Here is a 54077-nt window from a genome sequence, read left to right as displayed (position 1 = left end):
CCTGGTGGACCTGCGCTCGGCAGCCGACCGGGGAAACCTTGACGCCCTGGCCCTGGAACTCGGGGCCAGGATCAGCGCCGTGGCCCTGGCGGACGGCAGCATCCGGTTGCCGGGGACGCTGGCCGTGGACGCCGCGGACCTGATCCGCCGCTTCCCGGCCGCCGGAAGCCCGGTCCCGCAGGTCCCCCGCGCGGGCATCCCGCTGCCGGGCATCCCGGTACCCGGCGTCTCCCGCCCGGACACCGGACGGCCCGCCGCGGGGCAGATCCGGGTGCTGGACCTCAACGGCGTCGTCCCGCCCGTCCGGAGCGCCCGCTTCGGCATCGGCGGCCGGCCCGATCCGCGGCAGGCGGCCGGTATCGCCGCCGCCCTCGCGGCCTCACTGGTTGCGTCGGTAGCGCCGGGCAGCCGTCTCCTGGTGCTCGCCACCGAGGAATTCATGGCGCTGCCGCTGGCCGCCGCCGCCCGGCTGCAGGATCTCCGCCCCGACGTCGACGTCCGCTATTCCACCAGCACCAGGTCCCCGATCGCGGCCCTGGACGAGCCAGGCTATGCCATCCGCTCGGCCGCGGCCTTTGAAGGCGGCGACGACGCACCGGACGGCCCCGGGCCGAGGTTTGCGTACAACTTCACGCACGCCGGCGGACGGTTCGACACCGTGGTGATCATGGCGGAACCCGGGACTCCGGCCTCCCGGCTGACCGCCCCCGGCAGGATCGCGGAGGCCGTGGCGGGCAGCGGCGCCGCCGTCAGGCTCGTGCTGCTTCCCCGGCAGGCGCCGTTCCCGGCGCCGCTTGCCGGCCCGGCCTTCGGCTCCTACGCCCCGGAGGACGTGCAGTGGCTGCTCAAGGACCTGAGCTCCGCCCGGCTGGAGGCGCCGCCGGCCGAACGCGAAGCCGCGATCCAGTCCGGCAAGGCCAGCTACGCCGAATCGTTGCCGCAGGAGTTCGAGCCTTCCCCCGAGTACCAGGCCCTCTTCCAAGCGGCGCTGGACGGCTCGGCGGCGCGGATAGCGCACGCCGTCGGCAGCCTCACGGAGCAGGTCCTGAAGCTGCGCGGCAACGCCCCCGTGCTGGTATCGCTGGCCCGCGCCGGCACGCCCGTGGGGATCCTGATGAAGCGCTGGGCCCGGCACGTCCACGGCCTGGACCTGCCGCACTATGCCGTCAGCATCGTGCGCGGGCTCGGCATCGACCAGGCCGCTCTCGGCTACCTCGCCGCGCGGCACAACCCCGGCCGGATCATGTTTGTGGACGGCTGGACCGGCAAAGGGGCGATCGCCCGCGAGCTCGCCGACGCCGTCGGGCTCTTCCTGCAGACCGACGGCGCGGCGTTCCCGCCGGACCTGGCGGTCCTGGCCGATCCCGGACACTGTGTGCGGATTTTCGGCACACGCGAGGACTATCTCATCCCGTCCGCCTGCCTGAACTCCACGGTCTCGGGCCTTGTTTCACGCACCGTCTTCAACACGGACCTGATCAGGCCCGGCGACTTCCACGGCGCCAAGTTCTACTCGCACCTGGCCGGCAGCGATGTTTCCAACCGGTTCCTGGACGCCGTGACGGCACAGTTCCCGGCGGTGCGGAATGACGTCCTGGCCGCCGCGGCGAGCTTCCCCGCCCACAGCGACGCGCTCCCCGGAGCCGACTGGTCGGGGTGGGCCGCGGTGGAGGAGATCAGCCGGAACTTCGGCATCCACAACGTGAACCTGGTCAAGCCGGGCGTCGGCGAGACCACCCGGGTCCTGCTGCGGCGGGTGCCGTGGAAGGTGCTGGTAAATCCCGACGCGGTCGGCGAGCTCACGCATGTGCTGCACCTGGCGGCAGAGCGCGGCGTCGAAGTGCTGGAGGTGCCGGGACTGCCGTACAGCTGCGTGGGCCTGATCCATCCGCTCCACACCCCGGGCGCGACGGGCGCCGACGGAAAGATGGTGATCGACGTATGAGCGCCGGGACCGGAACCGCACCCGTCATGGTGGCCAGCGACCTGGACCGCACTCTGATTTACTCGGCGAACTCCATGGCACTCCCCGGCGCGGACCATCAGGCGCCCAGGATGGTGGTCGCCGAGGTGTATGACGCGGCGCCGCTGTCCTTCATGACCCGGGCGGCAGAGGAGTTGCTGGAGGGGATCGCGGCGCGGAGTGTCTTTGTGCCGGTCACCACGCGGACGCAGGCCCAGTTTGCCCGGGTGCGGCTGCCGGGCTTCGGCCGCGGCTATGCCGTGACGACGAACGGTGCGGTGCTGCTGCGCAACGGGGAGCCGGATCCGGACTGGTCCCGCCACATCCAGCGGTCCCTGGGGGCGCATTGCGCGCCCTTGAGCGAGGTGCTGGACCACCTCACCGGCAGTGCGGCAGTTCCCGCGATCCTGCGGGTCCGGACGGCCGAAGACTTCTTCGTGTACTCGATCGTTGACCGGGAGAAGCTCTCCGACGCCTACCTCGAGGAGCTTGGCGCGTGGTGCCTCGAGCGTGGCTGGACCACGTCCCTGCAGGGCCGCAAGCTGTACTGCGTGCCGGTCCCGATCACCAAAGAGGCTGCGGTGGCCGAAGTCCGGCGCCGCAGCGGTGCCGGACTGCTGGTTGCTGCCGGCGACTCACGGCTCGACGCGGGCCTCCTCGAGCTGGCCGACATGGCGATCCGGCCCGCGCACGGCGAGCTGGAGAGCGACGGCTTCGCCCGCGCAAACCTGACAGTGACCTCGGCCTCCGGCGTGCTGGCCGGGGAGGAGATCCTGCGGTTCGTGAGCGGCGTCCTGGCGCAGAACCCGGCCGGGGACCCGCTGGCGGGCGTGCCTGCCGCCGTCATCGCAGCAGCGTATTGACCAGCCGCGCCGCCACCCTGGCGGTGCGGCCGTCGACGTCGAACGCCGGATTCAGCTCCGCCACGTCCAGGTGCAGCAGCTTCCCGCTCGCGGCGACCTGGCGGCACACCGCGCTGATGACCGGCAGCGGGACGCCGTAGGCGGCCGCCGCGCTGACGCCGGGGGCCACCGACGCCGGCAGCACGTCCAGGTCGATGGTCAGGTACAGCGCATCCACCTGCGCCAGGAAGGCAGCCACAAAAGCGCGGGCCGCCTCCGCCGAGCAGTCCTCGTCCAGCAGGTAGTCGACGCCGAGCTCCCCGGCGGTGCGGAACAGCGCCCGGGTGTTGTTCGGCTCGGAAATCCCGACGACGGCGTACTTCAGTTCGCGGCCGGCGGCGGCTTCGGCGCGGGCCATCTGCAGGAACGGGGTGCCGGAGCTGGGTTCGGGTTCGTCCCGGAGGTCGAAGTGGGCGTCGAGGTTCAGCACGCCCACCCGCAGGCCGTCGCGGACTGCGGCGGAGCCGGCCACGCCCAGGTAGCTCGCGAATGCCGTCTCGTGGCCGCCGCCGAGCACCACCGGGAGCCTGCCGGCGTCGAGCAGGCTGGTGATGGCCAGACCCGCGCGTGCCTGCCCGGCCTCCAGCGCGTCGCCGTCCACGGTGACGTCGCCGGCGTCGTGCACCTCACGGTCCAGATGGAACGCCAGCGGACCGAGCGCGGCGCGGATGGCGGCAGGGGCCGCCGCGGCGCCCACGCGGCCCTTGTTGCGGTGCACGCCCTCATCGCTGCCGAAGCCGAGGATGACCGCCGGACGGGTCCGGTGCCCTCCAGGTTGCCCTGCGGGCGCGGCCGGGCACTCGGCCGGGAGCGTGTGCGGGGCGTAGGGGGTGACGGCCTGCCACCAGCGGCGGTGCTCGGCGCCCTCGCCGTCGAACCTCCCGGTCCAGGGCTGCGGCGGGATATCGACGGAGAGCGCGGGAGAATCCATGGTCCCAGCTCACCCCAGCCCGGGCCCGAAAACCAGCCGCGCCGCCGTCGGGCTGTCCGGAATCCCGGAAACCTGGATCAAGTGCCGCCGAGATGGCACTTCACGGCAATGTTTTCGGGAAGCACTGCCGCGAAGTGCCATCTCGGCGGACGGGACGGGGCGCGGCAGAACTAGCCCGGGGTTTTCATCAATGTTGGGCTGAGGGGTGTGTTTAAGAGACGAAAAGGTGCTCTGACAAGGGAAAATAGGGGTGTCTACGCCGTTATTTCCGTGTCTTGAAGGAGCACCTTTTCGATGCACCAGCCTACCAAGGTTTTCCCGTCCGTCCCGGTCACTTTCACCGGCCAGTCTCTGGTCTCCCATGCCGGAGGACGGATCCTGACGTCATTCATCGACGCCCTCGGGTTCCGGGATCTGTGCGAGGACCGGCTCGGGCAGTTCGTGCCCGCGATGGCCTCGCACCGGCCCGGGAGGCTGCTCGGGTCGCTGGCGGTGATGCTCGCCGCCGGCGGCGAGCATGCCTCCGACCTGGACATCCTGCGCTCCCAGCCCGGCGTGTTCGGCCAGGTGCCCTCGAACGCGACAGTCTCGCGGTTCTTCGAACGCACCGTGAAGAACCCGGACGTCTTCGATTACGGCTTTTCGACCCTGGCCAAGGAACTGCGGACCCGGGCCTGGGAAGCCGCAGGGGACCGCAGCCCCGCGGTGAAGGCGACGGCCGCGGACCCGCTGCTCATCGACCTCGACGCCACACTGGTGACCTCGCACTCGGAAAAGGAACAAGCCACCGGAAACTACAAGGGCGGGTTTGGATTCGCCCCGTTCACCGCCAGCATTGATTATGGTGCCGGCAGCGGCACCGGGGAGGAACTCGCGGTGCTGCTGCGCCACGGCGGGGCAACCGCGAACAACGCCGAGGACCACATCCGCATCTTCGAGGCCGCCATCGCCGTCCTGCCCGACGCCCTCTACGGTGAGGACGAGGAACTGGACGGGGAGAAGATCCTGGTCCGCACCGACAGCGCCGGCGCGTCCCGGAAGTTCCTCTGGTACCTGCATTCGCGCGGCGTGCAGTTCTCCGCCTCGTACCCGGTTCCGGTCGGCAAGGCCCACATGATCGACTGGATCAACGACAAGAAATACTGGCAGCCGGCCCTGGACCAGGACGGGGTCGAACGCGACAACGCCTGGGTCATCAACGCCACCCAGGTGATCCCGCTCCAGGACTACCCGCCCGGGACGAAGATCTTCCTGCGCGCCGAACCGCTGCACCCCGGCGCGACACCGACCCTGCTCGACATCGACGGTCACCGTGTGACAGCGTTCCTGACGAATGCCCCGCGCTGGCACGGACCTTTTCTGGATGCCCGGCACCGGGCCCGCGGCCGGGCCGAGAACCGCATCAAAACCCTAAAGAACACCGGGCTCGGAAAGCTCCCCTTCTTCGATTTCGTCGCCAACCAGGCCTGGGCCAACCTCGCGGTCCTGGCCGCGAACCTGGTCTCCTGGCTCCAGCTCACCGCCCTGCCCGACGGCCACAAGGCACGGGGCTGGGACATCAAACGCTGGCGCTACCGGCTCTTCGCCACCGCCGGGAAGATCATCACCCGCGCCCGCCGGAACCACCTGCTGCTGCCCGCCGCCGCGCCGGAGCAACCCCTCATCGCCGCCCTGCTCGAAGCCATCAGCCGGATCGCCGCGGCCGCGAACCGCCCCGCACCCCTGCTGCGGACCTGACACCACAGCCCCCCGGACAATCACGAGCAGGAAAGAAGAACACCAACGGGATCAGTGGAAACCCGCGCACCGCCCGGCGCCCCCGGGCCTTCAGCCACGCCCGAAATCCGATTCAGGCCGCCGGGACGGCAAAAACCAGGCCCGGCGCCCCGACCGCCATCCGATGAAAAATCCGGGCTAGTGCATCCCGAGCGCGGCTTCGATCGGGCCGATCGCGAAGAACAGCAGGAACGCCGCGGCCACCGCCCACATCAGCGGGTGCACGTCGCGGGGCCGGCCCTGGACGGCGCGGATCAGCACGAACGCGATGAACCCCGCACCCAGGCCGTTCGCGATGGAGTAGGTGAACGGCATCAGGGTGAAGGTCAGGAACGCCGGGATCGCGATGCCCCAGTCCTGCCAGTCGATCTTGCCCACCTGGGAGACCATCATGAAGCCCACCACCACCAGCGCCGGGGCCACTGCCTCGAAGGGGACCAGGTTGATCAGCGGGGTGAAGAACATGGCCACGAGGAACAGCAGCCCCGTCACGATTGACGCGAGGCCTGTGCGGGCGCCCTCGCCGATGCCGGCGCCGGATTCCACGTAGATCTGGTTGGAGGAGACCGACGCGCCGCCGCCGACAATGGCGCCCACGGCGTCGACCATCAGCACGCGGTCAACGTTGGGGATGTTGCCGTCCTTGTCGATCGTGCCGGCCTCGGTGGCCAGGCCCACCATGGTGCCCATGGCGTCGAAGAAGAAGCTCAGCAGGATCACGAAGGCCAGCAGGGCCGCGGCCACGACGCCCAGGTGTTCAAACGCGCCCAAGGGGTTGGCCTTGCCGATCAGGGACAAGTCCGGGGCCGCCCACTCGGTGAACTTGGGCGCTACGAGGGACCAGCCCAGCGGATTGTGGTTCTTGCCGTCGAAGCTCGGGCCGATGTGCAGCGTGAATTCCAGGATCACGGACAGGATCGTGGAGCTGACGATCCCGATCAGGATGGCGCCCCTGACCTTGCGGACCACGAGGGCGATCGTCAGGATCAGGCCGAAGACGAACACCAGGGTGGGCCAGCCCAGGAGCTTGCCGTCAAAACCCAGGCCCACCGGGACCGTGGTGCCGGCGATGTCCGGGATGCGGCGCACGAAACCGGCGTTGACCAGCCCGATCAGGGCGATGAACAGGCCGATGCCGACGACGATCGCGGTCTTCAGCCCGTCCGGGACGGCCTTGAACACGGCGGTCCGGAACCCGGTGAGGACCAGGATCAGCATGGTGATGCCGGAGAGCATCACGAGGCCCATGATGTCCGGCCAGCTCAGTCCGGGGTTGGTGGCCACCGTGACGGCGACGAAGGCGTTGACGCCCAGCCCCGTTGCCAGCGCGAAGGGGTGCTTGGCCCAGGCCCCCATGAGGATCGTGAGGATGCCGGCCACGAAGGCGGTGACGGCGGCAACGGCCGGGAAACCCAGCGTGGCGCCGGAGGAATCGGGGCCGGAGAGGATCAGCGGGTTCAGCACCACGATGTAGCTCATGGCGAAGAACGTGGCGAAGCCGCCGCGGATCTCGCGCGAAAAGTTCGACCCCCGCTCGGAAATCTTGAAATACCGGTCGAGTGCAGAGCCCTGCTTCAGCATTGGTCCTCCGGGAGTTTGGGGCGGTACAAGAATCCTATTGGGCGCCGCCGGGTGGCGCGGCGTTTTCGCTTAGGCTGTAAGGAATCCAACACTAGGAGTAGCTTTTCCATGCGCCCCATCCGACAGCTTCTGAGCGCGCTTCTGGGCGCCGCGGTCCTGGCACTCATCCTGCTCGGCGGCAGCGGACCGGCGGCCGCGCACGACACCGCCGAATCCAGCAGCCCGGCCGCGGGGGCCACCCTGGCAGCCCCGCCGGAGACGGTCTCCGTCACCTTCAACAAGAACCCGCTGGGGATCGGCTCGCACTTCCTGGTCAACGACGCCGCAGGGACCAACTGGGCCGATGGCGGCGTTCAGATCGTCGACAACGTCGCCTCGCAGAAACTCAGGTCCGGCGCCCCGGCCGGGCTGTACACCGTGATGTGGCGGGTGGCCAGCTCCGATGCCCACCCCATCGAGGGCAGCTTCACCTTTACCGCCACAGCAGGCGCAGCAGGCTCGACGGCGGCAGCCGCGGTCCCCACGATGGGCACCGCCCAGCCGGGCACCATCCCCGCGCCGGAGAAGGCGCCGAGCGCCGAACCGTTCCCGTGGAGCCTGGTGATCTTCGTCGGAACGGGCGTGGGAATCCTGGTCGCCCTGGCCCTGATGGCCAGGCGCAGCCTCACCCCGGATGGGGATCAGGCGGACGGCTGAGCCGGCTCACGCCGCTCGGCACAGGCCGACTGGCGGCCGACTGGCGGCCGACTGGCCGCTCAGGCCGGGGCCGCGAGGGCGAAGCCGCCGGGCCGGACCGCCGGAAGTCCGTCGGGGTGGACCTTTGCGGAAATGGCGTGGCCCACTGCTTTGGCCTGGCGCAGGACTTCCTTGGGCGTGGGAGTGATGAGCTGGCCCACGCCTACCAGGTACATCCCGAGGGCATGCATGGCTGCCGTCAGGCTCTGTCCCGCGGCCATGCCCAGTTCGGCGAGCATCCGCCGCAGCTGGCTGTGGGCGCAGCGGGTCACGACGAGGTGGTCGGCCAGGAGGACTCCTCCCGGGGTGCGGACTGCCCACTCTCGCGGACGGGAACCGCTGACGACGGCGTCGAGATGGTCCACAGATTGGGCCCGGATGCCGTGGCGGACATCGAGCTTGTGGCTCGTGGCGTAGTTCCGCAGGTGCCGCAGGATCTCGTTGCGCTCCTGGCGGCACGCGGCGTCCGCGGAGTCGCAGCGCCGGAGGGACGAAGAGTTGGCGGGGTGGCCGGCGCCCAGCAGGTCCAGTCCATCGACAATGATGGAGTCCACGCCGCGGCGTTGCAGCTCGCTGGCCACGGCCAGACCCGAGAGCCCCGTGCCGATGATGACCGCGCTGGTCCGTTCGGTCCCCCCGGACATAGGCAAGCTCGACACTGCAGGGTCCCTCCTCGAATGGGTTCCGGTTGGGGGCAACACCCCGCACGCGTTCCTTTGCCCGGTCCTGACGTTAGCCCGTTCCCGGACCGCGTTCTGAAACTTCAGTCTCGGTTCAGCGGTGACTCGAAGGATACCGGGGTTTCCCTGCCGCGGATAGGGCCGGGGGAGGCATCCGACGGGCCGTGGATTCCCCGTCTTTCCGCGCCATTTCCGGGCCCGCGGAGAGCGGAAAGCCCGGGTCCCTGCCTTGGCTGAACACCGTGTAAACACCGGGTGAATCCTTCGCCGTGCCGCCCGCGGACGCTTCCCGCACGCCTGCTTGCTTGTTTGTGGATAACCGGGAATAGTGAGAAAAACCAGGGGTTTCGCGGTCATTTCGAACTCGCGACGCCGAGTTGGCGCTGCCCGCGGACACGTCTGGCAGAATAGCCGCAACATCAGGCAAGAATCGCGAGGAGGCGGACCCCATGGACCGAGAACAGGTGCATCCGGACCCGGCAGGGGGCGCCGGCGGCGAGTCCGCGGCGCCTCGGGGGATCGTGGTGGGCGTGGACGGCTCGGACCACAGCCATTGCGCCCTGGTGTGGGCCGCCCGGGAAGCCGAGCGCCGGCAGCGCCCGCTCCACATCGTGACCGCCTACTCCGTTCCGATCTTCGCCGCGTCAGGGCTCGACGGCGGCTACGCCACCGTGGACGATTCGGTGATCCGGGAAGGCGCGGAAGCCATCGTGAAACAGGCCATGGACAAGGTCGCCGGCTACAACATCGTTCTCGACGCCTCCGTCGAGAACGGCGATGCTTCCGGCGTGCTGCTGGAAATGACCGAGACCGCAGAGCTCCTCGTGTTCGGCACCCGGGGCCGCGGCGGCTTCGTGGGCCGGCTGCTCGGCTCGGTCAGCAGCGCCCTTCCCGCCCACGCGAAATGCCCCACCGTCACCGTGCCGCTGAGCTGCGCCGACCGCCTGGGCGAAACCACGCAGGACAAGCATGCCAGGGCCGAGCAGGCGAAGTCCGGCCGCCTGCCGGTCGAAAACGTCGTGGTGGTGGGCGTGGACGGCTCCGAGCAGGCCCGCGTGGCCGTGCTGGAGGCGGCAGCCCAGGCGCAGCGGCTCGCGGCGCCGCTGCGGCTGGTCTGCGCCGTGCCCCAATACACCGGCTCGCTGGCCTGGGTGCCCACACCGTTGGACCGCGAGGCGCTCTTTGCCGACATCAAGGTCCAGCTCGACGCCGGTGTGGCCTGGGTGAGGAGCCATTTCCCCGGCCTGACGGTGGAGACGCAGCTCGTGGACGGCTCTCCCGTCGAGATCCTCGTCGAGGCCAGCCGCCACGTGGAGCTCATCGTCGTCGGAACCCGCGGACGCGGGGGATTCACCGGAATGCTACTGGGGTCCACCTCGGACGGCATCCTGCACCATACGAAGGGCCCCGTCATGGTGGTCCCGGACCGGAGTGATCCCCGGCTGGCGGACCGGGCACGCTTCGGGCCCATGCCCGCCGGGGCCTGACTTGGCCTGGAACCCGCATAGCGGCCTGCGCAGACGCTGAAGGGACGGCCGCACGTGGAGCAGCCCAGCACCCCGGGGACGGTCCGGGATGACCTGGTTCTTGCCCTGGACCGGCTCGGCTCGGACATGCTTCCCGCGGCCGGCGGCAAGGCGGCCAACCTGGGCGAACTGGTGCGCGCAGGCCTGCCGGTTCCCGGCGGGTTCTGCCTGACCACGCACGCTTACCGGTCCGCCATGGCTCCCGCGGGGCTCGAGGAAGTCCACAGCGCCCTCGCCGCCTGCACCCCGGATGACCTCCCGGCGCTTGCCGCACTGGCCGCCAAGGCCCGCGGCCTGGTCCTGGCCGCCGGGATCCCTGCCGGGATCGCCGACGCCGTCCGTGCCGCGTATGCGGCGCTGGGACCGGACGCCGCCGTCGCTGTCAGGTCATCAGCCACCGCCGAGGACCTGGCGTTCGCCAGCTTCGCCGGGCAGCAGGACACCTTCCTGAACGTGGTGGGCGTGGAGGCGGTGCTGGCCGCCGTCGGGCAGTGCTGGGCCTCGCTCTGGACGGACCGGGCCGTGACCTACCGTGCCGCGCAGGGGATCGGCCCCTCGACCGTCTCCCTGGCGGTGGTGGTCCAGCGCATGGTGGATGCGGCCGTGGCCGGGGTGCTTTTCACCGCGAACCCGGTGACCGGGCGGCGGCACGAGACGGTCATCGACGCCAGCCCGGGACTGGGCGAGGCGGTGGTTTCCGGGGCCGTCAACCCGGACCACTTTGTGGTGGACGGCGCAACAGGGGCGGTCCTGGAGCGCCGGACCGGGGACAAAGGCCTTCTCATCCGGCCGCTGCCCGGTGGGGGAACGGAACGGGTCGACCGGCCGGCGGGGCGGTTTCAGCCCTGTCTGGACGATGCCCAGCTGGCGGCCCTGGAGCTGCTGGGCCGCCGCGCCGCGCTGCACTTCGGCTCGCCGCAGGACCTCGAATGGGCGATCGACGGCGGGGGCAGGCCGTGGCTGACGCAGTCCAGGCCGGTCACGACGCTCTACCCCCTGCCGGAGAAACCGCCGGCGCACGGCGGGACCCGCGTCTACCTGTGCTTCAGCCTGGCCCAGGGACTGACCCGCCCGCTCACCCCGATGGGCCTGGCCGGCATCCGGCTGATCGCCTCCTCGGTTGCCCGGGGGGCCCATTTTGACGTGCCCGAGCCGCGTGAGGGTCCCGCCCCGTACGCCGAGGCCGGGCAGCGCATCTTCTTCGACCTCACGCCCGTGCTCCGCAGCAGGACCGGCCGCGCGATCGTTCCGCGGGTGTTCGACGTCATGGAGGCCCGGTCCGCCGTCGTGCTGCGCCAGTTGTTCGCCGACCCCCGTTTTTCCGTGACCATCAGGTCCCCGTGGCGGCTGCTCAGGCACGTCGCGCCGGTGGCGGCCCGGTTCCGGGTGCCGGAATCCCTGGTCCGGGCCCTTTTCCGTCCCGAGGCGGCCCTGCTGCGGGCCGGACGCCTGGGCGGGGAGCTCAGGACGGCCCTCGGGGTGCCCGCCGGCGCCACGCCGGCGCAACGGCTGGACCATGCCGAGCGGATCCTGGGCCGGGAGGTCTTTCCGGTGGTCCCCAGAATCCTGCCGCTACCGGCCCTGGGCTTCGCCCTGCTGGCCGTTGCCGGGAAGCTCGTGGGGCGCCGGGTGGAACCGGGGGAGCTGCAGGCCGTCCTGAGGGGACTGCCCCACAACGTGACCACTGAAATGGACCTCGACCTCTGGGCGCTCGCCGCCGCCATCCGCGCCCACCCCGAAGCGGCCGCGGTCTTCGCGAGCCAGCCCTTGACGGAGCTCGTGCGCCGCTACCGCTCGGGTGACCTGCCCGCCGTCGTACAGTCCGGCCTGGCGGGCTTCCTGGGCCGCTACGGCCACCGGGCCGTCGCGGAGATCGACCTCGGGATTCCCCGCTGGTCCGACGACCCCGCGCACCTTCTTGGCGTCCTCGCCAACTACCTGCGGCTGGACGATCCGGCGCTGGCACCGGACAAGCAGTTCAGCAGGGCGGCGCGCGAGGCGGACGCGGCGGTGGAGCGGCTCGTGGCCGCGGCGCGGGAGCGGAGCCGCCTGCGGGGCCGGCTGGTCCGGGCCGCGCTGAAACGGACCCGGATGTTCGCCGGCCTGCGCGAACTGCCGAAGTACCACCTCGTGGAGGCCCTGGCTGCGGCGCGGGCACAACTCGCGGCCGTCGGGTCCGAACTGGCCGCGGCCGGACGCCTCGACACGCGGGACGACGTGTTCTTCCTGGACTTCGCCGAAGCACGCCGGGGGCTGGACGGCGCGCAGTTGCAGGACCTCGTGGCCGGCCGCCGCGAGGCCTACGAGGCCGAACTGGGCCGCCGGCACATCCCCCGGGTGATGCTTTCCGACGGCACGGAGCCCGAGGCGCTCCAGGCCGCAGGCGCCGGCGGCGGCGCAGCCTCTGCGGCGGCGGGGGTCCTGTCCGGCACCCCCGCCTCGGCCGGCACCGTCACGGCGCGGGCCCGCGTCATCCTGGACCCGCAGGGCGCGCACCTGGAGCCCGGCGAAATCCTGGTCGCGCCGTCCACCGACCCCGGCTGGACCCCGCTGTTCCTGACCGCCGGCGGCCTCGTGATGGAGATGGGCGGACCCAACTCGCACGGCGCCGTCGTCGCCCGGGAATACGGGATCCCGGCGGTGGTGGGCGTACCGGACGCCACCGCCAGGATCGTCACCGGAGACAGCATCACGGTCGACGGCGCCGCCGGCACCGTGACGCCGGATGCCCCGCCACGGCAGGGCCATGAGTGAAGGTGGCGGCCCGGTCGCCCGGGCAGGACAGGCAGAGGTCCCGCGGCCGGCCGGAACGCCAACCCAAGGGCGGCCGCCCGCGGACCAGGATTCCTGGCTGCCCGGCGCGGTGGTGCGGCACCCGCTCGCCGCAGGCTGGGCCTGGACCGGATTCTGGGCCGCCCTGATCATTGCCGACGAATTCGTGGACCTGGCGGGCTGGTCCTGGTATGTGCTGGTCGGAATGGCGGCGCTGCCCACCCTGCTCTCCACCGTCGCGCTGCTGCACGCCACACCCCGCAGGCTCCTCAAGCCGCGGAGGGACTCGGTGCTGGGGCATTTCTTCATCCGCTTCCTCGCCCTGATCGCCGCGTTCCTCGTGTGGGGCGTTTCGGTGGTCATGAGCGCCTCGATCTCGACGACCATCCAGTCGCAGGCCGGCGCGTCGGAGCGGGAAGTCACGGCCTTGGGCTTCAACCTCCTGCTGGCAGCGGTTCCCCTGGTGGTGTCCGTGTTGTGGCTGGCCTTCATCATCCGCTGCGCCTGGTTCCTGCGCGGCCTCCGCGGCTGGAAGCAGGATCCGGCGTCGGCCCGGGTGCCGAAGAAGTTCCTGCGTGGCAGGCCCCGGCTCAGGCGCGTCGTGGTGGGCCTGGCGCATCCGGGCCTGCTGCTCGTTGCCGGGCTCGGCACTTCCGTCCTGGCCCTCCTGCTCGGAGCCGTGGATCTGACGCTGAACGTGCTGCGGTAGCCCCCGGCGGAGGGCTGGTGCGGACCGCGTCGAGGCGTACTGTTGAACTATGAGCTGCAATGTTGGAGCGAGTCCTGGAGCAAGTTTTAGGGTGGGGTCATCATGACCCGCAGATGGCTGCGCTGGTTGCCGGCCGCTGCCGTTCCCGCCATGATCGCTGCCGGCGTGCTGACGGGCTCGCTGCCCGCGAGCGCCGGGGATCCCCTGCCGGACAAATCGCCGGAGCAGGTGCTGGCGCTGATCGCCCAGCACCGCGGACAGGCCCTCTCCGGGACCTTGGAGCAGAGTTCCAACGTCGGGCTGCCGGAACTCCCTGCCGGACCCGGTGCAGGCACCGGCGACTCCGCGTGGCTGGAGCTGCTGACCGGACCGCACACCGCCCGGGTCTACCTCGACGGGCCGGACAACGCCCGCATCCAGGTGATGGACCGTCTGGCCGAGCGGAACGCCATCCGGCACGGCAACGAACTCTGGTTCTACAACTCCAAGGACAACACCGCCGCCCACGCCCAGCTGCCTGCCGGTGCGGCAGGGCGCCATCAGGCCGGCAAGGGATTCATGGCGACCCCCGAGGAGCTCGCCGCCAAACTGCTGGCCAAACTCGATGCGAGCACCGACGTAACCGTCAGGTCGGACGATCAGGTGGCCGGACGCCCCGCGTACCAGCTGTTGCTCACCCCCAGGTCCACGGCCACCCTGGTGGCGTCCATCGCGATTGCCGTTGACGGCCAGAGCGGACTGCCGCTGGGCGTTGAGGTGAAGGCACGCGGACAGTCCGATCCCGCCTTCCGGCTCGCCTTCACGAGCCTCAAACTCGAGGCCCCGGACGCCTCCCTCTTCCAGTTCACCCCGCCACCGGGCGCCACCGTCAAGGAGATCCCGGTGCCGGAACACAAGGGCGACGGCACCACGCCGCCGTCGGACACCGGGTCGAAGGACGCCCGCCGGCACAGCGTGATCGGAACCGGGTGGGAATCCGTGATTGAGCTCCAGGCGCCGGCGGGCAAGTCGTCCGCCGGCGCGGCGTTGCCCGGTGAGTCTGCATCCGGAGCCGCCGGGCTGCTCCAGCAGGCCACGGTCCCCGTCTCCGGCGGACGGCTGCTGTCTACTGCGCTGGTGAATGTGCTGATCCTCGACGACGGCCGCATCTTCGCCGGCTCCGTGCCCCTGGAGCGGCTCCAGGCCGCGGCCGCGCAGCGCTGACCGCCCGTGACCGCCGGATGACCCCCGCCGCGCCCGCCGCCGGACTGAGCATCGAGACCACCGGCCTGAGCAAACGCTTCGGCCGCCAGCTGGCTGTCGACGGCGTCGACCTGGCCGTGCCGACAGGCTCGGTCTTCGGATTCCTGGGCCCCAACGGCTCGGGCAAGACCACCACCATCCGGCTCATGCTGGGCCTGGCCGCAGCCACCGGCGGCTCCGTGCGGCTCCTGGGCGAGGAGATGCCGCGCCGGCTGCAGGAGGTGCTGCCCCGGGTGGGCGCCCTCGTCGAGGGGCCCGCGTTCTACCCGTTCCTCTCCGGCGCGGCGAACCTGCAGCGCCTTGACGCCGCGGACCGCCACGTTTCCGCCGCGACCCGCCGGGACCGGGTCCGCTCGGCGCTGGAGCGGGTGGGCCTGGCACACGCGGCGGACAAGAAGGTCCGGGCTTACTCCCTGGGCATGAAGCAGCGGCTGGGGATCGCCAACGCGCTGCTCGCTCCCCGGGAGCTCCTGGTGCTGGACGAGCCCACCAACGGCCTGGATCCGCAGGGCACCCGGGAGGTCCGGAACCTGGTGCGCTCGCTCGCCGCGGACGGCGCCACCGTGTTCGTCTCCAGCCACCTGCTCGCCGAGGTGGAACAGATCTGCACGCACGCGGCCATCATGAGCGCCGGCCGGCTCGTGGCGCAGGGGACCCTGGCGGAACTGCGGCAGGCCGGGCAGGCCAGGATCCGGGTGCTCACCCCCGACCCCGGCACCGCGGCGCAGGTCCTGGCCGGTTTGGGGCTGGTTGTCTCTGCCGAAAACCCTGCCGACCATCCAACCGGAAATCCGGACGGCCGTTCGGCCGGCGGTCCGGGCGGCGGTCCGGCGGGCGGATCCGCCAGCGACGGCGCGGGCGTGGTGCTGTTCGCGCCGCTGCCCGTTTTCGCCCCGGACGGCAGCACGGCCGACGGCGTGCCGGCGCCGGAGGCGGTGGTGGCCGCCCTCGTCGCGGCCGGGGTCCGGGTCCGGGGTTTCGCCACCGAGCAGGTCAGCCTGGAGGAGCGCTTTGTGGCGCTGACGGGGGAGGGGTTCGACGTTGTCCAGTAAGGCCTCCACGCACGCGTCCACGCCGGCTTCCCAGCCCGGGCCCACGCCGGCTCCGAGCGGGCCGTCCCGGGCGGCTGCCGCCGGCGCCTCGGCCCGGCGCCGCCGGTGGGGCGGGGGATTGCTCGCGTCCGAACTGGGGGTGCTGTTCCGCCGCAGCAGGACCTGGGCCATGCTCTGCGCCCTGGCGGCCATTCCGGTCCTGATCGCGGTGGCCGTGCGGTTGTCCTCGGCCGTTCCTGCGGGCCGCGGCCCGGCCTTCCTGGACAGGATCACCCAGAACGGGCTGTTCGTCGGCGTCACGGCCATGCTCGTGTCCGTCCCGCTGTTCCTGCCGCTGACCGTGGGGGTGGTGGCCGGGGACACCATCGCCGGCGAGGCCGGGCTGGGGACCCTGCGGTACCTGCTGGTGGCCCCGGCGGGCCGGATCCGGCTGCTGCTGGTGAAGTACGCCGGCGCGGCCGTCTTCGTCGTCGTGGCCCCGGTGACGGTGGCGCTGGTGGGGGCGGGAATCGGCGCGGCGCTCTTCCCGGTGGGGCCCGTGACGCTGCTCTCCGGCGACACGATCGGGGCGGGCGAGGCCATGGTGCGGCTGCTGCTGATCGCCGCGTACCTTGCCGTGTCGCTGCTGGGGCTCTCGGCGGTCGGCCTCTTTCTGTCCACCCTCACGGACGTGCCGGTGGGGGCGATGGCCGCCACCGTGGTGCTCTCGGTCGTCTCGCAGGTGATGGATGCGCTGCCGCAGCTGGAGTGGCTGCACCCCTGGCTGTTCACGCACTACTGGCTGGACTTCGCCGATCTGCTCCGCCAGCCCGTGGCCTGGGACTCCTTCGCCACGAACGCGGTCCTGCAGGGCGGCTACGTCGCCGTCTTCGGGGCGCTGGCATACGGCAGGTTCGTCACCAAGGACGTGCTTTCGTAGGCCTTGGCCGAATCATACCGACCAATCGGTCACGCCGGTCGGATGTCTTCAGATTCAGAGTCCCTGACGGCATCGATCAAGGTTCGCGATTTCGGCGACGCTTCGTGCCAAAGTATGTCTCGTACCCTAAGTAGCTTCTGCAGATCAGACCATGCGATTTTCCGAAACTGTGTGCGTGGGCGCTGCTTCGAAGCCTCACGCATCCGCGTTAGCCAGGCTGGCTCGTCATCACCTATGACCATGTAGTGAAGCATCCAACAACCGCACTGCGCAGTCAACGGTGCTCGTGCCGTCAAAGGTGACCCGGCTATCGGGCATCGGGCATCGGGCATCCGCAAAGAGTCACTCTCGTCAGGGGTCATATTGGCAAGTTGTCCGTCAGGCGTGCTGGTGGGCCTCATGCTCCGCATGCGTGGCCGGCTCCAGTTGGAACGTGCAGTGTTCGGTGTCGAAATGCGAGCCGAGGCAGCCGCCCAGCCTGTCCAGGATCCGGTCCGCCCCGCGGGCGCCCAGTTCCGCATCCTCCACGACCACATGCGCGGAGAAGACCGGGACCCCCGAGGTGATGGTCCAGATGTGGATGTCGTGGACGGACACCACCCCCTCCACGGCAAGGATGTGTTCCCGGATCATCTGGACGTCCACGCCCTTGGGGGTCGCCTCGAGCAGGACATCCACCACGTCGCGGAGCAGGTGCCAGGCCCGCGGCAGGATCATCAGGGCAATGAGGAGGGAGGCGACGGTGTCCGCGGCCTGGATCCCGGTGACCATGATGACGACCGCCGCGGCGATGACGGCAATGGACCCGAGCAGATCCCCCAGGACCTCCAGGTAGGCGCCCCGCACGTTCAGGCTTTCCTTCTGGGCGCCGCGCAGGATCAGCAGAGACACCAGGTTGGCCACGGCGCCGAGGACGGCGGCGAAGAGCATGACATCGGTCTGTACCTCGGGGGCGGACCCGAGCCGCCGGATGGCCTCCGTGAAGATGATGACCGAGATCACGATGAGGACCAGGGCGTTGGCCAGTGCCGCCAGCACCTCGGCGCGCTGCAGCCCGTACGTGCGCTGGTCACTCGCGGGGCGGGCGGCGATCCAGGCGGCCAGCAGGGCGATGAAGACGCCGGCGGCGTCCGAGAGCATGTGCCCGGCGTCGGCCAGCAGCGCCAGGGAGCCGGACACGAGGGCCCCGATGATCTGGATCAGCACGACGGCGAGGGTGATGCAGAGGACGGCGACCAGGCGTTTGCGGTGTTTGCCGGTGGCGGTGATGCCGTGCGAGTGGCTGTGGTCGTGTCCCATGCCTCTAAGGCTAGCCCCAGCCGAGCTCATGCAGGCGTTCGTCGCTGATGCCGAAGTGGTGCGCGATCTCGTGGACCACCGTGACGGTGACTTCCTCGATCACCTCCTCGCGGGAGGCGCAGATGTCCAGGATGGGCTGGCGGTAGATGGTGATGCGGTCCGGCAGGGAGCCGGCGTCCCACCAGGAGTCCCGTTCGGTCAGCGGTACGCCCTCGTAGAGGCCCAGCAGCACCGTGTCCGCGTCCTCGCCAGGCTGCGGCGTGTAGTCGTCCTCGATGAAGACGGCCACGTTGTTCATGGTCTTCGCCAGTTCCGGCGGGATCCGGTCCAGGGCGTCGCTCACTGCGGACTCGAAGTCGTCTTCCGACATCGGGAACGGCACCGGATCGGCGTCATTCCGGGCATCCGTGCTGTCCTCATCGGGCTCGTCCCGTGGCTCGTCGGGGAGGATCGGCAGGCCTGGCGGCAGCGAAGAGGGCATAGCTGAACTCTAACGGAGCACCGAACAGGAACAGCAGCGAGCGCCTACGATCCGGTGGCCGCCGCCACTCTTGCGACGGATTCATCGATCCTGCCACCGGCAGCATTGTGCCGGTTTGGCCGTCAAGGCCCGCACCAGGACTCTCTGGAGCATAAACCGGCAACATATTGCCGAAACCGCCTCGAATGGCCGAGAATAGGGGGAAGAGCACTAAAAACGGCAATATTTTGCCGATTGGAGAAATTGGTGGGGGACGTAGATTCCATCGGTGCGGCTGTCCGGTCCGCCCGTAAAGAGGCCGGGCTGAAGCAGAGCGATCTGGCGGATCTGTCCGGAGTGTCCGAGCGCACCGTCCGGGCCATCGAGACAGGAGCCGGTAATCCGACGCTGGCCGCCGTCGCCGCCGTCGCCAACGTGCTCGGCCTGCGGGTGGTGGCCGCCTGATGGCAGCTGACCTGCAGCGGCTGCGGTTCCTGCCCGCCGCCGACGTTTACCGGCAGGGAAGACTGGCCGCCCACCTGAGCCGGACCGAAACCGGCGGCACTTCCTTCGCCTACGACCCGGGCTACCTGGCAGCGGGACTCCCCGGCGTGGCCACCACCCTGCCGGCAGGAGACAACGTCGTCGAGACACCGGGAAGCGGCCTGCCCGCCTTCTTTGCGGGACTGCTTCCGGAAGGCCACCGGCTCACCGTCCTGAAGGATGCGGCCAAGACAAGCCTCAACGATGAACTGACGCTGCTCATGGCCGTCGGCGCCGACGTTCCCGGTGACGTGCAGATTGTCCCGGCCGGCGAGACGCCCGCCGAACCGGACCCGCTTGCCGACACCAGTGGCTTATCCGCCATTGTCGGCTAACAATCACGGGCGGGACCGGCGCCGGGTCAGCGCCACGCCCACCAGGCAGATCGCGCCGCCCACGAGACCCCAGATGGTGGGGATTTCGCCGAGCACCAGCCAGGAGATGAGGATCGTGGTGCCGGGCACCAGGTAGGTGGTGGCGGCGAGCCGGCCTGCCTCGATCAGGGACAGCGCATAGGCCCAGGTGGTGAAGGCGATGGCGGTGGGGAAGATGCCGAGGTAGACCAGGCCCAGGGTGGCCGGCAGCGGCGCCGCCTGCAGCTCGGTGAGGAGCCGGCCGCTGAAGGGCAGGCAGCAGAGCACACCGACCATGATGCCGAACCAGGTGGCCTGCGCGGCGGGGAACTTCCGCAGCACCGGCTTCTGCACGATCACGCTCACGGCGGCGAGGGCGGCGGCGAGGAGGCACAGCAGCACGCCGGCCACGTCCGCCGTCGACCGCTGCCCGGACCCGAGCGCGATCACGGCAACCCCGCCGAACGCGACGAGGCTTCCGACGACCAGCCAGCGCGGAAACCCCTCCTTCAGGATCAGGCCGGCCATCACCGCGACGAGGATGGGGTTGACGTTGATCAGCAGGGCGGCGGTGCCGGCGTCCAGGAGATGCTCAGCGGCATTGAGGGCCACGTTGTAGCCGCCGAACCACATCACGCCGTACGCCAGGATGGGCCACCATTCGCGGCCCCGGGGCAGCACCCGGTGTTTCTGGAGCTGTGGCAGCACCACGAGCCCCAGTGCGACGGCGGCAATCGCCAGCCGGCCAAGGGTCAGGGGGCCGGGGGAGAAGCTGGGGCCCACGGCCCGGATGCCGACGAACGCGGAGGCCCAGAGCACCACCGTGACGACGACGGCGGCGAGGCCCAGCCGGCTGATCCGGCCGGGCAGGCCGGGGCGGGTCGGCGGGACGGGGATGTTGCGCCGGGCCGGGGCGGCAGGATCCGGCGGCACCTCGCGGGTGCGCTCCGGCTGCACGCTTTCGGGGCGGGGAGGGCCTGTTTCGGCGCTTGTTGGCATGGTGCCAATCTAGTCTTTCCGGTGCCGCGGCGGCTGGCGGAAATCGGTCATTTCTAGCTCAGTTCCTGCCACGGGAGCGGGCCGCAATTCCGGGAGGGCATGCCCATTCCTCGCGCCCGGGAGTGGACATAAGGGGATCATGTCCACCGGCGGTCCCCGGCGCGGGGCATGTCCTGTGGGCGCGGTGAGCCCGGTGGCTCCAGCGGGAGGGCATGCCCATTCCTCGCGCCCGGGACTGGACATAAGGGGATCATGTCCACCGGCGGTCCCCGGCGTGGGGCATGTCCCGTGCGGGATCATGTCCACCGGCGGTCCCCGGCGTGGGGCATGTCCCGTGCGAACGGTGAGCCTCCGGCAGACTTCAGTAAAGCACGCGCGCCGCCGCCTGGATGGCTGCCGCAACCTCGTCCAGGGCCGCGGATCCGTGCCGCCATTGCTGCCAGTGGAGGGGCACGTCGACGTGGGCCCGGGGCGTCAGGACCGTCAGCCGCGCCCGCTGCAGGTCTTCCGCGATTTCGATCTCCGGGACCAGCCCCCATCCCATGCCCAGCCGGATCGCGGCGCCGAATTCGTGGGCGGCGGGCACGTAGTGCCGGGGCGGCTGGAGCGGCCGGCGGCTGAACCTGCGCAGGAAACGGTCCTGCAGGTCGTCCTTGCGGTCGTAGGTGATCACCGGCGCCTGCGCGAGCGTTTCCGCCGTGACCCCGCCGCCGAGCCACAGCCCGGCGAACTCCGGGGTGCAGACGGGGAGGTAGCGCATAACGCCCAGCCGGCGGGCCGTACAGCCCGGCGCCGGCTTGGCGGTAGCGGTGATGGCCCCGGCCGCGGCGCCGCTGCGGAGGAGGTCCAGGGAGTAATCCTGGTCCTCGCGCAGGATTTCCAGCTGGACCGTGTCCGCCACGGCGGCCAGGGCAGGCAGCGCCCAGGTGTGCAGCGAATCGCTGTTGACCACCAGGGTGAGGCGGGCTCTTGCATGCGGAATTCCGGGCTGCAGTTCCTCCGCCAGGTCGGCGGAGAGCATCTCGAGCTGGCGGGCGAAGCGCACCACGGCCTGCCCGGATTCGGTGAGTTCGAGGGGCCGGGTCCTGCGCAGCACCGGCCGGCCGACGGCGGCTTCCAGCGCCCGGACGCGCTGGCTGACGGCGGACGCCGTCACCGACAGCTGGCGGGCGGCGGCGTCGAAACTGCCGTGGGCGAGGATCGCCGCCAGGGTGCGGGCCTGCTCAGGATGAACGTCAATCATTAGGTCATCTTATGATGACCAAAAAACTTTAACTGGTTTCATGGTGGTGGTCGGCTTAGCGTGGGGCGCGTGATCTTCTCCCTCGTTTCAGGCCTCGCCACGGGACTGTCGCTCATCGTCGCCATCGGGGCGCAGAACGCGTTCGTGCTCCGCCAGGGCATCCGGCGCTCGCATGTCGCGCTGGTTGTTGCCGTGTGCGCGGCGTCGGACCTCGTGCTGATCGGGTTCGGCGTGGCAGGGCTCGGCGTAGTCATTGAACGGGCGCCGGCAGTGCTCCACGCCGTCCGGTGGGCGGGTGCCGCGTTCCTCTTGGCCTACGGAGTCCTGGCCGCGCGGCGCGCCATCCGCGGCGGACAGCCGGCCCAGGCCGCTGCCCGGCCAGCCGGAAGCCGGGCAGCGGCGCTGGGCACCTGCCTTGCCTTGACCTGGCTGAACCCCCACGTCTACCTCGACACCGTCTTGCTCCTGGGATCCCTCGCAGCTGCCCACGGCGAGACGGGGCGGTGGTGGTTTGCCGCCGGCGCCGGACTGGCGAGCATCGGCTGGTTCACCGCCCTCGGCGTCGGCGCGCGTTTCCTGGGTCCGCTGTTCCGGCGCCGGAGCGCCTGGCGCCTGCTCGACGGCGGCACCTCCCTTGTCATGGTCACCCTCGCCGCGCTGCTCGTCACCTGAGCGGCGCTCCGCAGCGCGTTTCCGGGCGGCGCCGTCCTCAGCGGTTGCGGATGGACCATGCCAGGAGCCGGTCCACCGGCCACGTGGTGACGATCCGCTCCGCGGGGATGCCGTTCAGCGCCGCGCGTTCGGCCCCGTACTGGAGGAAATCCAGCTGGCCGGGTGCGTGCGCGTCGCTGTCGACGCTGAACAGGCAGCCGGCATCCAGGGCGCGCTGGATGAGGTCGTCCGGCGGGTCCTGGCGTTCCGGCCGGGAATTGATCTCGACCGCCACCCCGTTTTCCGCACACGCCGCGAACACGCGCCCGGCGTCGAATTCCGAGCGGGGACGCGTCCCGCGTGACCCTTGGACCAGGCGGCCCGTGCAGTGGCCAAGCACATTTGTATGCGGATTCCCCACGGCGGCCAGCATCCGTCCGGTCATGGTCCGGCTGTCGGAGCGGAGCCTGGAGTGCACGCTCGCCACCACGATGTCGAGGCGGTCCAGCATCTCCGCCGGCTGGTCCAGGGACCCGTCCTCGAGGATGTCCACCTCGATGCCGGCCAGAATCCGGAGATCCGCGCGGCCGGCGTCGATCCGTGCCACTTCGTCCAGCTGTTCCTCCAGCCGCCCGGCGCTCAGGCCGTTGGCGATCCTGAGCGAGGGGGAGTGGTCGGTGACCGCGAGATATTCACGGCCCAGCATTTCGGCGGCGTCGGCCATGAGCCCAATCGGCGAACCGCCGTCGGACCAGTCGCTGTGCGTGTGGAGGTCCCCGCGCAGGACGGCCAGCAGGGCGCGGCCACCCTGGGCCAGGGGTTCGGAGCCACGCCGTCGGAGGTCGAGGAGGTAGCCGGGAACGTCCCCCGCCACGGCCTGCCCGATGACCTCGGACGTTCTGTCGCCGATTCCCTTCATCCGTTTGAGCCGGGCGTCGCGGGTCCGCTCCGCGAGGTCCGTAGGATCGAGGCCGCTGATGATCCCGGCAGCCTTCCTGAACGCCTGGACCTTGAAGGTGGCTGCGTCCCCGCGTTCGAGCCAGAAAGCGATCTCATTGAGGGCAGCGACGGCGTCCATCTGTCCATCATCCGTCCCCGGGGGCGTGCGCTGTCCAGCGGTTTTCGTGCGGCGCGCCAGCTCATTTTGGAGAATCGGCAGGTTGGCCCTTATAGTTTTATAGGTCCAGTTCGGAGCAACTCGAAAGGACAAAAACGAACGGCTTCGGCCCTTTATTTTTGCCCATGATGAGCCGAATTGAGTTCTGGCCCCCATCGTCTAGCGGCCTAGGACACCGCCCTTTCACGGCGGCGGCACGGGTTCGAATCCCGTTGGGGGTACGCAAGGAAGTGGTCAAACCGGATGTGAAAGTCTGGTAGGCTAAGAGCCTTGAAAAATTGCGGTAGCGATACTGCAGACATGCAAGAAACAAGCAAGGCCCTGTAGCGCAGTTGGTTAGCGCGCCGCCCTGTCACGGCGGAGGTCGCGGGTTCAAGTCCCGTCAGGGTCGCTCTGATTGCCGGAAGAGATTCCGGTTTTCATGGTGACACGTCACCTAGGCTCTGTAGCTCAGTTGGTAGAGCGTTCGACTGAAAATCGAAAGGTCACCGGATCGACGCCGGTCGGAGCCACCACTGGGAAGCATCAGTTCTTCGGAACTGGTGCTTTTCTTCTTTAACCCTTCATCGATTGCTCCGTGGACGCCCTTTTGAGCCCCGATAAGGGCAGTTGCGCAGCAATCGACGGGTCTGCCACGCCTCCGGCCCGGGCTGCCGCGTTGGGCCCCGCCACCATCACGGCTAGACTCGCACGCTGGGGAAAGAACGCCAAGGCCGCCGGCAGCCCGATCCGGACCGGCGGTGCAATCTCAACCGGAAAAGTGATTTCTAAACGTGATTTTGAAGAATGCTGCACGCTCTCTGACCGTAACCGCCCTCTTTGCCGCCGTCGCCCTCAGTGCCTGCTCGGCGCCGGAACCCGGGAGCGCGCCGTCGTCCGCTGCCGCCGCTCCAGCCTCCGCCACCCCGAGCCCCAGCAAGTCCACCGGACCGTACGGGGACTTCCCCACGGCGGCCGAAGCCTGCGCCAAGATTTCCGAGCAGGCCACCGGCGCCACGCTGCTGCCGCTCGCGGCAGCGAAGGGCACAGCGGCTGAACTGGAGCAGCTCAAGGCGGAACTGAACCGGACCGCGGAGCGGGTCCCGGACAGCCTCCAGGCCGACTTCGCGAAGCTCAGCCAGGTGGCAGCCGCCGGTGTGAGCGATCAGACGATCTTCTCAAGCGGCAAACTGCAGGCCGCCATGGCCCCCGTTACGGGCTGGCTCGCCGCCAACTGCGCGTAGCCTTCCGATGGTGGCGCAGTCCGTTTCTGCTTGGGCCGGCGCCGCCCGCACCAGCGGCTCTCCAGGCATTCCAGACTTCCCCTGGGCCGCGCCGCCACAGTCCCGGATGCAGGGACTAGGGTTGTCTCAAAGAGAAGGGGGAGTGCTCATGGAATACCAGAATCCTCAACCCGTTGCGGTTCCCGGCGCCGGGCCGCTGGCCACCGGGCTGCCTGCCGTCACGCACTTGGCCGGCGGCCGCACCGTCATTTCCGATGCCGCCGTCGCAAAGGTCGCCGGCATCGCCGCCCGCTCGGTTCCCGGCGTCTACTCCCTGGGCTCCGGTCCGTCCCGGGCCCTGGGCGCGATCCGTGACGCCGTCGGCAGCTCGGACCATGCTGCCGGGGTCCGGGTGGAAGTCGGCGAAACACAGGTGGCCGTGGATATCGACCTCGTGGCCGTCTACGGCACGCCCCTGCACGCCCTGGCGGACCAGATCCGTGCCGCCGTCTACTCGGCGGTCGAGGAGCTCGTCGGGCTCCAGGTCATCGAGGTCAACGTTGAGATCAATGACGTGTACGTACCCGGCCCGGCGAAGCCCGCCGCCCCGGTTGAGGTCCGGCCTACGAGGGAGCCGCTCCAGTGAATCTGACCGTTGTGGGGATCGCGGTAGGTGCGTTCGTGGCCTTCATGTCCTTCCAGTTTGGCTTCTGGGGGTTCCTTGGCGCCTTGCTGTTCATGGGCGTCGGGGCCCTGTTTGGCCGGGCCGCGGAAGGGAAACTTGACCTGCGCAGCGTGCTCGATGCCATCACGGGCCGGCGTTCCTCTTCATGAGCGGCAGTTCCGTGAGCAGCAGTTCCATGAGCGGCAGTTCCGTGAGCAGCACCGCCGGGATGAGCAGCACCGCCGGGGAGGTGTCCCGCGGCACCGCGATGGCCGGACACAACCGGATCAGCACCCAGGCCCTGACCTCCGTGGCGCGTGCCGCCGCGGCGGAGGCCCTCGGCGTTCCGCCGCACGAGGTGCGTGCCGACTGGTCCGACGACGAGGGCCTGCTGGCTTTGTCCCTCGTCACCCCGATCGCCGTCCCCGCGCTGACCGCCGTCCTGCGCGATCCTGGGCAGGTGGCGGCCTTCGGCGGCTCCATCCGGGACAGGGCCGTGGCCGCCAAGGGTGACATCCTGCGCCGCATCGTCGAACTCAGCGGGGCGCAACTGAGCCGCGTGGACATCCGCATCAGCGGCGCCACCGTCAGCGAACGGCGGCGGGTCCGGTGAGCCAGGCTACCGAACGCGGGCACGTCAGCGACGGTTCGCGCCCGCCCGTGACCGGAGCGGCAGGCATGGAGCGGATCCTGAAACGCGAGACGCGCCCCTCGAGGGCCGCCCCCTCCGTGATTGCCGCCGGCCTGGTCATCGTGCTGTGCGTCTACGCACTCCTTGAAACCGCCGTCCGGGCCGTCGGGCAGCCGCCCTGGCTCGTGGATCCGCAGACCGCCGCGGAGAACATTGTGGCGCTTCCCGACGGCGTGCCCCCGCTCCTGCTCGGCGTCATGGGAGCGGTGCTGGTCATGGTCGGATTGTATTTCTTCCTCAATGCGGTGCTGCCGGGGCGCCGGGCCCGCCATCTCCTGCCGGACCGCCGTGCCGCCGTCGTCGTTGATGATGAGGTGATTGCCTCCGCCCTGGCGCGCCGGGCGCGCCTGGCCGCCAACGTGACCCAGGATCAGGTGATGGTGGTGGTGTCGAGGAACCGGGTGCTCGTCAATGTCCGGCCGACCTCCGGCGTTCCCCTGCGCACCGACGCCGTCCTGGCGGCCGTACGCGCGGAACTCCAGGAAATGGCGCCGTCCCCCATGCCCGAGGTCCGGATCAACGTGGCCTTGGCGGGGGTGATCGGGGCATGAACAGCACCCCCAGAATCCTCAACCGCATCCTGATCGGCATTCTCGGGGCCAAGCTCCTCGCGATCGGCGTCCTGCTGATCCTGCTGGCGGCCGTGCCGGCAGCCGCAGCCTGGTGGCACGCCTTGTCGGCCGGGGTGTGGGCCAACATGCGCGGGGTGTTCGAGCGCACGCGTTTCCCGGGACGCCAGGAGAGCTGGCTGTGGATTGTCATCGTCGTACTGCTGGTCCTCGTGATTGCCCTGATGGTGGCGTGGGCCGCCCAGCAGGGCAAGGGCCGCACCGACCTGCTGGTGGCCGAGGAGGACCCCGGCGACGTGCCCGGCAATGTCCGGATCGGCAGCGGAGTCGCCGAACAGGCGCTCCGTGCCGCCCTCGCGGACCGCCCGGATCTGGCCGGAACCACCGTCGCTACCTACGAGATCCGCGGCGAACCGGCGCTGAAAATCCGCGTACAGCCCCGGCAGGGCGTGGCCCCGCATGCCCTCGCCGCCGAGGTGTCGGCGCTGGTGGAGGCACTCGACGTCGTGATCGGCAAACAGACGCCGGTGCTGATCCACCTCGCCTCGGGTGCGCGCTCGCGGCTCGGGCGGGCCGAACGCGTCCGCTGACGCGACGGCGGGACCCCCGCAAACGCGGGACGGAGGCGGCCTGCGGGGCGAAGGACTCCTTTGCATAAAGGTTTCATGTAAACGCTTGCATTCCCCGCATGCTGGTGATTAGTGTGATGGGCACCACACCAACTGCACCGCCGTCATCCGGCACTCAGCGAGGAGCCACCAGCATGAAAACACCTAAGTTCCTACTTCCCGTAGCCACAGCAGGCGTTCTAGCCCTCACCCTCTCCGCCTGTGGCGGAGGAGGGGGCGGCGGTGGCGGCGGGGGCGCCGCGGCGGGTAGCGACGCCGAGCAAGGCCTGGACGGCCGCGGCCCCATCACGTTCGTCCAGGGCAAGGACAACAGCAACGTCGTCCGCCCGCTGGTCGACAAGTGGAACGCCGCCCACCCGGACCAGAAGGTCACGTTCAAGGAGCAGACCGACCAGGCGGACCAGCAGCACGATGACCTCGTCCAGCACTTCCAGGCCAAGGACGCCAGCTACGACGTCATGCGCGTGGACGTCGTCTGGACGGCGGAATTCGCGGCCAAGGGCTGGCTGCAGCCGCTTAAGGACAAGACAGCAATCGACACCTCCGCCATGCTGAAGCCGACCGTCGAGGCCGCGTCCTATAAGGGGACCCTGTATGCGGCACCGGAGACCTCGGACGGCGGCATCCTGTATTACCGCAAGGACCTCGTGCCCACGGCGCCCAAGACCTGGGCCGAGATGATGGGCATGTGCACCATCGCCAAGGCCAACAACATCGGCTGCTACGCCGGCCAGTTCTCCAAATACGAGGGCCTCACGGTCAACGCCTCCGAGGCCATCAACTCCGCCGGCGGATCCGTGCTGGATAAGGACGGCAAGCCCAGCCTGAACACCGACGCCGCCAAGGCCGGGCTCGGCAACCTGGCCAAGGCCTACGCGGACGGCAACATCCCCAAGGAGGCCATCACCTTCCAGGAGGAGCAGTCCCGGCAGGCATTCCAGGACGGCAAGCTCCTCTTCCTGCGCAACTGGCCGTACGTCTACAACCTGGCCACCACTGAAGGCTCGTCCAAGGTCAAGGACGTGCTCGGCATGGCGGCCCTCCCCGGCAAGGACGGCGCGGGCGCATCCTCCCTTGGCGGCCACAGCGACGCCATCAGCGTGTACTCCAAGAACAAGGCCACGGCCCTGGACTGGCTGAAGTTCCTCACCACCGAGGAGACCCAGAAGTTCTTCGCAACCCAGGGTTCGCTGGCTCCGGTGCTGGGCAAGCTCTATGACGACCCTGACCTCGTCGCCAAGCTGCCGTACCTGCCGGTGCTGAAGACCTCGATCGAGAACGCCGTGCCGCGCCCCGTTACCCCGTTCTACCCGGCCGTCACCAAGGCCATCCAAGAGAACGCCTACTCCGCCATCAAGGGCGAGAAGCCGGTGGACGCCGCGCTGTCCGACATGCAGAAGTCCATCGAATCCGCCAGTGCGGGACAATAACTAGCCATGGCAACCGAATTAGGCCCGACGCCGGTCAAGGCACCGGCGTCGGGCGGGACCCCGCTCCACCACGCACCCAAGGGTGTGGGGGAAGACAACCGTATTGCGAGCCAGGGCCGCTGGGCCTCCTGGCTCCTGGCGCCGACCATCATCGCCCTCGCGGTGGTGATCGTCTACCCGATCATCAGCGCCCTCGTCATGTCCTTCCAGAAGGACGCCGGCCTCGACCCGGCCAGCGGGCTGTTCACCGCCGGCGGCCCGGCCGGCGTCCAGAACTACGTCCACTGGCTGGCCCAGCAGTGCTCCGCCCCGGGCGGCGGAACGGCGGCCTGCCCTCCCGGAACGCTGGGAGCGCAGTTCTGGTCAGCAACCGCGACCACCTTCTTCTTCACGATCGTGACCGTGGCGCTGGAGACCGTGCTGGGTTTCTGGATGGCCATCATCATGGCGCGGACCTTCAAGGGCCGCAGCGCAGTGCGCGCCGCCGTGCTCGTGCCGTGGGCCATCCCGACGGCCGTCACCGCCAAGCTGTGGCTGTTCATCTTCGCCTTCGAGGGCATCGCCAACAAGCTGTTCAACACCTCGATCCTGTGGACCGGCAGCGAGTGGCCGGCCAAGTGGGCGGTCATCATCGCGGATGTGTGGAAGACGACGCCGTTCATGGCGCTGCTCATCCTGGCGGGCCTGCAGATGATCCCGGCCGAAGTGTACGAAGCGGCCAGGGTCGACGGCGCCAGCGCCTGGCAGCGGTTCCGGCTGATCACGCTGCCGCTGGTCAAACCGGCCCTGATGGTGGCCGTCCTGTTCCGCACCCTGGATGCCCTGCGCATGTTCGACCTCCCCTACATCCTGACCCAGGGCGCGAACAACACCACCACCTTGTCCATCCTGGTGATCAACCAGCTCAGGCAAGGCTTCAACGCGGCGGCGGCCCTCTCCACCATCACGTTCATCGTCATCTTCCTGGTCGCTTTCATCTTCGTCCGGTTCCTCGGCGCGAATGTTGTCGAGCAGCAGACCGGCGCAAGTAAGGGGAAGAAATGAGTGCCTCGACAGCGCTCCGGGCCGAACAGGACCGGGGCAGGAAAGTCGCCCAGAACCGGGAGAAGTGGGCGCAGGGGCGGACCTACGTCAGCGCCGCCGTCATCCTCATCTGGTGCCTTGCCCCGGCCTACTGGATGGTGGTGACGGCATTCCGGGACGTGGGCTTCACCTACGACACCTCCGTGTTGCCCACCCACGTCACGCTGGACAACTTCAACACGGCCTTCGACACCTCCTTCGGCAACAGGTTCGGCCAGGCGCTGCTCAACAGCGTGTTCATCGGCCTGATGGTCACCCTGGTGTCCCTGATCCTTGGCGTGTTCGCCGCGTATGCGCTGTCACGGCTGAACTTCAGGTTCAAGTTCCTGGTGCTGGGCTTCATCCTGGGTGCCTCGATGTTCCCGGGCGTTGCCCTCATCACGCCGCTGTTCCAGCTGTTCACCAACATCGGCTGGATCGGCACCTATCAGGCGCTGATCATCCCGAACATCTCCTTCGTGCTCCCCCTGACGGTCTACACCCTGACGTCCTTCTTCCGCGAGATGCCGTGGGAACTCGAGGAGTCCGCCCGGGTGGACGGCTGCACCCAGGGGCAGGCTTTCCGCAAGGTGATCATGCCGCTGGCCGCCCCGGCCATCTTCACCACGGCGATCCTGGCCTTCATCTCCTCCTGGAATGAGTACCTGATCGCCAGCCAGCTCTCCGGCGATGCGACCCAGCCGGTAACGGTGGCCATCGCCAGCTTCGCCGGGGCCCAGCCCAACCAGGTCCCGTACACGGCCATCATGGCGGCGGGCACCATTGTCGTCATTCCCCTGGTGATCCTGGTGCTGGTCTTCCAGCGGAAGATCGTGGCCGGCCTGACGGCGGGGGCGGTCAAGTGACACCGTCCGCCGCCCGGGGCAAGCAGCCCCGGGCCAAGCAGCCCCCGGGCCAGCACAAACCCGGTGAGGTCAGGTCGATGCACCGGCGCGTGCGCTCCGGGGAAGACTTCGACATCATCATCGGGTTCCTGGGCTTCTGGGCGGTCGTGCTGCTGGTGGTCACTGTCTGGATGGAAGTGACAGGCCAGCCGGCCCTCGGCTGGGCCCTGGGGCTGCTGGGCATGCTGCTGGCTTTGTACGGTATGACCAGGCTGCGCCGGCGCCTGCCGCAAAGGACAGCGACCAGGCGCAGCTGAAGACCGGACACCACCGGCGCCGTCATATGCGTCGGCGCCGGGCAGGGGAGGAAGGCACCCCTGCGGACAGCCGATAGGCTTCTGCGGGCAGTAGACAAGGGGACATGGTGGCACGGACTACAGACAGGGCGCAGCGGGGAGGCCACGCGGGCGTCAGCATCGAGGATGTGGCCGCCGCCGCCGGAGTCTCCACCGCCACCGTGTCCAGGGCCGTCCGGGGCCTGCCCCGGGTGTCGCCGGCCACCCGGGAGAAGATCCTGGGCATCGCCAAAGACCTGGGCTATGTGGCCTCCTCCTCGGCCTCCGGCTTGGCCACCGGGCGGACCAGGACCATCGGCGTGCTGGCCCCTTTCGTCAGCCGCTGGTTCTTCTCCAAAGCCATTGAGGGCGCGGACCGGGAACTGCACGCCCGCCAGTACAACCTCTCGCTGTTCAACCTTGGCGGCCACGGGAGCAACCGCGAGCGGCTCTTCAGCAAGACCATGGTCTACAAGCAGATCGACGCGCTGCTGGTCCTGTGTATGGCGCTGACCCATGACGAGATCGAGCACCTGCAGAAGATCGATATCCCGCTGGTCGTGGTGGGCGGCCACGTCGAGGAATGCCCCTACATCGGCATCGACGACTACGCCGCGGCCTCCACCGCCGTACGCCACCTCATCGACCTCGGCCACCGGGACATCGCCCTCCTGCACGGCGACGACGAAACCGACCTGAACTTCGACGTCCCCAGGGTCCGGATCAAGGCCTTCCAGGATGTGATGAAGGAGGCCGGGCTGAAGGTGCGGCCGGAGTGGGATGAATGGGGGGATTTCGCGGTCCAGAGCGGCCAGGAGGCCTTCCGCCGGCTCTGGAGCCGGCCCGGCACGAAGCCAACCGCCATCTTCTGCGCCTCGGACGAGATGGCCATGGGGATCATCTTCGAGGCCAACCGGGCGGGGGTCCGGATCCCGCAGGAGCTCTCGGTGGTCGGGATCGATGACCACGACTTCTCGGACGCGGTGGGCCTGACCACCGTCGGGCAGCGCCCGGACGAACAGGCCGAACTGGGCACCAAGATGCTGCTGGACGAACTCGACGGCGTTGCCGGCGCGGTGCGCTCCACCGTTGCCCCGCACCGGCTGATCGTCAGGAGGACGACGGCGCCGCCCCGGCCGGCGGGGGGCGCCGCCTAGCAGGCTGAGCCTGCCTGGTCCCCGCCTATTCGGGCAGGACGAGGACCGGTGTCTTGTCCTCGATCACCTTGCCCTGGAAGAATTCGGGGCGTTTGCGGTACATCAGCAGCATCACGATCAGTCCCAACGCAATCAGCCCGACGCCGATAACGAAGACCAGGCCCACTCCGAACACTTCTGATCCGCTGCCGAACGCGGGATTCCAGCTGTCAACGGCCGTCTGGAAGAAGACGACGGCGAGGGCCAGTCCGCCCAGCAGCGGGAAGAGCAGCCGGAACAGGAACCCTCGGACACTTTCCAGGGCGGTGCGACGGAAGTACCAGACGCAGGCCAGCGCAGTCAGCCCGTAGTAGAAGCAGATCATCAGGCCCAGGGCCATGATGGTGTCATTCAAGACGTTGTCGCTGACAAAGCGCATCACGGTGTAAAAGCCGGCTGAAACCCCGCCGGCGATCACGGTGGTGAACACGGGGGATTTGAACCGGGGGTGAACGTGGGCAAAGCGTTCCGGCAGCGCCTTGTAGTAGCCCATGGCGAGAAGACTTCGGGCTGGAGAGATCATGGTGGACTGCAGGGAGGATGCACAGCTGGAGAGCACCGCAAGGGAAAGCAGGATCGCGAACGGCCCCATCACGGGTCCGGCGATGGCGGTGAAGACATTTTCGGATATCTCCGGGTTGTTGAGCCCCAGGCCGGTGTCGCCGATTCCGGCGAACATGACGGTGGCGACTGATCCGAGGAGGTAAATCACCAGGACGGCGGCGGCTGTGACCCATGCTGCGACGCCTGCTGTTTTCTTTCCGTTGGTCGTTTCCTCGTTGACGGTCAGGCATACATCCCAGCCCCAAAAGGCAAAGATGGACAGTGAAAGGCCGGCCGCGAAGGCGGAGAAGCTGTCGATGCCGAACGGGTTGAACCATTCCCAGCTGAAGGCGAGCGGCTCCGCGTCCGGGATCGTGCCGATTTTACTCAGGGCTCCGACCACAAACCAGGCAAGGATGACAAGCTGGAAGATAACGAGGACGTACTGCACGGTTTTGGTGGTCCTGACCCCTCGCGAGGAGACCCAGACGGCGAGCCCGACGAACACCAGGCAGGTCAGGACGTTGACGGCCTTGTTCTCGGCCAGGTCCGTGAGCATCGGGATGCCCGTCAGTTGGGACAGAAACAAGTAAAAGAAATCGACGGCCACCCCGGCAAGGTTGGAGAGCACAATGATGTTCGCGGCCAGGAGGCCCCAGCCGCCCATCCATCCGACGAACGGCCCAAAGGCTTTGGTCACCCAGGTGAAGGTGGTGCCGCTGTCGGGTGTATCGGCATTCAGCTCGCGGTATCCCAGCGCGACAAGGAACATCGGAATGAATCCGACGATAAAGATGGCCGGGATGTGGGTGCCGACGGCCTGGACAGTGGGGCCCAGGGTCGAGGTCAGGACGTAGGCCGGAGCGATGGTGGAGATGCCGATCACGATGACGGCGATCAGGCCGAGCTGTCCGCCCGCCAGGCCTTTACTGCCGTTTTGGGCCGTTGGCGGGGTTGCTGCAATGCGTCGCAGTTCTGTCATGGGGATGCCTTTCGGTGGAGGGGTGATGGGTCGGCCGGTTCAGGCCAGCCGCGGCGTCCGCGGCGGAGCGGTGCGGCGCTCACCCGTGGCCTCGAAAGCTGCGGCGAGCGTCAGCAGGGTCGTGTCGTCGTAGGCCCGGCCCGCGAAGGTGAGTCCGACGGGCATGCCGATATCGGACATCGTGCCCATCGGAACGGTGACGGTCGGGATGCCCAGGTGCCGCGGCACGAGGTTGCCGTTGGCGATCCAGACGCCGTTGCGCCAGCCGAGATCCGCGGATGCCACGTTGACGTCCATGTCGGCCGGTCCGACGTCGGCGGAGGCGGGAAACAGCACGGCATCCAGGCCGAGCCCGTCCATCCATTCCTCCAGGTCAATGCGCCTGGTCTCCTCGAGTCCGCGGAGGCCTTCTTCGAGGTGGGGGATCTCGGTGAGGGCGGAAACCCCGCGCTCGCGGATGTGTTCCGGGTAGGCGGCAATGTCGTCGTCGAAGCCGTCGTAGCGGTCCGGGAGCGCCCCTGCAGGGTGCGGAAAAATCGTGGCGCCGTCGACGTCCGCCAGGCTGTTGAGCGCCGGATCTGCGTTTGCGGCGAGGAAATCCTCCCAGGCCCAGGCCGAGAGGTCCCTGATTTCGTGCTGCAGGTATTCCGGGCTCACGAGCCCGCGGCTGGCGATGACAGGTGCGCCGGGGCGGTCGCCTTCGTAGTTGGAGACGACGGGGAAGTCCACCAGCACTACCTCGGCGCCGGCTGCTTCGAGATCGCGGCGGGCAGCTTCCCACAGATCGATGACGGAGGCGCGGGTCTCGATCCGCTGCCCGGTGGGGCCGCCGATGCCTGGCTTCCTGCCCTGGCCGGCGTCCGGATCGGCGTTCACGTACATGCGCGGGACCCCGAAGCGCTTGCCGTTCAAGACGGCCCGGGCGCCCTCCTCGTCTGCGGGGGCCAGCGCCGGATAGGACTCTGGGCGGATCGAGGATACGGCGGGGATCACAACCCACGGCTGCATGCGCCAGAAGTCGCCCCGGGGATCGGGGTCGTCGGCGACGACCACGTCCAGCAGTTCCAAAAGGTCCGCCATGGAGCGGGTGTGCGGCACCACGACATCCATGGTCGGTACGAGCGGCCAGTTGCCGCGTACCGAGATGACTCCGCGCGAGGGCGTGTACGCGCACAGGGCGTTGTTAGACGCCGGTGAGCGCCCGCTGGACCAGGTCTCCTCGCCCAAGCCGAACGCCGCGAAGCTTGCCGCCGTCGCGGTTCCGGATCCGTTGGAGGATCCGGAGCCAAAGGCGGCGGTGAGGTAACCGCTGTTGTAGGGGCTCTCGGCGCGGCCGTAGGCGCCGCGCTGCATGCCGCCGTTGGCCATGGGCGGCATATTCGTGAGCCCGATGAGCACGGCGCCCGCTGCACGCAGCCGCTCGATGGTGAAGGCGTCGCGCTGCGCCACGAGATGTTCGAAGGCCGGTGAACCGGCTGCGGCGGTGAGGCCCTTCGCCAGGTAGCTGTCCTTGGCCGTGTACGGGATCCCGTCCAGCGGGCCGAGCATTGTGCCGCCGGCCCGGCGCTCGTCCGAAGCGCGCGCATCCGACAGCGCCCCGGGGTTCATGACCACCAGCGCGTTCAGCCTGATGCCGCCGCGGTCGTAGGCCTCGATGCGCTCCAGATACGCATGGGTGAGTTCCTCGCTTGTCACCTGGCCGGCGTCCAGGGCGGCGCGCAGCGTCGCGATGGATGCCTCAACGACGTCGAAACGGCCCATCATGCCACCGGCCCGCCGAGTTTGGGCTGCTGCTGGGTAATGCAGTGGATTCCGCCGCCGCGGGCCAGGATCGGCCGGGCTTCCACGGTGATGACGCGGCGGCCCGGGTAGGCTTCCGCGAGGATTTCCACGGCCAGGGCGTCGGCCCGTTTTTCGCCGTAGCCACAGGCGATCACGCCGCCATTGACCACCAGGTGGTTGACGTAGCTCCAGTCGACGAAGCCCTCTTCGTCGCGCAGCGTCTCCGGTGCGGGCAGCGGGATGATCTGGAAGGGGCGGCCCTTGGCATCCACCTGGGTTTCGAGGAAGGCGTGCAGGGTGCGGCTGACGTCGAAGTCGGGGTGCCCGGGGTTGGTCTGCGTGTGCAGCAGGATGCGGCCGGGGGAGGGCATGGTGGCCACCATGTCGACGTGGCCGCGGGTGCCGAGGTCCTCGTAGTCCCGGGTCAGGCCGCGCGGCAGCCACACGGTGTGGGCGGCGCCCAGGGTGCGGGCCAGCTCCGCCTCCACGCGTGCCTTGTCGGCGTAAGGGTTCCGGCCCGGGTCCAGCTGCACGGTCTCGGTCACGAGCACGGTGCCCTCGCCGTCGACGTGGATGGCGCCGCCTTCGTTGACCAGCACGGAGCTGACCAGCTCGGCTCCAACCCTGCGGGCCATGAAGCGGGCGATCTCGCGGTCCTTTTCCCACGTGGACCACTTGGGTGCGCCCCAGCCGTTGAAGATCCAGTCCACCGCGCCGAGCACGCCGGGCCGCTCATCGTCGATGACAAAGGTGGGGCCGAAGTCGCGCATCCAGAAGTCGTCAAGCGGCGCCTCGACCTGTTCGATGCTGCTGCCGAGCATGCGGCGCGCCCGATCGCGTTCGCTCGGGTCAACCACCATGGTGACCGGCTCGAACTCGGCGACCGCATGGGCGACGGCGGTCCAGGCGGCGTAGGCTTCCTCGGCCGAGGCGGCAGAGTCGCCCAGGGTCAGTCCTTCGCGGGGGAACGCCATCCAGGTGCGCTCGTGCGGCGCGGTTTCCGCCGGCATTTTCCAGGTCATGAGACTCCTTTGTCGTCGTGGGGCTGGATGCCTCAGGTGCCCAGGCATCGTCGCAGTGGCACGTCGCCGGGCGGGCTTCCGGTCGTTATTGATCGCATGATCAATAACGTTGAGAAAATTACTCTAGACTGGTTTGTGATGTCAAGTACTACCCAGAAACGCGCTGCCCGGAAAACGCCGGCGGAACGCGCTGCCGAAATCGCCGAAGCCGCCGAGGAACTGGCGCGCGAGCGGGGGCTTACCGCGGTCACGCTGCGCAACGTGGCGGCCCAGGTCGGCGTGGCTTCAGGGCTGGTTGCGCACTACCAGCCCAATATGGATGCCCTGGTGGCAGGCACGTTTACGACGATCGTCGCAGCGGAGACCGAGGAAGTAGTGGCCATGCTGGATCGGCTTCCGGCTCCGCTGGAACGGCTCGGGATGCTTCTGGACACCCTCACGGGCGGCAGCCGCCTGGATGTGACTGCGGTCTGGGTGGAGGCATGGGCCCTGGGACGCCGGAACGAGACGCTGGCAGGCTGCGTTCGCGAGCAAATGGATGCCTGGCAGACGGTGCTTCAGGGAATTATCGAAGCCGGCGTCGCGGCCGGCGAGTTCGAGACGTCCGACGCCCCGTCCGTGGCCTGGCAGATCCTTGGCATGATCGACGGTCTGAATGCCCAGGCGCTGGTGCGCTGGGACGGTGTCAGTAACCGCGGCACACATTTTGCCCGTGCGGTGGAAGGAATGGTGGGCGCGGCCCGCGGCTCCCTGCTGCCACCCATCGACCGCATTCACAACGTCGATGGGAAGAACGCCTAGGAAGCGCGTGCCAGCTGCCGGATCGGGATCCAGCGGGAGGCCAGCCGGCGGTAGGCCGCGGCCGCCCCCGTCATGTCACCCTCGGCAAGGCACTCGATGCCGAGCCTGACATCGAGCGGGGAATCATCCGGATAGACCTTGTCCGCCACCGCGCCGTAGTCGAGCTCCACCACCGAATCCTGATGGAAGAGTTCAATCCAGTCGGTGAGCTGGGTCAGGTCCTCCAGCATGTCCAGGTCCGGGGCGGCGAGGGCCAGATGGGCCACCGCATAGCGGACCCGCTCGAGGGCCTCGCGGATCGTGGCCCGGATGCGCACGGTGACGATGTGTCCCTCCGATTCGACAACATCCGTGGGGTCCGATTCCTGGAACAGGCAGAACCAGCTGAACGGGATGCCCCAGGTGGAGGCCCGGGTGTGGACGCGGCCCAGCCCGGCGTGCGCCCGGGCCTCGTCGATGCGCTCCTGGTGCCGTTCGCGTTGTTCCTCCGGGATCAGCAGCGCGGCGAGGGGCCCGTGGATTCCCTCCATCAGGGCATTTGCCGCCAGCCCGGCCCGGAGCACCAGCTGGCTCGGGCAATACAGCAGCAACGCACCGGCGGCACCCTGCGGGCCTTCGGCGGAAGCGGCGTCCGGCGTCGGGGGTCCGGGCGGGCTGGTCCTGCCCGGTGCCTCGACGACGCGCACCAGATCCGTCCGGCCGGTGGGAAACGGGTCCCCGCCCGGGCGGGTGATGCGGCCCAGGGAGGCGAGCAGTTCGGCGTTCTCCACCGCGGCCCGGGAGGCCTTATGGGCGGCCGCGGCCCGCAGTACCGTCTGCTGGTCCGCGGGGAAGGCCGCCAGGGGTTCATAGATCCGAAGCGCGGAAGAGAACGGCAGGCCGGCCTGCCCGCGGTAGAGGTTTCCCGTCACCGGATCACGACGCTTCCCTGGCCGGCCCGCATCAGTCGGTCAGCTCCACGACCACCGGGGCATGGTCCGAGGCGCCCTTGCCCTTGCGCTCCTCGCGGTCGATCAGCGCGCCGCTGACCCGGGACGCCAGTGCGGGGGAGGCCAGGATGAAGTCGATCCGCATGCCTTCCTTCTTCGGGAACCGCAGCTGGGTGTAATCCCAGTAGGTGTACACGCCCGGGCCCGGGGTGTGCGGGCGGACAACATCGGTGAACCCGGCGTTTTCAAAGGCCCGGAAGGCGGCCCGTTCCGGCTCGCTGACGTGGGTGAGGCCTTCGGCGCGGAAATAGTCGATGTCCCACACGTCCTCGTCCTGCGGGGCGATGTTCCAGTCGCCCATCAGCGCGATCTGCGCTTCCGGGTCTTCCCTGACCCAGCCCTCGGCGTGGACCCGCAGGGTGTCCAGCCAGCTGAGCTTGTACGGCATGTGTTCGTCGTCGAGCGCCCGCCCGTTGGGGACGTAGAGGCTCCAGACGCGGACGCCCCCGCAGGTGGCGCCGATCGCGCGGGCCTCCTGCACGGCGTCCTTGCCGTTCTTGCCGAAGACGGGCTGGTCCATGAAGGTCCGTTCGACGTCGTCGAGCCCAACGCGGGACGCGATGGCCACCCCGTTCCATTGGCTCAGGCCGAAATGCGCCACCTCATAGCCGTTGTTCTCGAACAGCTCCCACGGGAAATTGTCGTCCTTGCACTTGGTTTCCTGGATGGCCAGGACATCACAGTCGGTGCGCTGGAGCCAGGCCTCAACACGGTCGGCGCGGGCACGGAGGGAATTCACATTCCAGGTAGCAATCTTCACAGTTCCTAACTTACCGAACTTGGCCGCCGGAGGCGGTGGCGGCCCTGCCTCCGGGCGCGCAACGGGGGCACTTTGCCGCCGACACGCCGTCGGGATAGCCGCTACCGGCCGGATCGGGCCCCAAAGCAGCCCCCGACGGCGGCGCCGGCGCGCCCGGAGGCGCCCAAAGCAGCCCCGGACCGCGGCGCCCGCGCGGCCGCCGGCCGGCCCCGCACCCTCTGGAAATTAGTAGGAAGTCCGAGTATATTCGGCTGGAGAGATGATGTACATCACATACATAAGGAGCATTCGGCCATGGTTCGTGAGCTTTCCCATTACATCGGCGGGCAACGGGTGGACGGCACCTCGGGACGGTTCGGCGACGTCTACGATCCGTGCACCGGCGAGGTCCAGGCCAGGGTTCCGCTGGCCAGCACCGAGGAGGTCCGCAACGTGATCGCCAGCGCGGAGAAGGGCCAGCTCGAATGGGCCGCCATGAACCCGCAGCGCCGCGGCCGGATCCTGCTCAAGTTCGTGGACCTGGTCAACGAGAACATCGACGAGCTCGCCACACTGCTGTCGTCGGAGCACGGCAAGACCCTGCCGGACGCGAAGGGCGACATCCAGCGCGGCATCGAGGTGGTCGAGTTCTCCGCGGGCGCCCCGCACCTGCTCAAAGGCGAGTTCTCGGACAGCGCCGGCACCGGCGTCGACGTCCACTCGCTGCGCCAGCCGCTCGGCGTCGTCGCAGGCATCACCCCGTTCAACTTCCCGGCCATGATCCCGCTCTGGAAGTCCGGCCCCGCGCTCGCTGCCGGCAACTCCTTCATCCTCAAGCCCTCCGAACGGGACCCCTCCGTGCCGCTGCGCCTTGCCGAGCTGTTCACCGAGGCCGGCCTGCCCGACGGGGTGTTCAACGTGGTCAACGGGGACAAGGAAGCCGTGGACGCGCTGCTGGAGGATGAGCGGGTCAAGGCGATCGGCTTCGTCGGCTCCACCCCGATCGCGCAGTACATCTACGCCACCGCCGCCGCGCACGGCAAGCGTGCCCAGTGCTTCGGCGGGGCAAAGAACCACATGGTGATCATGCCGGACGCCGACCTGGAGATGGCCGCCGATGCCCTGATGGGCGCCGGTTTCGGCTCCGCGGGCGAACGCTGCATGGCGATCTCGGTGGCAGTGCCCGTGGGCAAGGCCACCGCCGACGCGCTCGTGGCCAAGCTGCAGGAGCGGATCAAGGACCTCAAGGTCGGCCACAGCCTGGCCAAGGACTCGGACTTCGGCCCCGTGGTGGCGCCCTCCGCGAAGGAACGGATCGAAGGCTACATCGCCTCCGGCGTGGAGGAAGGCGCCAGCCTGCTGGCCGACGGCCGCGGGCTGAAGGTCGAGGGCTATGACGGCGGCTTCTGGGTGGGCCCGACGCTCTTCGACAACGTCACCAAGGAGATGAAGATCTACAAGGAGGAGATCTTCGGCCCGGTGCTGAGCGTGCTCCGCGCGGAGGACTACGACGAAGCCCTCCGGCTGTGCAGCGAGAACGAGTTCGGCAACGGCGTGGCGATCTTCACCCGCGACGGCGACGCCGCCCGCGACTTCGCCAGCCGCGTCCAGGTGGGCATGGTGGGCATCAACGTCCCCATCCCGGTGCCGATCGCCTACTTCTCCTTCGGCGGCTGGAAGGCCTCCGGCTTCGGGGACCTCAACCAGCACGGCGCCGACGCGTTCCGCTTCTACACCAAGACCAAGACGGTCACCACGCGCTGGCCTTCAGGCATCCGCACGGGCGCGAGCTTCGTGATGCCGGAAGGCAGCTGATGGCTGGGAAACACTTAGGGGAAACCCAACCAGCTGAGGTCCTGTTCGAGCGGCGCGGCCGCCTCGGCGTCGTCACGCTGAACCGGCCCCGGGCCGTCAACGCCCTCACCGCCGGCATGGCCGCGGCGATGCTGGAGCAGCTCACAGCCTGGGCGGACGACGACGGCGTGGCCACGGTGCTGGTCCGCGGCGCAGGTGACCGCGGCCTGTGCGCCGGCGGCGACATCGTGGCCATCTACCAGGACATGCTGGCCGGCGGCGGCGCCACGGCGGAGTTCTGGGCCGAGGAGTACCGGCTGAACGCCCTGATTGATTCCTACCCCAAGCCCTACGTGGCCTTCATGGACGGGCTGGTCCTGGGCGGCGGCGTGGGGATTTCCGCGCACGGCTCGGTCCGGATCGTCACCGAACGCACCCGGACGGGGATGCCGGAAACCACCATCGGCTTCGCCCCCGACGTCGGCGGAACGTTCCTGCTCGCCCGCTCGCCGGGGGAGTCCGGCACGCACGCGGCGCTGACCGGCGCGCACCTGGACGGCGCGGACGCGCTGTTCCTCGGCCTCGCCGATACCTTCGTGCCGTCCGGCCGGCTGGCGGAACTGGCGGCCGCGCTGGAAAGCGAGCCGGCGGAAGCCGCCGTCGGCCGCTTCGCGGAGCCGGCCCCGCCCTCCGCACTGGCGCAGCAGCGGGACTGGATCGACGCCTGCTATTCCGGTGACGACGCCGAGGAGATCCTGCGCCGGCTGCGCGCCGCCGGGGCGGCTGGCTCCGGGGAAGCAGTCGAGGCGGCCGCCGCGATCGAGGCCAAATCCCCGACGGCCGTGAAGGTGGCGCTGGCCTCCCTGCGCCGGGTCCGCGGGCTGGGCCTGGCCGAAGCCCTCGAACAGGAGTACCGCGTGGGACTGCGCTTCCTCGCCGGCGCCGACTTCCGTGAGGGCATCAGGGCGCAGGTGGTGGACAAGGACCGCACGCCGCGCTGGCGGCCGTCCACCCTCGCGGAGGTCACGGCGGACGACGTCGGGGCCTACTTTGCGCCGCTGGGCGACGGTGAACTGCAGCTATCTTCGAAGGAGACCAATCATGTCTGAGTCGGCGCAGCCTGAGACCACGCAGCCCGGGACGGCGCAGCCCGCGGGCCCCATCGCGTTCCTGGGCCTGGGCCACATGGGCGGCCCGATGGCCGTCAACCTCGTCAAGGCCGGGTACACCGTGACCGGCTTCGATGTGGTGCCGGCGGCGCTGGACGCCGCCCGCGCCCACAACATCCCCACGGCGGACACGGCTGCCGAAGCCGTCGCGGGTGCCGCCGTCGTGCTGACCATGCTGCCCAGTGGCAAGCACCTGTTGGACGCCTACCGCGGCACCGGCGGGGAGCCCGGGCTGCTGGAGGTCGCGGGACCGGGCACCATGTTCCTGGACTGCTCCACGATCAACGTCGACGAGGCCCGGGAGGCGGCCGAACTGGCCGTCGCGGCCGGCCACCGCTCCGTGGACGCGCCCGTGTCCGGCGGCGTGGTGGGGGCCGAGGCAGGCACCCTGACGTTCATGGTCGGGGCGCCGGAGGAGGACTTCGGGGCCGTCCGGCCGCTGCTGGAGGTGATGGGCAGGCGCGTGGTCCACTGCGGCGGGCACGGCGCGGGACAGGCGGCGAAGATCTGCAACAACCTGATCCTCGGCGTCTCCATGATCGCCGTCAGCGAGGCGTTCGTGCTCGGCGAGAAACTGGGGCTGACCCACCAGGCGCTGTTCGACGTCGCCTCCGCGGCCTCGGGGCAGTGCTGGGCGCTGACCACCAACTGTCCCGTGCCCGGGCCGGTGCCGACCAGCCCGGCCAACCGCGACTACCAGCCCGGATTCGCCGGAGCGCTCATGGCCAAGGACCTGAAACTGGCCCTGAACGCGCTGGAAAGCACCGGCGTCGCGGCCCGGCTGGGGCCGCTGGCCTCGGAAATCTACGATACCTTTGCCGCGGAGGGCGGCGCGGGCCGGGACTTCTCCGGCATCATCACCGACATCCGGGACAAGTCCGCGCACTAGGCGGACGGCACCGGCGGACCAGCAGCAGCAGCACCGAACCAGCAGCAGCCGAAGGGGACAGGCATGACGGAACAGTACGCGAACATTCTGGTGGAACACCGCGGCCGGGTGGGCCTCGTGACGCTCAACCGGCCCAAGGCGCTGAACGCCCTGGACCAGGCCACCATGGACGAACTGGTGGCAGCCGTGACGGCCATGGACGCCGACCCCGGGGTGGGCGCGGTGGTGCTCACCGGCTCCGCCAAGGCCTTCGCCGCCGGCGCGGACATCAAGGAGATGGCCGCCAAGGGCTACATGGACATGTACGCGGCAGACTGGTTCCGCGGCTGGGAGGACTTCACCCGGCTGCGCATCCCGGTGGTGGCGGCGGTGTCCGGCTTCGCCCTCGGCGGCGGCTGCGAACTGGCGATGATGTGCGACTTCATCATCGCCGGGGACAACGCCCAGTTCGGCCAGCCGGAGATCAACCTGGGCGTCCTGCCGGGAATGGGCGGCTCGCAGCGGCTCACCCGCGCGGTGGGCAAGGCCAAGGCCATGGACATGATCCTGACCGGGCGCTTCATGGGCGCCGAGGAGGCCGAACGGTCAGGACTGGTGTCCCGCGTGGTGCCGGCCGCGGACGTCGTGGACGAGGCGCTGAAGGCCGCCGCGGTGATCGCGTCAAAGTCCAGGCCCGTGGCGATGCTGGCCAAGGAAGCCGTCAACGCTGCCTTCGAAACGGGTCTGGCGCAGGGCGTGCAGTTCGAACGCCGCCTCTTCCACTCGCTGTTCGCCACGGAGGACCAGAAGGAAGGCATGGCGGCCTTCAGCGAGAAGCGCCTGGCCGAGTTCAGGCACCGCTGACCCCTGGGTTCAAGCACCCCCGCCCCGGGCCGCCTACTTCCGCCGGGCCCGCAGCACGGAATCCGTCACGGTGACGGGGTTCCCGGCCGGATCCTCCGCGGGCCGCGGCCGGGCCTCGCACACCAGGATCTCCCATTCCTCGGGGTCAAGGTCGGCGGCAATTTCCTCCGCGGCGAAAAGCAGGCCCGGCGACGACGGGCGGGGGACACCCGCGCCCAGGTCCGTCGGATGATGGCCAACGATCAAGAGGGTTCCTCCGGGTGCCACCGCCGCGGCGAGCCGTTGATACAGTGCGGTCCGCTCCGGGGCGGGCACGTGCATGAACTGGACCGACACGAGATCGAACGTCCCGGCCGGCGGCGGTGAGCTGGTGAGGTCCTGGTGGGCCCACGTGATTTGCCCGGCCACTTCCGCGTCCTCCGCGGCCCTGGCGGCGGCGCGGGCCAGCGCCACGGAGGAAATGTCCACTGCCGTGACCCTCCAGCCGTGGCGCGCCAGCCAGGTCGAGTCCGCGCCCTCTCCGCTGCCCACGTCAAGTGCCGAGCCGGGCCGGAGCCCTGCTGCCTCGGCCACGAGCTGCGGGTTGGGGCTGCGGCTCCATACGGAGCCGTGCTGCCGGTAGCGCTCGTCCCAGAAGGCTTCGCCGAACGGTACGGTCATCATGATGGCTTGCCTTCCGCCGATGTGGACAAGACCGCTACACACAGTTTCGGTCATTCCGGTGTCCTGGGGAAGATCAGCGAGCCGGCGGCGAACTGGTCTTTTTTGTGCTGCTTGCATATGCGCTGTTGTCGGCGTTCCGCAGCAGGGACCGTGAATAACGCGCGGACGTCTAAATCGGAACTACTGCGTTTTGGGGAGGCAGGCCCGGCAACGCGGGTGGTCAAAACGACCCTTGGCGACGTGCGTCGGAGCGCCGTCCGGATCCGGGCGCCGAAGTTTTTGGAGGTGGTGTTGAGGCCGGCGCAGCCGCCTAATGATCGATTGGTTTTTCCGTTGCCGGGTGTTTCTCCTCGGCCAGGTGGCGGCCCTGTTTCAAATAGTGCGCGAGTTTTTCTTCGCCGTAGGCGCGGCGTTGCCCGATGGATGATCGCATGCCGTGGGCTCGGGGGCTGTCTTGTTCCAAAAGGGCGGAACGGGACTGGACGGAATAAGTGGTTTTCAGACCAGGCCCTCTGACCCGCAGACTCAGGCCGGGGGAGGGCGTTTTCAGTAAGCGGCAGCGAAAGACGCCGCAATCCGCTCCAGCGCCTCTTCCTTGGACACACCGAGCATCTCGGCGATCATTCTTACCATCGCCTCGCTCACTCGGCCGAGCGCGACGATGGCCTCAGAGGATCCGCCCGGAAGATCGCCGGTAATGACTGTGAAGGCGTGCGGGTCGTCGTAGACGAAAGTCGTGAGGATTCCTACGCCCAGACCTAAAAGTTCGTCGGGATTCGGTCGTTTCTCGTTCATCGCCAGCTCCTTGAGTTGGATCGAAGGCGGGCAACTCAGCCGCCTCCATAACCTTCATGTGTAGGGACAGGTGGCCGGGCCTGGTTCAGTCGTCGCTGCCGCCGCTGTGATCGCCGTGGCCACCGCTGTTGTCGCCGGGCCCGGGCGCCTTCCGAAGCGCGCTCTTGTCGGCCTCTATTCCGCCGTTATCGCCCGGATCAGGAGAACGGAAGGGCGACCGGCAGCCCGGAAGGCTGGTGGGACGGGCCTGGCGGACGGAGGTTTTTACCCGCAGGGCCTCCGGTCCACTTCAGGGCCAGGCAGGCGTCGAGTCGACCTTGTTTCCGGTCGCGGCCGCGGTCCTCGTGCTGAGAACCGTGATCTTGATGGGGTGCGGGGTTGACACTCAGGGGTGGTCGCCTGCCACACGATCGTGGCCGGTTTCGGCGTCGCGGAGTCCCGGTCGACGGTCTGTGCCGGACAGCCGTCCACTGGTCGTTTCAACCGTTGTTCTCTCATGACAATTCCTTCGCTAAATTCTGCGCCGAATACCCTCAGAAGGCCCTGACCTGGTCGATAAAGGTGTTGGGCTAAGGTTCCCCATTTGCCGCGGAACATGCCACGGGACCTTGGTCCTACGACGACAGAGCAGTTCTACGCGAGATTGGTCCTACCGCGACGGAGTATCCATCCGACGTTGGTCCTAGGACTACCCGCGGCCGGTCGGGTGCGCTCAATGCCCCCGCACACACGCCCCAGTGTGCTGCTGCCCACCGGCGTGGAGTGGGCAGTCCCTACAAGTGCTACTGGACCCCTAGGTTTGCACAGGGTCGCTGATGAACCCTGTGAGAGACGAAGTCAGGTACTTGACGGGAGGATCTGCGATGGCAAGTTCGCATGGGGAGGCTCGACGCTCCATCCGTCGAACTGATGCCGGTGCCCGTCGACGAGCCCTGAGTCGGCCGTCCCCGCCTCCGGCCAGACATCGCGGTCGAAGGAGTACGTGGTGAACGCGCCATTGCAGGTTCCCGCCCGTACCGAGTGTCTGCGGAGCGTGTCTGTGACGAAGGCTGTTTCGGCGTTCCTGGCTGCCGGCCTGGTCGTGCTCACCGCCGTCGGCTTCGTGTTGGCGCTGGCCCTGCGGCAGACCGCAACCGCAGAGGCCATCGAGCAGGCTCGCCAGTTGACCAGTCTTGAGGCGACGGAGGTCGTGGGCGACGTCCTGACCGACGAAGCTCTCGTGCCCGGGCCGGCTTTTGACAATCTGGACCGGGTAGTCCGCCAGCACGTGATGACCAGTGGGATTGTGCGCGTCAAGGTCTGGGACGCGAGCGGGCGCATCGTGTACTCCGACGATCACTCACTCGTCGGGCTGAGCTTTCCGCTTGCCAGCGACGAGCTTGCCGTGCTCAGGTCCGGTGGCTCGTCGGCGGAGGTCAGCGACCTGACCGACGCCGAGAACCAGGGCGAGAAGACGTACGGAACACTCCTCCAGGTCTACTTGGGTGTCAGGACCCCGACCGGCCAGCGGCTGATGTTTGAGACGTACCAGCCGTATCAGGTCATAACCGACGCGAGCCAGCGGTTGTGGCTGGCAAGCCTGCCGGTGCTGCTCGGCGGACTCGTCCTGCTCTATCTCGTGCAGGCCCCGCTCGCGTACCGCATGGCCCGTCGCCTCAAACGCAGCCAGGAAGAGCGTGAAGCCATGCTCGTCGCTTCCCTGGCCGCATCCGACAATGAGCGGGCGATGATCGCCGCCGACCTGCACGACGGGATCGTGCAAGGCCTCGCCGGCGCCTCCTACTCACTGAGCGCCGCGGCTGAGCGGACCCGCGGGAGCGATGCGGCCACGGCGCAGGTCATGACCGCGACTGCGGCGGACCTTCGCCGCTGGTTGCGCGAGCTGCGCAGCCTTGTCGTCACCATCACTCCGCCGCTGCTGCATGTACAAGGCCTCGCCACGGCACTTGACGACCTCGCCGCCACCCTCACGGTGCGCGGTCTCGCCGTGACGGTTGAGGTGACCGATACCGAGCAGCTCGATGATAAGACCGAGGCGCTCATTTACCGGGCCGCGCAGGAGGCGGTGCGCAACATTGTGCGGCACGCCGACGCCCATTCAGTCACAATGAGGGTCGCCCGCAGCGGCAGCGCAAGCCCGGGGCGGCGCGATGAGACACTCGTGCTTCGTGTACACGACGACGGCTGCGGCTTCGAACCCGGCTGCACCGCCGCTCGAAGCCGCGGGAGCGTCGGCCTAGAACTTCTCAGCGCGCTGGCCTCTTCGCACGGTGGCAAGCTGACCGTTCACGCATCCCCCGGCGGGGGCACGGAGCTCGTCCTGTCGGTGCCTCTCGTCCATGCGACTGCACCTCCCCCGGGGGATCCGGCGCAGGAACCGGCCAAGACGATGGCCTTTCCATGATCCGGGTCCTGGTCGTGGACGACCACGCGATCGTAAGGCGCGGCCTGAGCGACCTGCTGAGCGCCGCCGAGGGCATCGAGGTCGTCGGGGCGATCGCCGATGGCTCACTGGCAACAGGGTCCGTCGTTACGGATCTTGAGCCGGACATCGTATTGATGGACATGTCCATGCCAGGTCTTAACGGTATCGACGCGACCCGCGCGATCCTTGCGGTCCGGCCCGGCACCAAGGTCATCATCTTGACATCGTTCAGCGAGAACGCGCGCATCCTGTCCGCCCTCGAAGCCGGGGCGGTCGGCTACCTGCTCAAAGATGCCGAGCCCGAGGACATCATCAAAGCACTGCGCGACGCCGCCGCCGGCGGTGTCCCACTGTCACCGATGGCCGCCCGCGCGCTACTGCCGGGCAACCGGCCCGTCGGCACTGGCACCTCAGCCAGGCTCTCGGCGCGTGAGCGCGAGGTCCTGTCGCTGGTCGCGGTCGGTCTGCCGAACAAGAGCATCGCCCGGCGGCTCACCATCAGCGAGAAAACCGTCAAGGCGCACCTGACGCGCGTCTTCACCGCCCTCGGCGTCACAGACCGCACCTCGGCTGCCTTGTGGGCCCAGCGGCAGGGAATCGCCTTAGATCCTGTGCCGGATACCGGATTGCCGGTCGCTTGCAGGGCCGGCAGCCGTTCATAGTCACGGACGCATCAGCGGTCCCGGGCGATCCAGGCCAGGGTCCGCTCGACCACCCACAGCGGGGCCGGACCAAAACTACTTTTGTGCTGGCTGCCCACCTGCGTGAATCAAACCACCGGCCAACCGTTGCATGCAACGCCCGGTTTAGGGGAGTCGATGAGGGCGCGGACAGAAACGCCACCCGGCAGCAGGCCGGGTGGCGTTTCTTACCCTGTTGTCTTGCTGGCGGTCACAGACCGGACCGCTGCGGGTGTTTACTTCCCGGAGTTGTTGCGGTCGTTGTTGTTGGTGCTGCCATGCTGTTTGTCGGAGTTGTTGTTGCCGTTCTCGGTGTTGGTGATGGAGGCGACGGCACCGGTCTGTTCGTTGAGCAGGACCTTGTCGTTGCGCTGGTTGTCGAAGTTGAACATGGCGTTCACCGAGCCGGCGGTGGCGTCGGCGGAGGCGTTGCCGATCTGGCCGGTGTGCCAGTTGTCTTCGATGAGCGCAGGATCGATGCCTGGTCGGTCTGGGTGTGGTCCACGTAATTCTTCTTCGCGTAGGGGGAGATGACCACGAGCGGTTGGAGCGGGCCGGGGCCGCAGCGGTCAGCGTAGCCGCCGGCCATCGGGATTCCGCTGGCTGCGGCGTTCTGGCACCAGGCGGCGTCGTCGGCGGTGTTGGAGGAGTTCTTTACCTTGGCGGCGACGTGGTCGTACCAGCCGTCCGAGTCGTCGTAGGCCAGCACCACGGCCGTGTTGTCCCAGTTCTTGGATTTCTGGATCTGGTTCACGGTGTTGGTGATGAAGTTCTGCTCGTCGACCGGTTCAGAGTAGGCGGCGTGGCCGTCCTGGTACATGCCGGCCTTCAGGAAGGACACGGCGGGCATGTTGTCGGTGTTGACGACCTTGTTGAACGCGGTGAGGTCGTACTGGTGGTTCGCCTGGCCGTTGTGGCCGATTTCCGCGTCGGACGCCGGTGCCAGGTGGTGCGGGTTTGCGGTGGAGGCGTGGTACTGGAACGGCTGGTGGTGCGGGGAGTAATCCGTGACGCTGGCGCTGGCGGCGTTGGTGTGGCTGGACAGGCACGACGCCGGCCTGGCCGGAACGCCGCCGGGGCCTGGCGTGTCGTGGGCCGGCTGCCAGGTTGCCTTACCTGGCGGGGATGACGGTGGCTTCGTAGGTGAGGATTTCGGTGCCGTTGCCTTCGTCACCGTTATCGGGGGCCACCTTCATGGTGAGGTGGTTCCCGTCGGCGGTCATCTTGAACGGGTTGCGGGTGGCCACGTGGCCGGCGGTGGACCACTGCTGGAAGGGAACGTCGCGGATCACGCTGTGGGACTTGAGGTCGATCATCGCCATGCCGCCGAGCTCGTAGGTGGCACCGGCGCCCCCTGCCGCCGGGGTCTGCGGGAGGTTGGTGATCCCGTCGCAGAGCATCTTCGAGTTAGGCACGTACTGGCAGTCCTGGTAGTCGATGAAGAAGTTCGGGTTATCCCAGGTGGACAGCTGCTTGCCCTGCAGATCCCATTCCGCGAAGCGGCGCGATCCCCAGCTGTTGCCGACCAGGTGGCCGCTCTGTTTGTCCATCACGATGCCGCCGAAGTGGTCCTTGACCTCGAACTGCTTGTGCACGTCGAGGGTATTCGCGTCGACACTGTAGATGATGGCGCTGCTGTCGGGGCGGTACTGGGCTACGGGGATCCAGACGTTGGTGCCGTCGAAGTCGATGCCGCCCGGGTGGTACATGTCACCCTCGCCCAGGATGATGTCCTTTTGGAGATTGCCGACCTTGTCCATGACGAACAGGTGGCCGATGCCCTTGCCGGGGGTGCGGTCGAACCCGTTCTGCGGGGTCGGGAACTTCTTGGTCGGTTCGATGATCTGAACGGCCGAGAGGAAGATGTGGTCCTGGCTGTAGGCGATTCCCTCCGTGTGGTACGTGGGAAAATTCAGCTTCAGCTTGCCGGTTTGCTGCCAGTTCGTGTTCCGGTCAATGCCGTTGAAGGCGTCGGCCAGGGCCGTGTTCGTTTCACTGTGGTTGCCGGATTCGGCGTTGTTGCCCTCGTGCTGGTCATTGTTGCCTGCGGCCTGGGCGGCCGCTGTGCCGCCGATTGCGGACGCGGCCAGGATGATGGCTGCGGCGGCCGTGAGGATGCCTCGGGTGCGAGTCGTGCTCATTGGGGAGCCTCTCAAAGGTTGGGTCACAACAGGAGAGCCCCAAGTTACTTGTTGGTAATGAACCCTCTGTGGCGGGTTGGTGAACAGCAGACTGAGGCGCGGCTGGTTCCTCAAACGGGAGACCGGCTCACGTCGGACCCGTGAACCACGCCGCCGGTAGCGTATTGAAAGTATTCAAGGTGAACCAACAATGGGCCGGCCTCGTCCTATGTTTAGGGAGGTGGAGATGCCTGACGAGGAGGCTGAGCTGCTGCGGTCGCTGAACGAGGCGTACGGTCCGGGGCTGTGGCGATTCGTCACCAGACTCACCGGGAACGGCATGCTCGCGGACGACGTCGTACAGGAGACTTTGATCCGCGCCTGGCAGCATCCAGCAGTTCTGGAGCGCAGCGAGCCCGCGGTGCGGGCCTGGCTGTACACGGTCGCCCGCCATCTGGTCATTGATGAGCGGCGAAGCGCCCGCCGCCGGCACGAAATCGGAGCAGACCCGCTGCCGGACATTCCGGCGGCGGATCAGATCGACAGGGTCCTGGACGGGTGGCTGGTGTCGGATGCCCTGGCCGGGTTGTCCGCCGAGCACCGGGAGGTCATCCTGCGCTCGTACTATCAGCGGCAGACGACAGCCGAGATCGCGCAGAGCCTGCAGTTGGCCGAGGGCACGGTGAAGTCCAGGCTGCACTATGCGCTGAGGGCACTCCGGCTCGCCCTGCAGGAAAGGGGAGTGACTCTATGAGCCCGAACGGAGCCGACAAGTACCGCCAGTGGGACGCCGCCTACGTGCTGGGATCCTTGGGCCGCTTGGAGCGCCGCGAGTTCGAGCAGCACCTGGCCGGATGTGCCGGATGCAGGGCAGCCGTGGCCGAATTTGCCGGGCTGCCGTCCCTGCTGGACGCCCTGACACCCCAGGAGGCCCAGGCCTTGGGGCCGACCGGCGTCCCCGTTCCGGCGGAGCTGCCCCCCGGACTGGCGGAAAAGGTCCGCCGGAGGCGCCAGCGCACGCGCCTGGCCGTTGCCGGGCTCGTGCTGGGGGCCAGCGCGGCCTCGGGCGCGGCGACAGCAACGGTCACACTTCCGGAGCGTCCGGCCGTGCAGTCACAAACCGCGACGGTCACGGAGCTGAACTTCACCCCTGTCGTGAACAGCGCCCCGGCTGCGAAAGGGTCCATCACCGGGCAGGCGTGGGGAACACGGATCGACTGGGAGTGCCGCTACGCGCTCTCAGCCGACGGGTACCCGTCGAAGACAGAATCCGGCGATGTCAGGAGGACAGGACCCGGCGAGGCCGCCGCGTCCGAGGTCTACAACCTGGTGGTGGTTGACTCCCGGGGCGTGACGACACAAGTGGCAAGCTGGACTGCGGGCCCAGGGACTGTCGTGACACCCGCGGCGACCACCAGCATCCGCCGGGAAGACATCCGTCAGGTCGAAATCCGTGCTGCCGGCACCGGCACGGTGCTGCTGACGGCACGGCCCTAATCCCGGGCGGCCGTGCGGAACAAACACGGGCCGGGGGATTCCGTGGCCAACCCCGGCCATGAAGACCCGTGTCATTGCGTGGATCAGTACCCCGAAGTTGCCCCGCTGACCTTGTCCCCATCGGGGGCAACGGCCCACCAGATCCCGCCAACGCCCTGGCCCTTGACATCCCCGGGCGCCGTGTCCTTGCTGTACGTGTACACCGGCAGGCCGTTGACAGTCACCTGCATCGTGCCGTCATCTCTTGTAATGGTTCCGGCCTTGCCTGTCACCCCGTCAACCTCAGGCCTCGATGACGCGGCCTTGACCGCCGGCCACATCGCGGCACACCCGCCAGTGCAGGCACTCTTGCCCGAGTTGGCCGTGTCCTTATCGAAGTAGTACGCCGTCATACCGCGGCCATCCACCACAACTGTCCCCAATGAGGTGCTGCTGGTTTTCAGGACCGACGCGGAGGCGGAGGCAGACCTCGAACCGGGGCTTGCCCCCGCACCGGCCGACGAAGAAGCGGCCGAAGATGTCGGCGGCGGCGCCGTGGCCGCAGGCGTCGACGACTGCCCACACCCTGTCAGGGCCGCCAAGCCCACAGCGCCGAACAGCACAACACGACCGAAGTTTCGTTTCATGATCAATTCCTGACTTCTCGTCCTGGCGGCCGGATTTACCAACCACCGATGACACGATGTCGGAAGCCCAACGGTTCACAGGACCAGCGCGACCATCCGCCGAATGCGATCCGGGGAATCCGACGGAAGCGAGTGGGGCTTGGCCTTTTCCGGACAAGGGGCCGCGCAGCTCAATCGGGAGCTGCGGCAAGCACAACCAAAGACACGCAGCCGGGCGCCAGTGACGGTGCTGGCAAGACCGGCGTCAGCAGGAAAGAAGCGGCGGCTGCTGCGGGCGCGAGCCGAAGGAGCGCGTAACTGTGGGACAACGGCCTGATCCAGGCCAACGGCCGCGCCGGCCCGTCACTCCGGCCGGCCGACGACGACCTGCGCGGGACTGTGGGTGACGTAGCCGTTGAGCCAGGAAAACAGTGCGCGGATCTTCTGCTGGAATCCGGGCAGGAGGGCGAGGTGCACCAGGAGCCAGGACACGAAAGCCAGCGGCCCCTGCAACTGGATGCGCTTGCGCCCGATCTCGGCGACGGCAGCGCCCCGGCCGACCATCGCCATGTACCCCTTGTCGAAGTATTCGAAAGGCCGCCGGGTACCGCCGGTGAGGTCGGCGTAGATGTTGCGGGCCGCCCACTTCCCGGCCTGCTGAGCGACGGAGCCCAGCTGCGGTAGCTTAGCCCCGGTCGAATCGGTCATGTTGGCCGCGTCGCCGACGACATACACGCCCTCGATATCCGGCGCCGTCAGGTCCGGGCGGACATCGATGCGCCCTCCCCTGCCCTGCGCCAGGCCGGAGCCGGCAATGATCCCTCCGGCCTTCAGGCCGCCGGCCCACACCACAACCCGGCCGGGTATGACGGTCCCGTCGGCGAGGGTGACGCCGTCGGTGCGGACCTCCGTGACGCCGACTCCCAGGTGGAGCTGGACTCCGATCTTCGTCAGGCGTTGCCTGGTGTATTCCTGCGACTTTGCCGAAAACGCATTCAGCACGGTCGGGACCATGTCCACCAGGTGGACACGGCACCGGGCTGCGAGCTCCGGCGAAAAGTACTTGGGCACCACGAACTTGACGTTTTCCGCCATGGCGCCGGCGGTCTCCACGCCTGTCGGGCCGCTGCCGACGACGACCACGTCCACGGAGCCGCCGGACTCCCGATCGGCCTGGTCCAGCAGTTGGGTCAGCCTGCTACCCAGCCGGGTGGCGTCGGTGACCGAATACAACGGGAAGGCATGTTCCTCCGCGCCCGGCGTATTGAAAAAGTTCGGCACGGCGCCTGCCGCAATGACCAGGACCTCGGCACGGAACGTGTCGCCCTCGGCGGTGGTGACGGCGCGGTTGGCTGCATCGACCGCTGCCACTTCCGCGGTGAGCACCCTCACGGGCCTGAGACGGCGGAAAACGGACCGCAGCGGCCGCGCAATGGCCGACACCCCGATCTGTGACGTCGCGACCTGGTAAAGGAGCGGCTGGAACTGGTGATAGTTGTTGGAGTCGATGAGCAGCACGTTTACGCCCTTGCGGCCAAGTGCCTTGGCAGCCGTCATGCCGGCGAACCCGGCCCCGACCACGATGACCTGATATGTATCCTCCATCCGAGCAACCTACTCCACCTGGAGTCGGTGCAACAGTGCCCGCGGTGACGCAGAGAAA

The 54077-nt window shown here is 68.7% G+C and carries 54 protein-coding genes and 3 tRNA genes (1 of these 57 running past the window's edge); 37 read left to right on the top strand and 20 right to left on the bottom strand.

Annotation, left to right across the window (positions count from 1 at the left end):
• Both ACQCSZ_RS18670 and ACQCSZ_RS18665 read left to right on the top strand, forming a co-directional pair.
• Positions 1 to 1945, top strand: the 3' portion of a protein-coding gene (locus tag ACQCSZ_RS18670; RefSeq protein WP_427005162.1) for a phosphoribosyltransferase domain-containing protein. The gene continues 824 nt to the left of window position 1, outside the view; 1945 of the gene's 2769 nt are visible here — the last part of the coding sequence; the start codon falls outside the window, past its left edge; it ends in the stop codon at positions 1943 to 1945.
• The gene (locus tag ACQCSZ_RS18665) at positions 1942 to 2826 is read left to right on the top strand and encodes an HAD family hydrolase (protein WP_427005161.1); all 885 of its coding nucleotides are present in this window, start codon (positions 1942 to 1944) and stop codon (positions 2824 to 2826) included. Before ACQCSZ_RS18670 ends, ACQCSZ_RS18665 begins: the two co-directional genes overlap by 4 nt.
• Here the strand turns inward: ACQCSZ_RS18665 and hutG are convergent.
• Positions 2807 to 3796: a formimidoylglutamase gene (gene hutG, locus ACQCSZ_RS18660; RefSeq protein WP_427005160.1), complete on the bottom strand. Its 990-nt coding sequence runs from the start codon at positions 3794 to 3796 to the stop codon at positions 2807 to 2809. The two genes, ACQCSZ_RS18665 and hutG, sit on opposite strands and share 20 nt — an antisense overlap.
• Positions 3797 to 4090: 294 nt before the next feature.
• On the opposite strand from hutG, the gene ACQCSZ_RS18655 reads away from it, so the two are divergent.
• Positions 4091 to 5533, top strand: coding sequence for an IS1380 family transposase (locus ACQCSZ_RS18655; RefSeq protein ID WP_427005159.1), 1443 nt, complete (start codon positions 4091 to 4093; stop codon positions 5531 to 5533).
• A 177-nt stretch (positions 5534 to 5710) separates the two neighbouring features.
• On the opposite strand, the gene ACQCSZ_RS18650 is transcribed toward ACQCSZ_RS18655, so the two are convergent.
• The gene (locus ACQCSZ_RS18650; RefSeq protein WP_427005158.1) at positions 5711 to 7153 is read right to left on the bottom strand and encodes an NCS2 family permease; all 1443 of its coding nucleotides are present in this window, start codon (positions 7151 to 7153) and stop codon (positions 5711 to 5713) included.
• A 108-nt stretch (positions 7154 to 7261) separates the two neighbouring features.
• On the opposite strand from ACQCSZ_RS18650, the gene ACQCSZ_RS18645 reads away from it, so the two are divergent.
• Positions 7262 to 7849: a copper resistance CopC family protein gene (locus ACQCSZ_RS18645; RefSeq protein ID WP_427005157.1), complete on the top strand. Its 588-nt coding sequence runs from the start codon at positions 7262 to 7264 to the stop codon at positions 7847 to 7849.
• 59 nt (positions 7850 to 7908) lie between these two features.
• Here ACQCSZ_RS18645 and ACQCSZ_RS18640 read toward each other — a convergent pair whose 3' ends face one another.
• On the bottom strand, positions 7909 to 8532 hold the full coding sequence (locus tag ACQCSZ_RS18640; RefSeq protein ID WP_427005156.1) for an FAD-dependent monooxygenase: 624 nt from the start codon (positions 8530 to 8532) through the stop codon (positions 7909 to 7911).
• 485 nt (positions 8533 to 9017) lie between these two features.
• Between ACQCSZ_RS18640 and ACQCSZ_RS18635 the strand changes: the two genes are divergently transcribed.
• From ACQCSZ_RS18635 to ACQCSZ_RS18610, 6 genes are all read left to right on the top strand, one after another.
• Positions 9018 to 10055: a universal stress protein gene (locus ACQCSZ_RS18635; RefSeq protein WP_427005155.1), complete on the top strand. Its 1038-nt coding sequence runs from the start codon at positions 9018 to 9020 to the stop codon at positions 10053 to 10055.
• 54 nt (positions 10056 to 10109) lie between these two features.
• A complete protein-coding gene (locus ACQCSZ_RS18630; RefSeq protein WP_427005154.1) occupies positions 10110 to 12848 on the top strand; it encodes a PEP/pyruvate-binding domain-containing protein in 2739 nt (912 codons plus the stop codon).
• Complete coding sequence (locus ACQCSZ_RS18625; RefSeq protein WP_427005153.1) at positions 12841 to 13575, top strand: hypothetical protein; 735 nt, start codon at positions 12841 to 12843, stop codon at positions 13573 to 13575. Before ACQCSZ_RS18630 ends, ACQCSZ_RS18625 begins: the two co-directional genes overlap by 8 nt.
• A gap of 102 nt (positions 13576 to 13677) precedes the next feature.
• A complete protein-coding gene (locus ACQCSZ_RS18620; protein WP_427005152.1) occupies positions 13678 to 14778 on the top strand; it encodes a LolA family protein in 1101 nt (366 codons plus the stop codon).
• A 17-nt stretch (positions 14779 to 14795) separates the two neighbouring features.
• Positions 14796 to 15869 (top strand): ABC transporter ATP-binding protein, encoded by a 1074-nt coding sequence (locus tag ACQCSZ_RS18615; RefSeq protein WP_427005151.1) that lies wholly within the window; start codon positions 14796 to 14798, stop codon positions 15867 to 15869.
• Between the two features lie 118 nt (positions 15870 to 15987).
• The gene (locus ACQCSZ_RS18610; RefSeq protein WP_427008387.1) at positions 15988 to 16788 is read left to right on the top strand and encodes an ABC transporter permease; all 801 of its coding nucleotides are present in this window, start codon (positions 15988 to 15990) and stop codon (positions 16786 to 16788) included.
• A 378-nt stretch (positions 16789 to 17166) separates the two neighbouring features.
• On the opposite strand, the gene ACQCSZ_RS18605 is transcribed toward ACQCSZ_RS18610, so the two are convergent.
• Complete coding sequence (locus tag ACQCSZ_RS18605) at positions 17167 to 18087, bottom strand: cation diffusion facilitator family transporter (protein ID WP_427005150.1); 921 nt, start codon at positions 18085 to 18087, stop codon at positions 17167 to 17169.
• Between the two features lie 10 nt (positions 18088 to 18097).
• Positions 18098 to 18568 carry a metallopeptidase family protein gene (locus ACQCSZ_RS18600; protein WP_427005149.1) on the bottom strand — a complete coding sequence of 157 codons (471 nt, stop codon included), beginning with the start codon at positions 18566 to 18568 and terminating at the stop codon, positions 18098 to 18100.
• A 246-nt stretch (positions 18569 to 18814) separates the two neighbouring features.
• On the opposite strand from ACQCSZ_RS18600, the gene ACQCSZ_RS18595 reads away from it, so the two are divergent.
• Positions 18815 to 19012: a helix-turn-helix transcriptional regulator gene (locus ACQCSZ_RS18595; RefSeq protein WP_427005148.1), complete on the top strand. Its 198-nt coding sequence runs from the start codon at positions 18815 to 18817 to the stop codon at positions 19010 to 19012.
• A complete protein-coding gene (locus ACQCSZ_RS18590; RefSeq protein WP_427005147.1) occupies positions 19012 to 19425 on the top strand; it encodes a HipA N-terminal domain-containing protein in 414 nt (137 codons plus the stop codon). Before ACQCSZ_RS18595 ends, ACQCSZ_RS18590 begins: the two co-directional genes overlap by 1 nt.
• 3 nt (positions 19426 to 19428) lie before the next feature.
• Here ACQCSZ_RS18590 and ACQCSZ_RS18585 read toward each other — a convergent pair whose 3' ends face one another.
• A complete protein-coding gene (locus tag ACQCSZ_RS18585) occupies positions 19429 to 20442 on the bottom strand; it encodes a DMT family transporter (RefSeq protein WP_427005146.1) in 1014 nt (337 codons plus the stop codon).
• A 361-nt stretch (positions 20443 to 20803) separates the two neighbouring features.
• Positions 20804 to 21685 carry an ArgP/LysG family DNA-binding transcriptional regulator gene (locus tag ACQCSZ_RS18580; protein ID WP_427005145.1) on the bottom strand — a complete coding sequence of 294 codons (882 nt, stop codon included), beginning with the start codon at positions 21683 to 21685 and terminating at the stop codon, positions 20804 to 20806.
• A gap of 69 nt (positions 21686 to 21754) precedes the next feature.
• On the opposite strand from ACQCSZ_RS18580, the gene ACQCSZ_RS18575 reads away from it, so the two are divergent.
• The gene (locus ACQCSZ_RS18575) at positions 21755 to 22357 is read left to right on the top strand and encodes a LysE/ArgO family amino acid transporter (protein WP_427005144.1); all 603 of its coding nucleotides are present in this window, start codon (positions 21755 to 21757) and stop codon (positions 22355 to 22357) included.
• Positions 22358 to 22394: 37 nt separating this feature from the next.
• Here the strand turns inward: ACQCSZ_RS18575 and ACQCSZ_RS18570 are convergent, their stop codons facing one another.
• On the bottom strand, positions 22395 to 23414 hold the full coding sequence (locus ACQCSZ_RS18570) for a PHP domain-containing protein (RefSeq protein WP_427005143.1): 1020 nt from the start codon (positions 23412 to 23414) through the stop codon (positions 22395 to 22397).
• Between the two features lie 187 nt (positions 23415 to 23601).
• Between ACQCSZ_RS18570 and ACQCSZ_RS18565 the strand changes: the two genes are divergently transcribed.
• The 14 genes from ACQCSZ_RS18565 to ACQCSZ_RS18500 all read left to right on the top strand — a co-directional run bounded on the left by ACQCSZ_RS18565 (position 23602) and on the right by ACQCSZ_RS18500 (position 32037).
• A tRNA-Glu gene (locus ACQCSZ_RS18565) sits at positions 23602 to 23674 on the top strand.
• A gap of 96 nt (positions 23675 to 23770) precedes the next feature.
• Positions 23771 to 23844 (top strand) — tRNA-Asp (locus tag ACQCSZ_RS18560).
• A 48-nt stretch (positions 23845 to 23892) separates the two neighbouring features.
• A tRNA-Phe gene (locus tag ACQCSZ_RS18555) sits at positions 23893 to 23968 on the top strand.
• Between the two features lie 258 nt (positions 23969 to 24226).
• Positions 24227 to 24676, top strand: a complete 450-nt coding sequence (locus tag ACQCSZ_RS18550) for a hypothetical protein (RefSeq protein ID WP_427005142.1) — start codon at positions 24227 to 24229, stop codon at positions 24674 to 24676.
• A gap of 148 nt (positions 24677 to 24824) precedes the next feature.
• Positions 24825 to 25301, top strand: coding sequence for an Asp23/Gls24 family envelope stress response protein (locus ACQCSZ_RS18545; RefSeq protein WP_427005141.1), 477 nt, complete (start codon positions 24825 to 24827; stop codon positions 25299 to 25301).
• The gene (locus ACQCSZ_RS18540; RefSeq protein ID WP_427005140.1) at positions 25298 to 25489 is read left to right on the top strand and encodes a hypothetical protein; all 192 of its coding nucleotides are present in this window, start codon (positions 25298 to 25300) and stop codon (positions 25487 to 25489) included. The genes ACQCSZ_RS18545 and ACQCSZ_RS18540 overlap by 4 nt, the downstream gene beginning before the upstream one ends.
• Positions 25490 to 25548: 59 nt before the next feature.
• Positions 25549 to 25932: a hypothetical protein gene (locus ACQCSZ_RS18535; protein ID WP_427008386.1), complete on the top strand. Its 384-nt coding sequence runs from the start codon at positions 25549 to 25551 to the stop codon at positions 25930 to 25932.
• A gap of 65 nt (positions 25933 to 25997) precedes the next feature.
• Complete coding sequence (locus ACQCSZ_RS18530) at positions 25998 to 26561, top strand: hypothetical protein (RefSeq protein WP_427008385.1); 564 nt, start codon at positions 25998 to 26000, stop codon at positions 26559 to 26561.
• The gene (locus ACQCSZ_RS18525) at positions 26558 to 27169 is read left to right on the top strand and encodes a hypothetical protein (protein WP_427005139.1); all 612 of its coding nucleotides are present in this window, start codon (positions 26558 to 26560) and stop codon (positions 27167 to 27169) included. The genes ACQCSZ_RS18530 and ACQCSZ_RS18525 overlap by 4 nt, the downstream gene beginning before the upstream one ends.
• A gap of 173 nt (positions 27170 to 27342) precedes the next feature.
• The gene (locus tag ACQCSZ_RS18520; RefSeq protein WP_427005138.1) at positions 27343 to 28638 is read left to right on the top strand and encodes an ABC transporter substrate-binding protein; all 1296 of its coding nucleotides are present in this window, start codon (positions 27343 to 27345) and stop codon (positions 28636 to 28638) included.
• Between the two features lie 6 nt (positions 28639 to 28644).
• Positions 28645 to 29682 (top strand): carbohydrate ABC transporter permease, encoded by a 1038-nt coding sequence (locus ACQCSZ_RS18515; RefSeq protein WP_427005137.1) that lies wholly within the window; start codon positions 28645 to 28647, stop codon positions 29680 to 29682.
• Positions 29679 to 30566, top strand: a complete 888-nt coding sequence (locus ACQCSZ_RS18510) for a carbohydrate ABC transporter permease (protein ID WP_427005136.1) — start codon at positions 29679 to 29681, stop codon at positions 30564 to 30566. The genes ACQCSZ_RS18515 and ACQCSZ_RS18510 overlap by 4 nt, the downstream gene beginning before the upstream one ends.
• Complete coding sequence (locus ACQCSZ_RS18505) at positions 30563 to 30862, top strand: hypothetical protein (protein WP_427005135.1); 300 nt, start codon at positions 30563 to 30565, stop codon at positions 30860 to 30862. Before ACQCSZ_RS18510 ends, ACQCSZ_RS18505 begins: the two co-directional genes overlap by 4 nt.
• Positions 30863 to 30969: 107 nt before the next feature.
• Positions 30970 to 32037 carry a LacI family DNA-binding transcriptional regulator gene (locus tag ACQCSZ_RS18500; protein ID WP_427008384.1) on the top strand — a complete coding sequence of 356 codons (1068 nt, stop codon included), beginning with the start codon at positions 30970 to 30972 and terminating at the stop codon, positions 32035 to 32037.
• Between the two features lie 25 nt (positions 32038 to 32062).
• Here the strand turns inward: ACQCSZ_RS18500 and ACQCSZ_RS18495 are convergent, their stop codons facing one another.
• From ACQCSZ_RS18495 to ACQCSZ_RS18485, 3 genes are read right to left on the bottom strand one after another with little or no spacing between them, the layout of a single operon-like run.
• Positions 32063 to 33601: an APC family permease gene (locus ACQCSZ_RS18495; protein WP_427005134.1), complete on the bottom strand. Its 1539-nt coding sequence runs from the start codon at positions 33599 to 33601 to the stop codon at positions 32063 to 32065.
• 39 nt (positions 33602 to 33640) lie between these two features.
• A complete protein-coding gene (locus ACQCSZ_RS18490; protein ID WP_427008383.1) occupies positions 33641 to 35362 on the bottom strand; it encodes an amidase in 1722 nt (573 codons plus the stop codon).
• Complete coding sequence (locus ACQCSZ_RS18485) at positions 35362 to 36405, bottom strand: agmatine deiminase family protein (RefSeq protein ID WP_427005133.1); 1044 nt, start codon at positions 36403 to 36405, stop codon at positions 35362 to 35364. The genes ACQCSZ_RS18490 and ACQCSZ_RS18485 overlap by 1 nt, the downstream gene beginning before the upstream one ends.
• A 138-nt stretch (positions 36406 to 36543) precedes the next feature.
• Here ACQCSZ_RS18485 and ACQCSZ_RS18480 point away from each other — a divergent pair, with 138 nt between their 5' ends.
• A complete protein-coding gene (locus ACQCSZ_RS18480) occupies positions 36544 to 37206 on the top strand; it encodes a TetR/AcrR family transcriptional regulator (protein ID WP_427005132.1) in 663 nt (220 codons plus the stop codon).
• Here the strand turns inward: ACQCSZ_RS18480 and ACQCSZ_RS18475 are convergent.
• Both ACQCSZ_RS18475 and ACQCSZ_RS18470 read right to left on the bottom strand, forming a co-directional pair.
• Positions 37203 to 38117, bottom strand: coding sequence for a hypothetical protein (locus ACQCSZ_RS18475; protein ID WP_427005131.1), 915 nt, complete (start codon positions 38115 to 38117; stop codon positions 37203 to 37205). The genes ACQCSZ_RS18480 and ACQCSZ_RS18475 overlap by 4 nt on opposite strands.
• A 31-nt stretch (positions 38118 to 38148) precedes the next feature.
• Positions 38149 to 38955 (bottom strand): exodeoxyribonuclease III, encoded by an 807-nt coding sequence (locus ACQCSZ_RS18470; RefSeq protein ID WP_427005130.1) that lies wholly within the window; start codon positions 38953 to 38955, stop codon positions 38149 to 38151.
• A 294-nt stretch (positions 38956 to 39249) separates the two neighbouring features.
• Here ACQCSZ_RS18470 and ACQCSZ_RS18465 point away from each other — a divergent pair, with 294 nt between their 5' ends.
• The 4 genes from ACQCSZ_RS18465 to ACQCSZ_RS18450 all read left to right on the top strand — a co-directional run bounded on the left by ACQCSZ_RS18465 (position 39250) and on the right by ACQCSZ_RS18450 (position 43629).
• Positions 39250 to 40749, top strand: a complete 1500-nt coding sequence (locus tag ACQCSZ_RS18465; RefSeq protein WP_427005129.1) for a CoA-acylating methylmalonate-semialdehyde dehydrogenase — start codon at positions 39250 to 39252, stop codon at positions 40747 to 40749.
• The gene (locus ACQCSZ_RS18460; RefSeq protein ID WP_427005128.1) at positions 40749 to 41837 is read left to right on the top strand and encodes an enoyl-CoA hydratase/isomerase family protein; all 1089 of its coding nucleotides are present in this window, start codon (positions 40749 to 40751) and stop codon (positions 41835 to 41837) included. The genes ACQCSZ_RS18465 and ACQCSZ_RS18460 overlap by 1 nt, the downstream gene beginning before the upstream one ends.
• Positions 41830 to 42786 (top strand): 3-hydroxyisobutyrate dehydrogenase, encoded by a 957-nt coding sequence (gene mmsB / locus ACQCSZ_RS18455; RefSeq protein ID WP_427005127.1) that lies wholly within the window; start codon positions 41830 to 41832, stop codon positions 42784 to 42786. Before ACQCSZ_RS18460 ends, mmsB begins: the two co-directional genes overlap by 8 nt.
• Positions 42787 to 42849: 63 nt before the next feature.
• Positions 42850 to 43629 (top strand): enoyl-CoA hydratase, encoded by a 780-nt coding sequence (locus tag ACQCSZ_RS18450; RefSeq protein WP_427005126.1) that lies wholly within the window; start codon positions 42850 to 42852, stop codon positions 43627 to 43629.
• 33 nt (positions 43630 to 43662) lie between these two features.
• On the opposite strand, the gene ACQCSZ_RS18445 is transcribed toward ACQCSZ_RS18450, so the two are convergent.
• Entirely contained in the window at positions 43663 to 44292 is a 630-nt protein-coding gene (locus tag ACQCSZ_RS18445) for a class I SAM-dependent methyltransferase (RefSeq protein ID WP_427005125.1), read from the bottom strand.
• 546 nt (positions 44293 to 44838) lie between these two features.
• Positions 44839 to 45087 (bottom strand): hypothetical protein, encoded by a 249-nt coding sequence (locus ACQCSZ_RS18440; RefSeq protein ID WP_427005124.1) that lies wholly within the window; start codon positions 45085 to 45087, stop codon positions 44839 to 44841.
• A 985-nt stretch (positions 45088 to 46072) separates the two neighbouring features.
• Here ACQCSZ_RS18440 and ACQCSZ_RS18435 point away from each other — a divergent pair.
• Together ACQCSZ_RS18435 and ACQCSZ_RS18430 are read left to right on the top strand one after the other, a co-directional pair.
• Positions 46073 to 47491 (top strand): sensor histidine kinase, encoded by a 1419-nt coding sequence (locus ACQCSZ_RS18435; protein WP_427005123.1) that lies wholly within the window; start codon positions 46073 to 46075, stop codon positions 47489 to 47491.
• Positions 47488 to 48174, top strand: coding sequence for a response regulator (locus ACQCSZ_RS18430; protein ID WP_427005122.1), 687 nt, complete (start codon positions 47488 to 47490; stop codon positions 48172 to 48174). The genes ACQCSZ_RS18435 and ACQCSZ_RS18430 overlap by 4 nt, the downstream gene beginning before the upstream one ends.
• 254 nt (positions 48175 to 48428) lie before the next feature.
• Here ACQCSZ_RS18430 and ACQCSZ_RS18425 read toward each other — a convergent pair whose 3' ends face one another.
• Genes ACQCSZ_RS18425 through ACQCSZ_RS18415 form a run of 3 tightly spaced genes read right to left on the bottom strand, consistent with a single transcriptional unit; the run spans position 48429 to position 50333 of the window.
• The gene (locus ACQCSZ_RS18425; RefSeq protein WP_427005121.1) at positions 48429 to 48584 is read right to left on the bottom strand and encodes a hypothetical protein; all 156 of its coding nucleotides are present in this window, start codon (positions 48582 to 48584) and stop codon (positions 48429 to 48431) included.
• Between the two features lie 5 nt (positions 48585 to 48589).
• Complete coding sequence (locus tag ACQCSZ_RS18420) at positions 48590 to 49366, bottom strand: alkaline phosphatase family protein (RefSeq protein WP_427005120.1); 777 nt, start codon at positions 49364 to 49366, stop codon at positions 48590 to 48592.
• Positions 49305 to 50333: a DUF6454 family protein gene (locus ACQCSZ_RS18415; protein ID WP_427005119.1), complete on the bottom strand. Its 1029-nt coding sequence runs from the start codon at positions 50331 to 50333 to the stop codon at positions 49305 to 49307. The genes ACQCSZ_RS18420 and ACQCSZ_RS18415 overlap by 62 nt, the downstream gene beginning before the upstream one ends.
• Positions 50334 to 50559: 226 nt before the next feature.
• On the opposite strand from ACQCSZ_RS18415, the gene ACQCSZ_RS18410 reads away from it, so the two are divergent.
• Together ACQCSZ_RS18410 and ACQCSZ_RS18405 are read left to right on the top strand one after the other, a co-directional pair.
• On the top strand, positions 50560 to 51066 hold the full coding sequence (locus tag ACQCSZ_RS18410; protein ID WP_427005118.1) for a sigma-70 family RNA polymerase sigma factor: 507 nt from the start codon (positions 50560 to 50562) through the stop codon (positions 51064 to 51066).
• Complete coding sequence (locus tag ACQCSZ_RS18405) at positions 51063 to 51809, top strand: anti-sigma factor family protein (protein WP_427005117.1); 747 nt, start codon at positions 51063 to 51065, stop codon at positions 51807 to 51809. Before ACQCSZ_RS18410 ends, ACQCSZ_RS18405 begins: the two co-directional genes overlap by 4 nt.
• A gap of 83 nt (positions 51810 to 51892) precedes the next feature.
• Here ACQCSZ_RS18405 and ACQCSZ_RS18400 read toward each other — a convergent pair whose 3' ends face one another.
• Positions 51893 to 52201: a COG4315 family predicted lipoprotein gene (locus ACQCSZ_RS18400; RefSeq protein ID WP_427005116.1), complete on the bottom strand. Its 309-nt coding sequence runs from the start codon at positions 52199 to 52201 to the stop codon at positions 51893 to 51895.
• 34 nt (positions 52202 to 52235) lie between these two features.
• Here ACQCSZ_RS18400 and ACQCSZ_RS18395 point away from each other — a divergent pair, with 34 nt between their 5' ends.
• On the top strand, positions 52236 to 52448 hold the full coding sequence (locus tag ACQCSZ_RS18395) for a hypothetical protein (protein WP_427005115.1): 213 nt from the start codon (positions 52236 to 52238) through the stop codon (positions 52446 to 52448).
• Positions 52449 to 52777: 329 nt separating this feature from the next.
• Here ACQCSZ_RS18395 and ACQCSZ_RS18390 read toward each other — a convergent pair whose 3' ends face one another.
• The gene (locus ACQCSZ_RS18390) at positions 52778 to 54019 is read right to left on the bottom strand and encodes an NAD(P)/FAD-dependent oxidoreductase (protein WP_427005114.1); all 1242 of its coding nucleotides are present in this window, start codon (positions 54017 to 54019) and stop codon (positions 52778 to 52780) included.
• Positions 54020 to 54077 lie beyond the last annotated feature (58 nt).

It is taken from the genome of Pseudarthrobacter sp. H2 (assembly GCF_050157045.1).
Lineage (GTDB): Bacteria > Actinomycetota > Actinomycetes > Actinomycetales > Micrococcaceae > Arthrobacter.
Note: the sequence above shows the minus strand (reverse complement) of the source record. Positions and strands in the feature narration are given on the sequence as shown.

What these genes read in the sequence shown, in the direction of transcription:
- ACQCSZ_RS18600 (WP_427005149.1), bottom strand. Translation starts at nt 18,568, where the DNA reads ATGCCCTCTTCGCTGCCGCCAGGCCTGCCGATCCTCCCCGACGAGCCA.
- ACQCSZ_RS18390 (WP_427005114.1), bottom strand. Translation starts at nt 54,019, where the DNA reads ATGGAGGATACATATCAGGTCATCGTGGTCGGGGCCGGGTTCGCCGGC.
- ACQCSZ_RS18580 (WP_427005145.1), bottom strand. Translation starts at nt 21,685, where the DNA reads ATGATTGACGTTCATCCTGAGCAGGCCCGCACCCTGGCGGCGATCCTC.
- ACQCSZ_RS18640 (WP_427005156.1), bottom strand. Translation starts at nt 8,532, where the DNA reads ATGTCCGGGGGGACCGAACGGACCAGCGCGGTCATCATCGGCACGGGG.
- ACQCSZ_RS18530 (WP_427008385.1), top strand. Translation starts at nt 25,998, where the DNA reads ATGGAGCGGATCCTGAAACGCGAGACGCGCCCCTCGAGGGCCGCCCCC.
- ACQCSZ_RS18425 (WP_427005121.1), bottom strand. Translation starts at nt 48,584, where the DNA reads ATGTTCAACTTCGACAACCAGCGCAACGACAAGGTCCTGCTCAACGAA.
- hutG (WP_427005160.1), bottom strand. Translation starts at nt 3,796, where the DNA reads ATGGATTCTCCCGCGCTCTCCGTCGATATCCCGCCGCAGCCCTGGACC.
- ACQCSZ_RS18445 (WP_427005125.1), bottom strand. Translation starts at nt 44,292, where the DNA reads ATGATGACCGTACCGTTCGGCGAAGCCTTCTGGGACGAGCGCTACCGG.
- mmsB (WP_427005127.1), top strand. Translation starts at nt 41,830, where the DNA reads ATGTCTGAGTCGGCGCAGCCTGAGACCACGCAGCCCGGGACGGCGCAG.
- ACQCSZ_RS18620 (WP_427005152.1), top strand. Translation starts at nt 13,678, where the DNA reads ATGACCCGCAGATGGCTGCGCTGGTTGCCGGCCGCTGCCGTTCCCGCC.
- ACQCSZ_RS18615 (WP_427005151.1), top strand. Translation starts at nt 14,796, where the DNA reads ATGACCCCCGCCGCGCCCGCCGCCGGACTGAGCATCGAGACCACCGGC.
- ACQCSZ_RS18400 (WP_427005116.1), bottom strand. Translation starts at nt 52,201, where the DNA reads ATGACGGCGTACTACTTCGATAAGGACACGGCCAACTCGGGCAAGAGT.
- ACQCSZ_RS18665 (WP_427005161.1), top strand. Translation starts at nt 1,942, where the DNA reads ATGAGCGCCGGGACCGGAACCGCACCCGTCATGGTGGCCAGCGACCTG.
- ACQCSZ_RS18535 (WP_427008386.1), top strand. Translation starts at nt 25,549, where the DNA reads ATGAGCAGCACCGCCGGGGAGGTGTCCCGCGGCACCGCGATGGCCGGA.
- ACQCSZ_RS18585 (WP_427005146.1), bottom strand. Translation starts at nt 20,442, where the DNA reads ATGCCAACAAGCGCCGAAACAGGCCCTCCCCGCCCCGAAAGCGTGCAG.
- ACQCSZ_RS18545 (WP_427005141.1), top strand. Translation starts at nt 24,825, where the DNA reads ATGGAATACCAGAATCCTCAACCCGTTGCGGTTCCCGGCGCCGGGCCG.
- ACQCSZ_RS18415 (WP_427005119.1), bottom strand. Translation starts at nt 50,333, where the DNA reads ATGAGCACGACTCGCACCCGAGGCATCCTCACGGCCGCCGCAGCCATC.
- ACQCSZ_RS18460 (WP_427005128.1), top strand. Translation starts at nt 40,749, where the DNA reads ATGGCTGGGAAACACTTAGGGGAAACCCAACCAGCTGAGGTCCTGTTC.
- ACQCSZ_RS18625 (WP_427005153.1), top strand. Translation starts at nt 12,841, where the DNA reads ATGAGTGAAGGTGGCGGCCCGGTCGCCCGGGCAGGACAGGCAGAGGTC.
- ACQCSZ_RS18520 (WP_427005138.1), top strand. Translation starts at nt 27,343, where the DNA reads ATGAAAACACCTAAGTTCCTACTTCCCGTAGCCACAGCAGGCGTTCTA.
- ACQCSZ_RS18635 (WP_427005155.1), top strand. Translation starts at nt 9,018, where the DNA reads ATGGACCGAGAACAGGTGCATCCGGACCCGGCAGGGGGCGCCGGCGGC.
- ACQCSZ_RS18495 (WP_427005134.1), bottom strand. Translation starts at nt 33,601, where the DNA reads ATGACAGAACTGCGACGCATTGCAGCAACCCCGCCAACGGCCCAAAAC.
- ACQCSZ_RS18570 (WP_427005143.1), bottom strand. Translation starts at nt 23,414, where the DNA reads ATGGACGCCGTCGCTGCCCTCAATGAGATCGCTTTCTGGCTCGAACGC.
- ACQCSZ_RS18605 (WP_427005150.1), bottom strand. Translation starts at nt 18,087, where the DNA reads ATGGGACACGACCACAGCCACTCGCACGGCATCACCGCCACCGGCAAA.
- ACQCSZ_RS18430 (WP_427005122.1), top strand. Translation starts at nt 47,488, where the DNA reads ATGATCCGGGTCCTGGTCGTGGACGACCACGCGATCGTAAGGCGCGGC.
- ACQCSZ_RS18410 (WP_427005118.1), top strand. Translation starts at nt 50,560, where the DNA reads ATGCCTGACGAGGAGGCTGAGCTGCTGCGGTCGCTGAACGAGGCGTAC.
- ACQCSZ_RS18515 (WP_427005137.1), top strand. Translation starts at nt 28,645, where the DNA reads ATGGCAACCGAATTAGGCCCGACGCCGGTCAAGGCACCGGCGTCGGGC.
- ACQCSZ_RS18655 (WP_427005159.1), top strand. Translation starts at nt 4,091, where the DNA reads ATGCACCAGCCTACCAAGGTTTTCCCGTCCGTCCCGGTCACTTTCACC.
- ACQCSZ_RS18450 (WP_427005126.1), top strand. Translation starts at nt 42,850, where the DNA reads ATGACGGAACAGTACGCGAACATTCTGGTGGAACACCGCGGCCGGGTG.
- ACQCSZ_RS18525 (WP_427005139.1), top strand. Translation starts at nt 26,558, where the DNA reads ATGAACAGCACCCCCAGAATCCTCAACCGCATCCTGATCGGCATTCTC.
- ACQCSZ_RS18510 (WP_427005136.1), top strand. Translation starts at nt 29,679, where the DNA reads ATGAGTGCCTCGACAGCGCTCCGGGCCGAACAGGACCGGGGCAGGAAA.
- ACQCSZ_RS18490 (WP_427008383.1), bottom strand. Translation starts at nt 35,362, where the DNA reads ATGGGCCGTTTCGACGTCGTTGAGGCATCCATCGCGACGCTGCGCGCC.
- ACQCSZ_RS18465 (WP_427005129.1), top strand. Translation starts at nt 39,250, where the DNA reads ATGGTTCGTGAGCTTTCCCATTACATCGGCGGGCAACGGGTGGACGGC.
- ACQCSZ_RS18485 (WP_427005133.1), bottom strand. Translation starts at nt 36,405, where the DNA reads ATGACCTGGAAAATGCCGGCGGAAACCGCGCCGCACGAGCGCACCTGG.
- ACQCSZ_RS18405 (WP_427005117.1), top strand. Translation starts at nt 51,063, where the DNA reads ATGAGCCCGAACGGAGCCGACAAGTACCGCCAGTGGGACGCCGCCTAC.
- ACQCSZ_RS18645 (WP_427005157.1), top strand. Translation starts at nt 7,262, where the DNA reads ATGCGCCCCATCCGACAGCTTCTGAGCGCGCTTCTGGGCGCCGCGGTC.
- ACQCSZ_RS18480 (WP_427005132.1), top strand. Translation starts at nt 36,544, where the DNA reads ATGTCAAGTACTACCCAGAAACGCGCTGCCCGGAAAACGCCGGCGGAA.
- ACQCSZ_RS18440 (WP_427005124.1), bottom strand. Translation starts at nt 45,087, where the DNA reads ATGAACGAGAAACGACCGAATCCCGACGAACTTTTAGGTCTGGGCGTA.
- ACQCSZ_RS18590 (WP_427005147.1), top strand. Translation starts at nt 19,012, where the DNA reads ATGGCAGCTGACCTGCAGCGGCTGCGGTTCCTGCCCGCCGCCGACGTT.
- ACQCSZ_RS18650 (WP_427005158.1), bottom strand. Translation starts at nt 7,153, where the DNA reads ATGCTGAAGCAGGGCTCTGCACTCGACCGGTATTTCAAGATTTCCGAG.